Annotated in this window: 49 protein-coding genes and 2 pseudogenes (1 of these 51 running past the window's edge); 28 read left to right on the top strand and 23 right to left on the bottom strand. The window is 62.0% G+C overall.

Annotated features, from left to right (window positions below):
• A pseudogene (locus MPC4_RS20895) lies at nt 1-111 on the bottom strand (glutamine amidotransferase); the annotation flags it as partial.
• Nucleotides 112-419: 308 nt separating this feature from the next.
• Here MPC4_RS20895 and MPC4_RS06455 point away from each other — a divergent pair.
• The 6 genes from MPC4_RS06455 to MPC4_RS06430 all read left to right on the top strand — a co-directional run bounded on the left by MPC4_RS06455 (nt 420) and on the right by MPC4_RS06430 (nt 3,774).
• Nucleotides 420-722, top strand: a complete 303-nt coding sequence (locus MPC4_RS06455; protein WP_174511790.1) for a hypothetical protein — start codon at nt 420-422, stop codon at nt 720-722.
• Nucleotides 722-1,114 carry a hypothetical protein gene (locus tag MPC4_RS06450; RefSeq protein WP_174511789.1) on the top strand — a complete coding sequence of 131 codons (393 nt, stop codon included), beginning with the start codon at nt 722-724 and terminating at the stop codon, nt 1,112-1,114. Before MPC4_RS06455 ends, MPC4_RS06450 begins: the two co-directional genes overlap by 1 nt.
• 16 nt (nt 1,115-1,130) lie before the next feature.
• Nucleotides 1,131-1,304 carry a hypothetical protein gene (locus MPC4_RS06445; RefSeq protein WP_166795942.1) on the top strand — a complete coding sequence of 58 codons (174 nt, stop codon included), beginning with the start codon at nt 1,131-1,133 and terminating at the stop codon, nt 1,302-1,304.
• The gene (locus MPC4_RS06440) at nt 1,301-2,722 is read left to right on the top strand and encodes an APC family permease (RefSeq protein WP_134490178.1); all 1,422 of its coding nucleotides are present in this window, start codon (nt 1,301-1,303) and stop codon (nt 2,720-2,722) included. Before MPC4_RS06445 ends, MPC4_RS06440 begins: the two co-directional genes overlap by 4 nt.
• Nucleotides 2,723-2,795: 73 nt before the next feature.
• The gene (locus tag MPC4_RS06435) at nt 2,796-3,491 is read left to right on the top strand and encodes a hypothetical protein (protein ID WP_174511788.1); all 696 of its coding nucleotides are present in this window, start codon (nt 2,796-2,798) and stop codon (nt 3,489-3,491) included.
• Complete coding sequence (locus MPC4_RS06430) at nt 3,478-3,774, top strand: hypothetical protein (protein ID WP_174511787.1); 297 nt, start codon at nt 3,478-3,480, stop codon at nt 3,772-3,774. The genes MPC4_RS06435 and MPC4_RS06430 overlap by 14 nt, the downstream gene beginning before the upstream one ends.
• 156 nt (nt 3,775-3,930) lie before the next feature.
• On the opposite strand, the gene MPC4_RS21595 is transcribed toward MPC4_RS06430, so the two are convergent.
• From MPC4_RS21595 to urtA (MPC4_RS06395), 8 genes and pseudogenes are all read right to left on the bottom strand, one after another.
• Complete coding sequence (locus tag MPC4_RS21595) at nt 3,931-4,107, bottom strand: hypothetical protein (protein WP_342343611.1); 177 nt, start codon at nt 4,105-4,107, stop codon at nt 3,931-3,933.
• Between the two features lie 39 nt (nt 4,108-4,146).
• Nucleotides 4,147-4,269 (bottom strand): annotated as a pseudogene (locus tag MPC4_RS21590) (FmdB family zinc ribbon protein); the annotation flags it as partial.
• A 60-nt stretch (nt 4,270-4,329) separates the two neighbouring features.
• Nucleotides 4,330-5,559, bottom strand: a complete 1,230-nt coding sequence (gene fmdA / locus MPC4_RS06420) for a formamidase (protein WP_174511785.1) — start codon at nt 5,557-5,559, stop codon at nt 4,330-4,332.
• Between the two features lie 75 nt (nt 5,560-5,634).
• On the bottom strand, nt 5,635-6,324 hold the full coding sequence (gene urtE / locus MPC4_RS06415) for an urea ABC transporter ATP-binding subunit UrtE (protein ID WP_174511784.1): 690 nt from the start codon (nt 6,322-6,324) through the stop codon (nt 5,635-5,637).
• 12 nt (nt 6,325-6,336) lie between these two features.
• Complete coding sequence (gene urtD / locus MPC4_RS06410; protein ID WP_134490186.1) at nt 6,337-7,080, bottom strand: urea ABC transporter ATP-binding protein UrtD; 744 nt, start codon at nt 7,078-7,080, stop codon at nt 6,337-6,339.
• 8 nt (nt 7,081-7,088) lie between these two features.
• Nucleotides 7,089-8,264, bottom strand: a complete 1,176-nt coding sequence (gene urtC / locus MPC4_RS06405) for an urea ABC transporter permease subunit UrtC (protein WP_174511783.1) — start codon at nt 8,262-8,264, stop codon at nt 7,089-7,091.
• 16 nt (nt 8,265-8,280) lie between these two features.
• On the bottom strand, nt 8,281-9,207 hold the full coding sequence (urtB, locus tag MPC4_RS06400; RefSeq protein ID WP_174511782.1) for an urea ABC transporter permease subunit UrtB: 927 nt from the start codon (nt 9,205-9,207) through the stop codon (nt 8,281-8,283).
• A 99-nt stretch (nt 9,208-9,306) separates the two neighbouring features.
• The gene (urtA, locus tag MPC4_RS06395; protein WP_174511781.1) at nt 9,307-10,566 is read right to left on the bottom strand and encodes an urea ABC transporter substrate-binding protein; all 1,260 of its coding nucleotides are present in this window, start codon (nt 10,564-10,566) and stop codon (nt 9,307-9,309) included.
• Between the two features lie 178 nt (nt 10,567-10,744).
• Between urtA (MPC4_RS06395) and MPC4_RS06390 the strand changes: the two genes are divergently transcribed.
• The 14 genes from MPC4_RS06390 (at nt 10,745) to urtE (MPC4_RS06325) (ending at nt 25,083) form a co-directional block, all read left to right on the top strand.
• A complete protein-coding gene (locus MPC4_RS06390) occupies nt 10,745-14,110 on the top strand; it encodes an ATP-binding protein (protein ID WP_174511780.1) in 3,366 nt (1,121 codons plus the stop codon).
• Nucleotides 14,100-15,026, top strand: coding sequence for a response regulator transcription factor (locus tag MPC4_RS06385; RefSeq protein ID WP_174511779.1), 927 nt, complete (start codon nt 14,100-14,102; stop codon nt 15,024-15,026). Before MPC4_RS06390 ends, MPC4_RS06385 begins: the two co-directional genes overlap by 11 nt.
• A 321-nt stretch (nt 15,027-15,347) precedes the next feature.
• Nucleotides 15,348-16,022 (top strand): urease accessory protein UreD, encoded by a 675-nt coding sequence (locus MPC4_RS06380; protein ID WP_174511778.1) that lies wholly within the window; start codon nt 15,348-15,350, stop codon nt 16,020-16,022.
• A complete protein-coding gene (locus MPC4_RS06375) occupies nt 16,019-16,321 on the top strand; it encodes an urease subunit gamma (RefSeq protein WP_134490200.1) in 303 nt (100 codons plus the stop codon). Before MPC4_RS06380 ends, MPC4_RS06375 begins: the two co-directional genes overlap by 4 nt.
• Complete coding sequence (locus MPC4_RS06370) at nt 16,318-16,632, top strand: urease subunit beta (RefSeq protein ID WP_174511777.1); 315 nt, start codon at nt 16,318-16,320, stop codon at nt 16,630-16,632. Before MPC4_RS06375 ends, MPC4_RS06370 begins: the two co-directional genes overlap by 4 nt.
• Nucleotide 16,633: 1 nt before the next feature.
• Nucleotides 16,634-18,346, top strand: coding sequence for an urease subunit alpha (ureC, locus tag MPC4_RS06365; protein WP_174511776.1), 1,713 nt, complete (start codon nt 16,634-16,636; stop codon nt 18,344-18,346).
• Nucleotide 18,347: 1 nt separating this feature from the next.
• Nucleotides 18,348-18,875: an urease accessory protein UreE gene (locus MPC4_RS06360; protein ID WP_174511775.1), complete on the top strand. Its 528-nt coding sequence runs from the start codon at nt 18,348-18,350 to the stop codon at nt 18,873-18,875.
• On the top strand, nt 18,799-19,551 hold the full coding sequence (locus MPC4_RS06355) for an urease accessory protein UreF (protein ID WP_244628883.1): 753 nt from the start codon (nt 18,799-18,801) through the stop codon (nt 19,549-19,551). Before MPC4_RS06360 ends, MPC4_RS06355 begins: the two co-directional genes overlap by 77 nt.
• Nucleotides 19,548-20,168 (top strand): urease accessory protein UreG, encoded by a 621-nt coding sequence (ureG, locus tag MPC4_RS06350; protein WP_174511774.1) that lies wholly within the window; start codon nt 19,548-19,550, stop codon nt 20,166-20,168. Before MPC4_RS06355 ends, ureG begins: the two co-directional genes overlap by 4 nt.
• Before the next feature lie 152 nt (nt 20,169-20,320).
• Complete coding sequence (gene urtA / locus MPC4_RS06345) at nt 20,321-21,511, top strand: urea ABC transporter substrate-binding protein (RefSeq protein ID WP_174511773.1); 1,191 nt, start codon at nt 20,321-20,323, stop codon at nt 21,509-21,511.
• A 65-nt stretch (nt 21,512-21,576) separates the two neighbouring features.
• Nucleotides 21,577-22,485 carry an urea ABC transporter permease subunit UrtB gene (gene urtB, locus MPC4_RS06340; protein WP_174511772.1) on the top strand — a complete coding sequence of 303 codons (909 nt, stop codon included), beginning with the start codon at nt 21,577-21,579 and terminating at the stop codon, nt 22,483-22,485.
• A 25-nt stretch (nt 22,486-22,510) separates the two neighbouring features.
• Complete coding sequence (urtC, locus tag MPC4_RS06335; protein WP_174511771.1) at nt 22,511-23,596, top strand: urea ABC transporter permease subunit UrtC; 1,086 nt, start codon at nt 22,511-22,513, stop codon at nt 23,594-23,596.
• A 3-nt stretch (nt 23,597-23,599) separates the two neighbouring features.
• Nucleotides 23,600-24,373 (top strand): urea ABC transporter ATP-binding protein UrtD, encoded by a 774-nt coding sequence (urtD, locus tag MPC4_RS06330; protein ID WP_134490214.1) that lies wholly within the window; start codon nt 23,600-23,602, stop codon nt 24,371-24,373.
• A complete protein-coding gene (gene urtE / locus MPC4_RS06325; RefSeq protein ID WP_134490216.1) occupies nt 24,370-25,083 on the top strand; it encodes an urea ABC transporter ATP-binding subunit UrtE in 714 nt (237 codons plus the stop codon). The genes urtD (MPC4_RS06330) and urtE (MPC4_RS06325) overlap by 4 nt, the downstream gene beginning before the upstream one ends.
• A 10-nt stretch (nt 25,084-25,093) precedes the next feature.
• Here the strand turns inward: urtE (MPC4_RS06325) and MPC4_RS06320 are convergent, their stop codons facing one another.
• Nucleotides 25,094-26,008: a response regulator gene (locus MPC4_RS06320; RefSeq protein ID WP_174511770.1), complete on the bottom strand. Its 915-nt coding sequence runs from the start codon at nt 26,006-26,008 to the stop codon at nt 25,094-25,096.
• Nucleotides 26,001-29,357 carry an ATP-binding protein gene (locus MPC4_RS06315; RefSeq protein WP_174511769.1) on the bottom strand — a complete coding sequence of 1,119 codons (3,357 nt, stop codon included), beginning with the start codon at nt 29,355-29,357 and terminating at the stop codon, nt 26,001-26,003. The genes MPC4_RS06320 and MPC4_RS06315 overlap by 8 nt, the downstream gene beginning before the upstream one ends.
• A 391-nt stretch (nt 29,358-29,748) precedes the next feature.
• On the opposite strand from MPC4_RS06315, the gene MPC4_RS06310 reads away from it, so the two are divergent.
• Nucleotides 29,749-29,997: a hypothetical protein gene (locus MPC4_RS06310; protein ID WP_174511768.1), complete on the top strand. Its 249-nt coding sequence runs from the start codon at nt 29,749-29,751 to the stop codon at nt 29,995-29,997.
• Between the two features lie 84 nt (nt 29,998-30,081).
• A complete protein-coding gene (locus MPC4_RS06305) occupies nt 30,082-31,329 on the top strand; it encodes a cupin domain-containing protein (RefSeq protein ID WP_174511767.1) in 1,248 nt (415 codons plus the stop codon).
• A gap of 200 nt (nt 31,330-31,529) precedes the next feature.
• Here the strand turns inward: MPC4_RS06305 and MPC4_RS06300 are convergent, their stop codons facing one another.
• Entirely contained in the window at nt 31,530-32,255 is a 726-nt protein-coding gene (locus tag MPC4_RS06300) for a GyrI-like domain-containing protein (protein WP_174511766.1), read from the bottom strand.
• Between the two features lie 178 nt (nt 32,256-32,433).
• Here MPC4_RS06300 and dapF point away from each other — a divergent pair, with 178 nt between their 5' ends.
• From dapF to MPC4_RS06280, 4 genes are all read left to right on the top strand, one after another.
• Nucleotides 32,434-33,306, top strand: coding sequence for a diaminopimelate epimerase (gene dapF, locus MPC4_RS06295; RefSeq protein WP_174511765.1), 873 nt, complete (start codon nt 32,434-32,436; stop codon nt 33,304-33,306).
• Nucleotides 33,303-34,622, top strand: a complete 1,320-nt coding sequence (mtaB, locus tag MPC4_RS06290) for a tRNA (N(6)-L-threonylcarbamoyladenosine(37)-C(2))-methylthiotransferase MtaB (protein ID WP_174511764.1) — start codon at nt 33,303-33,305, stop codon at nt 34,620-34,622. The genes dapF and mtaB overlap by 4 nt, the downstream gene beginning before the upstream one ends.
• 21 nt (nt 34,623-34,643) lie before the next feature.
• Nucleotides 34,644-34,787, top strand: a complete 144-nt coding sequence (locus MPC4_RS06285) for a histidine kinase (protein WP_134490230.1) — start codon at nt 34,644-34,646, stop codon at nt 34,785-34,787.
• A gap of 224 nt (nt 34,788-35,011) precedes the next feature.
• Entirely contained in the window at nt 35,012-35,962 is a 951-nt protein-coding gene (locus MPC4_RS06280; protein ID WP_174511763.1) for a tyrosine recombinase, read from the top strand.
• Between the two features lie 221 nt (nt 35,963-36,183).
• On the opposite strand, the gene MPC4_RS06275 is transcribed toward MPC4_RS06280, so the two are convergent.
• The 5 genes from MPC4_RS06275 to MPC4_RS06255 all read right to left on the bottom strand — a co-directional run bounded on the left by MPC4_RS06275 (nt 36,184) and on the right by MPC4_RS06255 (nt 39,629).
• Nucleotides 36,184-36,633, bottom strand: a complete 450-nt coding sequence (locus tag MPC4_RS06275) for a DUF3597 domain-containing protein (protein ID WP_174511762.1) — start codon at nt 36,631-36,633, stop codon at nt 36,184-36,186.
• A gap of 309 nt (nt 36,634-36,942) precedes the next feature.
• The gene (locus tag MPC4_RS06270) at nt 36,943-37,668 is read right to left on the bottom strand and encodes a glutamine amidotransferase (RefSeq protein WP_174511761.1); all 726 of its coding nucleotides are present in this window, start codon (nt 37,666-37,668) and stop codon (nt 36,943-36,945) included.
• Between the two features lie 29 nt (nt 37,669-37,697).
• A complete protein-coding gene (locus tag MPC4_RS06265; RefSeq protein ID WP_174511760.1) occupies nt 37,698-38,501 on the bottom strand; it encodes an SDR family NAD(P)-dependent oxidoreductase in 804 nt (267 codons plus the stop codon).
• A 152-nt stretch (nt 38,502-38,653) separates the two neighbouring features.
• Nucleotides 38,654-39,163 (bottom strand): tellurite resistance TerB family protein, encoded by a 510-nt coding sequence (locus tag MPC4_RS06260; RefSeq protein WP_174511759.1) that lies wholly within the window; start codon nt 39,161-39,163, stop codon nt 38,654-38,656.
• A gap of 145 nt (nt 39,164-39,308) precedes the next feature.
• Complete coding sequence (locus MPC4_RS06255) at nt 39,309-39,629, bottom strand: hypothetical protein (RefSeq protein ID WP_174511758.1); 321 nt, start codon at nt 39,627-39,629, stop codon at nt 39,309-39,311.
• Nucleotides 39,630-40,001: 372 nt separating this feature from the next.
• Between MPC4_RS06255 and pheT the strand changes: the two genes are divergently transcribed.
• Together pheT and MPC4_RS06245 are read left to right on the top strand one after the other, a co-directional pair.
• Nucleotides 40,002-42,434: a phenylalanine--tRNA ligase subunit beta gene (gene pheT / locus MPC4_RS06250; RefSeq protein ID WP_174511757.1), complete on the top strand. Its 2,433-nt coding sequence runs from the start codon at nt 40,002-40,004 to the stop codon at nt 42,432-42,434.
• A 4-nt stretch (nt 42,435-42,438) separates the two neighbouring features.
• Nucleotides 42,439-42,855, top strand: a complete 417-nt coding sequence (locus tag MPC4_RS06245) for a hypothetical protein (RefSeq protein ID WP_174511756.1) — start codon at nt 42,439-42,441, stop codon at nt 42,853-42,855.
• Nucleotides 42,856-42,926: 71 nt separating this feature from the next.
• On the opposite strand, the gene rplT is transcribed toward MPC4_RS06245, so the two are convergent.
• The 6 genes from rplT to MPC4_RS06215 all read right to left on the bottom strand — a co-directional run.
• A complete protein-coding gene (rplT, locus tag MPC4_RS06240; protein ID WP_174511755.1) occupies nt 42,927-43,292 on the bottom strand; it encodes a 50S ribosomal protein L20 in 366 nt (121 codons plus the stop codon).
• A 52-nt stretch (nt 43,293-43,344) separates the two neighbouring features.
• Nucleotides 43,345-43,545: a 50S ribosomal protein L35 gene (gene rpmI / locus MPC4_RS06235; protein ID WP_134490246.1), complete on the bottom strand. Its 201-nt coding sequence runs from the start codon at nt 43,543-43,545 to the stop codon at nt 43,345-43,347.
• Nucleotides 43,546-43,823: 278 nt separating this feature from the next.
• Nucleotides 43,824-44,768 carry an aldo/keto reductase family protein gene (locus tag MPC4_RS06230; protein ID WP_174511754.1) on the bottom strand — a complete coding sequence of 315 codons (945 nt, stop codon included), beginning with the start codon at nt 44,766-44,768 and terminating at the stop codon, nt 43,824-43,826.
• A gap of 198 nt (nt 44,769-44,966) precedes the next feature.
• Nucleotides 44,967-45,296 carry an SWIB/MDM2 domain-containing protein gene (locus MPC4_RS06225; protein WP_134490250.1) on the bottom strand — a complete coding sequence of 110 codons (330 nt, stop codon included), beginning with the start codon at nt 45,294-45,296 and terminating at the stop codon, nt 44,967-44,969.
• Nucleotides 45,297-45,687: 391 nt separating this feature from the next.
• Nucleotides 45,688-47,085, bottom strand: a complete 1,398-nt coding sequence (locus MPC4_RS06220) for a glutamate--cysteine ligase (protein WP_174511753.1) — start codon at nt 47,083-47,085, stop codon at nt 45,688-45,690.
• Between the two features lie 300 nt (nt 47,086-47,385).
• A protein-coding gene (locus MPC4_RS06215) for a DUF937 domain-containing protein (protein ID WP_174511752.1) crosses the window boundary here: on the bottom strand, nt 47,386-48,031 show its 3' portion. Its footprint extends 218 nt past the window's final position; the window shows 646 of its 864 coding nt (coding positions 219-864); its start codon lies off the right edge, out of view — the gene reads right to left on this strand; the stop codon is at nt 47,386-47,388.

The raw sequence follows: 48,031 nt of genomic DNA, 5'->3' as shown, positions 1-48,031 counted from the left end.
AGCGCTGTCCGGACCCCGAGCCGTCATCGTCTCAAGCATCACCGCAAGATGCCGGCCAAGATCCGGCTCAAGCGCTGGGTCCTTAAGGAACAATCCCACTATGCCGCACATGGCTCAAATGTCTCCCTACATATTTCGTGTCAGGAAAATAGACATCGCGGTAAGAAAAATACAAGGCCAAAAATGGAGATTTGCGCAAAATATATTCTTGACAGGCAAATCACCGATGGCCCAGGATTTAGGAAAGTCGTCTTAAGCATTTGAATTCAGTGACTTAGCCTGAGATCAAAAGCGCTTCCATCTTAGGCATATCGCCATGAAAATGTGCAACGGCTTCTGAATCCGGTTGACAACGAGCCGAGAGTTGTCTTGTCTTTCGTAAAAAGAAAGAACTGTTCCTAATAAGAATGGAGAGGAAAATGGCCCAACATGATGACCCGCGCGTTGACGGGATGTTCCGACGCGACGCCATTGGGGCGCTCCCGGCGGTCGTTCTGGTATGGCTGCTCTACGCTTTCACTTATTACACGCTGTCCGAAGTTTTCAACCAGCTTGGGTTGAGCGCCCTGATGGGCGGCCTCGCGCTTTGCGTTTTGGTTTTGAACGCATCGTCGATCATCGCGATGATCAAACACTTCAGCGAAGACAGGACCGCGATCTACAGCCGCGATCTCTACTACCTCGATCTCTTGCGGACCAACCGCGCCGGAGGGTCGAAATAATGGCTTACGAACCTCCGAAGCAATCAACCGCCGGCCAGATATTCGACGCTTTGCTGATGATGGCGCTGGTCATCGTCACCTTGTATGCGCCGCTTCTCCTGAAGCTCGCGGGCGGCGGAACGACGACGCAGGAGCTCGACGCATCGAGCTGGCGGACTCTCGGTCAGAACGCCGTCATGTCCCAGCAATGGGAGAAACTCGGATTTACGCCGGCCACCGCCGCGCCGATCATCGCCGTCCGCTTCGATTATGTCATCAACTGGGGCACTCTCGCCCTCTCTTTCGCGGTGATTATCGCATACTTCGTTGTTCTCATAAAAATATCCGACAGGCAGTACAAAGACGTCATTGCCGAGCATTTCGGACCAGCGCAGAAAATCAATAAAATCTAACTCCAGGGAGGGCGACGTGATTCTACTATTCAATATTGCGGCCTGGAGCGTCTCCGGACTGCTCATGGCCTGGATGCTGTTTGATCTCATTCGCGTCAACAGGCAGTTCGACGAAGACTACCTCTTATCTTCGCATGAAGGCGATATCGTCGATACCGAAGAGGCCGAGAAGGCGGAGGGGCTGCTATGAACAAGATCGACACTATTTCGTCGCCCGGCGGCAAGACATTTGTCCCGTCGGAAAAAAAAGTTGCGCTCTCGCGCGTGCTTGGCCCCGGACATGTCTGGGCGCTCGGCGTCGGCATCGTTCTCGTCGGCGAATTCATGGGCTGGAATTTCGCCGTCGGCAAAGGCGGCGCCGTCGCCGCCCTGACAGCCTGCTGGCTCGCCGGCATCCTCTATACCTGCGTCGCCATGATCGACTCGGAAATTACCTCGACGGTGGCGGCCGCCGGCGGCCAATATGCGCAAGCCAAGCACATCATCGGGCCGCTGATGGCTTTCAACGTCGCCCTTTATCTCGTCATGGCGTATACGATGCTCGAAGTCTCCAATGCGATTGTCGCCGGAGATCTTCTGCAATCATTCGCCACCGACCTTGGCATTGCCGGCAGCATCGACAAACAGTCGGTCATTGTCCTGACGATCGTCTTATTATCATGGTTCAATTATCGCGGCGTTCTGGCGACGTTGACGCTGAACCTCATCATCACGGCCATCGCGTTCATCTCGATCGCCGTTCTGTTCTTCTACATCAAGCCGTGGTCGGACGGTCAAAACGAACAGCTGCACGCGCTGCTGACGGGACTCCCCTATGGGACCCTCGGCATTCTCGCCTCGCTGCACTTTGGGCTTTGGTTTTATTTGGGCATAGAGGGCACGACCCAGGCGGCCGAAGAGGTTCGCTCTCCCGCGCGCTCCTTGCCGCTTGGAACCATGACTGGCATGATAACCTTGCTGATCGCGGCGACAGCGACCTGGTATATCGGGGCCAGCCTGATGCCATGGGAATATCTCGGCCAGTCGATCACGCCGCTTTACGACGCGGCCAAGCTGACGAGCAACAAATATCTTGAGATTTTTCTCTTCTTCGGGACGTTGTTTGCAACATTCGCCTCGGCCAATGGGTGCATCAATGACGCCTCGCGCGCCTGGTTCGCGATGGGCCGCGACCGTTACATGCCGATCTGGTTCGGCGCCGTTCATCCCAAATATCGTACGCCCTATCGCTCGGTCGTCTTCTTTGTGCCGATCGCGGTTCTCTTCGCCGTTTCGACGCCGCTCGATCAGACCATCACCTTCTCGATTCTCTCGGGTCTGCTCGGCTACACGCTGATGGCGATCAGCATCTTCCTGTTCAGGCGCAAATGGCCGCTGAAAAGCATCGACCGGGGCTATGTGCACCCGTTTCATCCAATACCGTCTCTGCTGCTCATGCTCCTCTGCTGCCTCGCCTTCTTCGCGGTCTATCTTGGCTACGGCACGCAGCTTCTGGCGATGATGGCTTTCTATATCGTGGCCTCGGCCTGGTTCGTCCTGCACCGGTATAAATATGTGCGGCGCGGCGACCAGTTCACCATGCCCTGGCCGCGCCCGCAGGGCTACTGATCGCCCCACCCAAGATATGGCGCGCGCTCTAGCGTTAAGGGGCGCGCGCCCTCACCAAACAGGAAAGCTGTTGATGGGCGACCCCAATTCGCAGGACAAGGACCACGCGTGGCGGCGATCGATTCTACGCGGGCTGGAGCGGCGCTTGTCGACAGCCGGCGCCAAGCGCAAACATCTTTTGGCCGATTGCCTCCCTCTTCTCGAGCGGAGCGAGATCAGGATCAGGCCGGATGGCTGGGGACAGCTTCATGGTTTTGCAGACGGGCGCGCCGTGTCGATTACGCCGTTTTCGGAAACGCTCGCCTTCCGCCGCCTGCCGCAGCTCTGGATCGCCGTAACGGCGCATTGCGATTTGCGGGCGCGTGGCGTTCTCGACGTCGTCCGTCGATCGACGAATGCTGAATTTTACGCGCCGGCCGCCGACTTGCCGACACGGTTTGCGGCGCCGGCGCAATGGCCGCCCGACACTTTGGTCAAAGGCAACGGCGCCGGGGCGCCCAGCACCCTCGCGCTCCTGACGGAGCCTCTCTCGCTTCTCTTCACTGACGCGAGGGTAAAGGAGGCGCTCGTTGCGCCCCGCGGCGTGCGGATCGTCTATCAGGCGCGCGAAGGCGTCAGAGGCGCCTATCTCCTCTTTCGCCAAAGCCGGTTTAGCGTCGATCGCCTGCACCCGGACGAGGTTTCGCCCCTTATTGCCTCGGCGCAAAGCCTCGCCAGCCTCCTCTCTTTGCCTCCCACATTGAAAAGGACCGCGAATGCCGCCGTTTGATCGTCTGGACAGCCGCATAATCCTCGCCGCCGCCATGGTTCTGCCCGGCGTCGGCCATGTCATGGCGGACCGGGCCGGGCGCGGCCTCGGCTTTGCGTTCTTCACTCTTGTTTTTGCGTGGCTGACGACGAAATTCGCCGCGCCGGACGCAAACTTCATCGGCCGCCATGCAGGGGGGCTGTTCGTTTGGGCGCTCTCCCTGACCGATGTCTACCGTATCGCGCGATCAAGAGAGATCCGCGAACAGCGGAGCCTTGGCGGGGCGCAGCGCCTTGAGAGATAGGCCTGGATCAGGAAGCTCCGCAAGACGCTTTCGCGCATCCCGCTTCAGCCGTGCTCTCAACGCTTCTCATCCGATCGACGCCGACCCCAATGCGGCGTCGGCCTGCCAATGACATTCATCATGCGACGGCGGGATCCCGCCGGGATCAATCGATCATCAGTGCGAGATCATCCAGGGCCGCGCCGCCGGAAAGCTCTTGGCCGCGCTCGGCGCCGCCGCCGTCGCCGCGCCTGATTTGCGGCTCATGCCGGCGCAGCAGGAACAGCCGGCTCCATGCCCGGCGCTCGACAGACGCGGCGCATTTGCGCTGCGTTCATTCGTAGCGAACGCCATGCGCCGCTCCTTGGACATCGCGCCCATATGCGGCGCGGTCAGGATCGCGCGAGGCGCGGAGGCGCCGCAAGCCGGACAGGGACGAGGCGCTGCGGATTCGGCCATCGGCCGGCTTTCGGTGAAGCTGCCGCATGAATCACAAAGGTAATCGTAATAGGGCATGTGCCTCCCCGTTTCATACAGGGGGAGCGGGAGCTCCCCCTTCCTCACGCTGGCTAAGGCTTAGAGATCAGGAGATAGAGGAAGATCTATGTCCCCGGTAATGAACTTCTGCGGACCGGCGGCTGTCGGATTGATGTCGAAATCGAAGATCTCCGTCGGCAGCCACAAAGTCGCGCAAGAGTTCGGAATGTCGACGACGCCGGATATATGCCCCTGCACCGGGGCCGTCCCCAGGATAGCAAGGGCCTGCGCGCCCGAATAACCGAATTTCTTCAGATATTCAATCGCGTTGAGGCACGCCTGACGATAGGCGACGTTCACGTCGAGATAATGCTGCTTGCCTTCTTCGTCGACCGAAATGCCTTCGAAGATGAGATAGTCCTTATAATTCGGCGTGATCGGCGACGGCTTGAAGATCGGCGACTTGATCCCGTATTTCGACATGCCGTCCTTGATGATGTCGACCTTGAGATGCACCCGGCCGGCCATTTCGATGGCGCCGCAGAAAGTGATTTCGCCATCTCCCTGGCTGAAATGCAGATCGCCCATGGAGAGGCCGGCGCCCGGCACATAGACGGGAAAGAACACTTTCGAGCCGCGCGACAGATCCTTGATGTCGCAATTGCCGCCATGCTCGCGCGGCGGCACGGTGCGCGCGCCTTCCGCCGCCGCTTTGGCCTTGGCGTCGCCAGTGAGCTGGCCCATATGCGCCGTCGCGCCGAAGGGCGGAGCGGCAAGCGGAGGCACGCGCGTGGGATCGGTGTTGATCAGCCCCATTTCGCGCTCGTTCCAGATGTCGAGCAGCTGTTTCGAGGGCAGACAGCCGATCAGGCCCGGATGTGTCAGCCCAGCAAATTGCACGCCCGGAACATGGCGCGACGAGGTGAACATGCCATGGATGTCCCAGATCGATTTCTGCGCCTGCGGGAAATGTTCGGTGAGGAATCCGCCGCCGTTCTTTTTGGAGAAGAAGCCGTTGAAGCCCCACTGGCTTTCCGGCTTGGGCCCGATGTCGAGGAGATCGACCACCAGAAGGTCGCCAGGCTCCGCCCCCGTGACCCCGATCGGCCCCGAAAGAAAGTGAACGATCGTCAGATCGATGTCCCTGACGTCGTCGGCCGAATCGTTATTCTTGATAAAACCGCCGGTCCAGTCGTAAGTCTCCACGATGAAATCATCGCCTGGCTTCACCCAGGCCACCATGGGGATGTCGGGATGCCAACGGTTGTGCACCTTCTCATTTGTATAGGCTGATTGGGTCAAATCGACCTTGATCAGGGTTTCAGCCATCATAGTCCTCCGTTTGGGATTGGGCGCATAAGGCGGGTGCGGCGCGCGATCCAGGTCGCGGCCGGAATTTGGCGGCTAGACTGAAAGGAAACGCGAGACGGCGGCCTCATCGATTTCGGCGCGCTCGTTTTCATGGACGATCTCGCCATTTTCCATGACGAGAACGCGATCGGCTATATCGAGCGCAAAGCTCAGCACCTGTTCCGAGACCAGAATCGACAGGCCCCGCTCATCGCGGATGCGCTTCAGCGTGCGGCCCATCTCGCGGATGATCGAGGGCTGAATGCCCTCCGTCGGCTCATCGAGCAGCAGCACTTTCGGCTTGCTGGCGAGCGCGCGCGCCATGGCGAGCTGCTGCTGCTGTCCGCCGGACAGATTTCCGCCGCGCCGTCCCTTCATTTCGAGCAGCACGGGAAACAGCGCGTAGATGTCGTCCGGCACTTTGGACGCGCCGGAGGCGGTGAGGCCGGTTTCAATATTTTCCTCGACGGTCATGGTCGAGAAGATCATGCGGCCTTGCGGCACGTAAGCAATGCCCTTGGCGACGCGCTGGTGGCTCTTGAGGCCGGCCAGTTCAGCCTCGCCCAGCCTGATCGAGCCTCTGGAGCTCGCCGCGAGGCCAATCAGCGACTTCATCAGCGTGGTCTTGCCCATGCCGTTGCGTCCCATGATCGCGACGATCTCATTGGGCCGGACCGAAAAATTGAGGCCGTGAAGGACCTCGCTTTGACCATAAGCGACATGCAGGTCGGCGACTTCGAGCATTGGAAATCTCCTTCAGTGCCCGAGATAGACTTCGATGACGCGGGGGTCAGTCTTGATTTTCTCCATCGGGCCTTCCGCGAGAATCTGACCCTGATGGAGCACAGTGACCTTATGCGCGATGTCCTCGACGAACTTCATGTCGTGCTCGATGACGATCACCGACCGGTCCTTGATGATGCGATGAAGCAGTTCCGCCGTCTTGATCCGCTCGGAAACGCTCATCCCGGCCACGGGCTCGTCGAGCATCAGGAGATCGGGATCCTGAATCAGCAGCATGCCGATCTCGAGCCATTGCTTCTGGCCGTGGCTGAGGAAATCGGCGCGCCGCTGAAGCTGATCGCTGAGGAAGATCGCCTCGGCGATTTCCTGCACCCTTTCGCGCACCGCATCGTCGCGCCGGAACGCCAGCGCCCCAAATACGGAGCGCCCGCGCGGGTATGAGATCTCGAGATTCTCGAAGACGGTAAGATCGTCGTAGATCGAGGGCGTCTGAAACTTGCGCCCGACGCCGGCCTCGACGATCTGATTTTCGCGCAGTTTGGTCAGCTCCTTGTTGCGAAACTTGATCGACCCCGACGTCGCCTTGGTCTTGCCGCAGATCAGATCGAGGACGGTCGTCTTGCCTGCCCCATTGGGTCCGATGATGACGCGTATTTCACGTTCGTCGACATAAAAGCTCAGATCATTGACCGCTTTGAAGCCGTCGAAGGAAACGGTGAGGCCTTCGACCGCGAGGAGGAAATCAGTGTCGGACATGGGAGCGCCTATTCCGCGGGAGCTTTGGGAGGAAGGCTGGCGTTGTCCCGGCTTGCGCTGGACGCCTGCCTGCCCGTGAGCAAGCGATCGAAGAGGGGTTGGACATAGGTGTTCCAGAGGCCCGCAAGACCGTCCGGGAAAGCCATCACGACGCCGATGTAGAGCGCGCCGAGGCCGAACAGCCAGAGCTCGGGGAAGCTCTCGGAGAAGCTCGTCTTGGCGAAATTGACGAGCAGGGTTCCCCAGATGGCGCCGAAGATCGACTCGCGTCCGCCGACAGCTGTATAGATCACCATCTCGATCGAGGGCACGATGCCGACGAAGGAAGGCGACATGAAGCCGACCTGGAGCGTGAACATCGCCCCGCCGATGGCCGCGAAGACCGCGGCGAGGCAGAACACGAAGATCTTGAAGTTGGCGACATTATAGCCGGAGAAACGGACGCGGTCCTCCTTGCCGCGCATCGCGATCAGGACGCGGCCATATTTCGAGCGCTTGATGAATTGCGCGAACAGCATGCAGGCCATGAGCAGTCCGGCGTTCAGGAAATAGAGAATTTCCTTCGCGTGGTCGGTGCGGATGTCCCATCCCTTTAAGGTGCGCAGATCGGTGATGCCGTTGATGCCGCCGGTATATCCTTGCTGGCCGACGATCAAGATTGTGAGGATCGCTGCGATCGCCTGCGTGATGATGGCGAAATAGACGCCGCCGACGCGGCGCTTGAACATCGCGGCGCCGACGATGAGCGCGGTGATGACCGGCGCCGCGATGACGGCGATGATGGCGAAGGAGAGACTATGGAAGGGCCGCCAGAACCAGGGGAGGGCTGTGATCTGGTTCCAGTCCATGAAGTCCGGAATGCCCGGGGTCGATTGAATTTTCGTCGCTTCCGGGTTTGACGCCTCGAGCTTGAGAAACATCGCGATGCAATAGCCGCCGATGCCGAAGAAGACGCCCTGGCCAAGGCTCAAAATGCCGCCATAGCCCCAGCAGAGGACGAGGCCGAGCGCCACGAAGGCGTAGGTCAGGTACTTGCCCACGAGGTTGAGGCGGAAGGCGTCGAGCAGCGCCGGAAACGCCACGAGAATCACCGCCGCCACGGCGAGAAAAGCGATCCATTCGCGGCGGGTCATGAATGCGCTGTCTTTGACCGGAGACAGTTTCGGGCGGGAGTTGGAAGTCATGACGCGAGATCTCCCTTCAGCGACGGACTTTGAGGGCGAAGAGGCCCTGTGGGCGCAGCATCAGGATCAGCACGACGCCAATCAATGTGATCACCTGGGCCATTGACCCCGACGTGAAGAATTCGAGCGTCGAACGGGCCTGCGAGATGGTGAAGGCCGAGGCGATGGTGCCGAGAAGGCTCTGAGCCCCGCCGAACACCACGACGAGAAAAGTGTCGACGATGTAAAGCTGGCCCGAAGTCGGCCCCGTGGAGCCGATCATGGTGAAAGCCGCGCCGGCGACGCCTGCGATGCCGCAACCGATGCCGAACGTCATGCGGTCGACCTTCTCGGTGTTGATGCCGACGGCGCCCGCCATGTCGCGATTGAGCACGACCGCGCGCACCTGCCGCCCCCAGCTCGAACGATACATCAGTATCCCGACGACGACGGTGATGAGCATGGTCAGGGTCATCACGAAAACCCCGTTGATCGGAACTTCGATGGAATCAGTCATATGAATCGCGCCCATCATCCAGGAGGGCAGCTCGACGCCGACTTCGCGCGCGCCGAAAATCGAGCGATAGGCTTGCTGCAGGATGAGGCTGAGGCCCCAGGTGGCGAGCAGCGTGTCGAGCGGGCGCTTGTAGAGATGGCGGATCAAAAGCCATTCGACGAGCATTCCCAGTGCGCCGGAGGCGATGAACGCAAGAATCATCGCGAGGAAAAAATAGATCGGAAACAGCGCCGGGAGGTAGGCCTGAAAAAATTTCGAGGTCAGATAGGTCACATAGGCGCCAAGAATCATGAATTCGCCATGCGCCATATTGATCACGCCCATCTGCCCAAAAATGATCGCGAGGCCGAGCGCCATCAGAACGAAGACGGAGAAGAGGATCAGGCCCGCAAACCCCTGCATGGCGAAGATCGAGAGGAGCTGGTCCGGCGTATAGTCTCCGAACATGAGCGGGTCTCCTTGCGAGACGAGGTTGCGACAGAAAAGCGTGGCGTGCTGAAAACGCCGCGGGCGCAAGAGAAGCGGTTTGCGCCCGCGGCGGCTCGATTATTGATAGCCTTTGGGGAAGGGGTTCGGCTCCATCAGGTCCGCCGTCTCGTAGATGACGTCATACTGGCCGTCGGTGCGCGCGCGTCCGACCCGGGTCTTCGACCAGAGGTGATGGTTTTCGTGTATGCGGACATAACCTTCCGGCGCGCCCTTGAACTCGACCCCCGGCGAGGCGGCGGCGATTTTGTCGATGTCGAAACTGTTCGCCTTCTCCGCCGTCAGCTTCCACAGCCAGGGCCCGAGATAGGCGGCCTGGGTCACATCCCCGATCACCGCGTCCTTGCCATATTTCTCCTTGAAGGCCGGCACGAATTTCTCGTTGTTGGGATTTTTCAGCGACTGGAAATATTTCATGCACGCGTAGGCGCCGGCGATGTTCTCGCCGCCAATGCCGAGGATCTCGTCCTCGGTGACGGAAATGGTCATCAATGTCTGTTTGCTGAGATCGACGCCCGCCGCCTTGAGCTGCTTATAGAAGGCGACATTGGAGCCGCCGACCACAATGGCGTAGATGACGTCCGGCTTGACCAGCTTGATTTTGTTGATGACGGAGTTGAACTGCGTGTGCCCCAGCGGAAAATACTCTTCTCCGACGACCTTGGTCTTCAAAACGTTTTCAATGTGCTTACGCGCTATCTTGTTCGAGGTGCGCGGCCAGATATAATCTGAGCCGAGAAGATAGAATGTTTTGGCGTTTTTCTCTTTCGAAACCCAGTTCAGCCCAGCGAGGATTTGCTGCGTTGCTTCCTGGCCCGTGTAGATGACGTTCTTTGACTGCTCAAGGCCTTCGTAGAAAGTCGGATAATAGAGCATTCCATTGTATTGTTCAAAGACGGGGAGCACCGCCTTGCGCGAGGCCGAAGTCCAGCAGCCAAAAACGGCCGCGCATTTATCGTCGACGAGGAGCTTGCGGGCCTTCTCGGCAAAGGTCGGCCAGTCGCTCGCGCCGTCCTCCTGGACGATCTTGATCTTGCGGCCCAAGATCCCGCCGGCGGCGTTGATCTGTTCGATCGCGAGTTTTTCGGCCTCGACGGAGCCCGTTTCACTGATCGCCATGGTGCCGGTGACGGAATGCAGAATGCCGACGGTCACGGCATCGTCCGTGACGGCTAAACCGGTCGTATTGACGGCGGATGTGGCCGGCGCGTCGGCAAAGGCGAGGCGCGGCGTCAGCCCCGCCATTGGCAGCGCAGCCATTCCCATGAGAAGCTTGCGGCGAAGGGCGGAATAATTCGGCGTGTCGTGGTCGTTCGGCATTGCGCCTCCGGCTGATGATGCAAATTGCGGAGGGGTGTCGCTCCGTTGACGCTTATGGTGTTGGACAGGGCGGCTGGGAGCGATACGTAAAATCGCGTATGTTGCACCGCAAAAGCACTGGCTTAGTGTCATCGCTGTCGGGGAAAGGCGACGTCTCCGGCGCGCCAAGGGTTGGTCAATGATCGGGTTACAAAGAATCGACAGGGTGCGGCGGCAGTATAATCAGTGGGTGGCCAACCAAACTCTTGAAGATTATGCTCTGCGCTTCACCGCCAAGAGCGCGCGCCGCTGGTCGTCTTTTCGCGTCGCGAATACGGCGCTCGGCGCAATATCCTTTCTGGCGCTTGAGGCGATCGGCGCCGCGATCACGTTGAATTACGGCTTCACCAACGCCGTCGCGGCCATTCTCGTCGTCTGCGCGCTGATGATGGCCGCCGGGCTGCCGATCTGCTTCTACGCCGCGAAATTTGGCGTTGACATCGATCTTCTGACGCGCGGCGCCGGCTTTGGCTATCTTGGTTCAACGATCACCTCTTTGATCTACGCCTCCTTCACTTTCATCTTTTTCGCCATCGAGGCGGTCATCCTCGCTACCGCGCTCGACTTGTGCTTTGGCGTGCCCCGGCCTGTCGGTTATCTGATCGCCGCCTTGGGCATCATCCCTCTGGTAACGCACGGCATCACCTTCATCAGCCGCTTTCAGCTGTGGACCCAACCGTTGTGGGCTGTGCTGCAGGTGCTGCCCTTCATCGGCATCGTGCTGTTGCAGCCAGGCGCCTTCGCACAATGGACCCATTTCACCGGACAGCGCGGCCCGGCCTCGGGCGGCTTCGACATCGCCCTCTTTGGAGCCGCCGCCGCTGTTGTCTTTTCGCTGGCCGGGCAGATCGGCGAGCAGGTCGATTTTCTGCGCTTTTTGCCGCGCGAGAAGCCCGGTCAGCGCACGGCCTGGTGGCTGGCGCTGCTATCGGCCGGACCCGGCTGGGTGGTCATTGGCGCGCTCAAACTGCTGGCCGGGTCTTTCCTCGCGGCCTTCGCCCTCGGCCAAGGGATCGCATTCGCCGATGCGAGCGACCCGACGCATCTCTATCTCGCCGCCTTTGGCTATGTGCTGCCGAACCCCGCCGTCGCGGTGGCGGTGACCGGCCTTTTCGTCTTGCTCGCACAGATCAAGATCAACGTCACAAACGCCTATGCCGGCTCGATCGCCTGGTCGAATTTTTTTTCGCGGCTGACCCACAGCCACCCCGGCCGCGTCGTCTGGCTCGTGTTCAACGTCGTCATCGCCCTCCTGCTGATGGAGCTTGGCGTCTACAAAACCCTTGAGCAGACGCTGGGCCTTTACGCCAATGTCGCCGTGGCGTGGGTCGGCGCGCTGGTCGCCGATCTCGTCGTCAACAAGCCGCTCGGCCTCAGCCCTCCCTATATCGAATTCAAAAGGGCGCATTCCTACGACATCAATCCCGTCGGCGTCGGCGCCATGCTGCTCGCCTGCGCGGCCTCAGCCGCCGCATCGCTGAATTATTTGGGCGCGACGGCCCATGCGCTGGCGATCTTCGTGGCGTTTGGCGTCAGCTTCACCGCTTCCCCGCTGATCGCGGCGCTGACGCACGGGCGCTTCTATCTGGCGCGCAAGCCAAGCCAGAGCCTGCAGGCTCAGGGCGACATCAAGTGCTGCATCTGTGAACATGCCTTCGAGCCGGAGGACATGGCGCACTGCCCGGCTTACGCGGGCCCGATCTGCTCGCTGTGCTGTTCGCTCGACGCGCGCTGCCATGACCTGTGCAAGCCGCAGGCGCGGGTCGGCATGCAGGCGAAGGCGCTCGCACGCCTCATTCTGCCGAAAGCCCTGCACGCGCAGCTCGACACACAGTTCATGCGTTATATCGGGGTATTCGCACTATCCGTCGGAGTGATCGCCGTCATCTTGAGCCTCGTCAATCTCGAGAGCGGGAGCGGTCAGGAGATCGGCCAGACGCTGGTTGCGAACGTGCTGTGGAAAGTGTTCTTCGCCCTCATGATCGTGGTTGGCGTCGCGGCCTGGCTGTTCGTTCTTTCCGGGCAAAGCATTCGCGCCGCTGAAGCCGAGCTCAATCGGCAGGCGAGTTTGCTGATGGCTGAAATCGAGGCGCATGGGCGCACCGACGCCGCGCTGCAAAAGGCAAAGGAGGCGGCCGAGGCCGCCAATGAGGCGAAGAGCCGCTATGTCGTGGGCCTCAGCCACGAGCTTCGAACGCCGCTCAACGCGATTTTAGGCTACACTCAGCTTCTCGAACAAAATCAGGATCTTGGAAACAAGCCGCGCAATCAGATCCGCGTGGTGCAACGAAGCGCGCGGCACCTCGCCGGCTTGATCGATGGTCTTCTGGACGTCGCGAAGATCGAAGCCGGCCGTCTGCACCTTGAACGGGACCAGGTCCGCATGGCGGAGTTTCTGGATCAGCTCGCCGAGATGTTCAAGATACAGGCCGAGACCAAAGGCATCGCCTTCGACATCGAACGCCCCGCCAATCTGCCCGTCGTCGTTTATTCGGATGAGAAGCGTTTGCGGCAGATTTTGATCAACCTCGTTTCCAACGCCATCAAGTTCACCCGTGAGGGGGGCGTCGTCCTGAGCATGACCTATCGGAGCCCGATCGCCGAATTCAAGATTGTGGACACGGGGCCCGGCATCAGGGAACAGGATCTCGAACGCATCTTTGCGCCATTCGAGCGCGGCGCCATTGGAGAGACAGAGCCAAATTCAGGCACCGGCCTCGGGCTCACCATAGCCAAGCTGCTGACCGGCATCATGGGCGGCCAGATCACAGTGCGCAGCACGCCCGGAAAGGGTAGCGCGTTCAACGTGAAGCTGCTTCTCTCCGAAGTGACGGACCCGCGGCTTCCGGGCGCGGAGCCGCGCCGCGTCAGGGGCTACGCCGGGCCGCGGTGCACGGTGCTGGTCGTCGATGACGACGACTCGCATCGCGACCTGATGGCCGACATTCTGGAGCCGCTCGGCTTTATTCTGATGAGCGCGCCGGACGGCGTGACCTGCCTCTCGCTCGTCGAGCACTGCCGCCCGGATCTGTTTCTGCTTGACGTCTCGATGCCCGGCCTCAATGGCTGGATGCTGGCCGAGAAGCTGCGCGAAGGCGGCCACCGCGAGGCCTCCATCCTGATGCTGTCGGCCAATCCCATTGACGCCCATCGCACCGCCGCTGTGGAGCCGGTTCACGACGGTTTCCTGATGAAGCCCATCGACGTTGGCCGGCTGCTCGACGCCGTGCAAAGCCTGCTCGGACTTTCCTGGGAGCTTGAGGAAACGACGCCCGCTCCCGAAGTCGTGCTGGAGCCCGCGCAACTGACGGCGCATCATCTCGCTGATCTGACGGAGCTCGGCGCGCTCGGCTTCGTGCGCGGCATTCAGTTCAAGCTCGATGAGATCGCGGCTGAAAACCCGGACGCGCGGCCGGTCGTCGAGCGGCTGCGCGAGCTCGTCGAGAACTGCGATCTGCCGCGCTACATGGCTGAACTCGATGTGTTGAACGCCAATGACCGATGATGGCCAGTTGCGTGACGTCGCCCTCGTCGTCGATGATTCGCCCGAGACGCTGTCGCTGCTGACCGACGCACTCGACAAGGCCGGCATGACCGTCATGGTCGCCCTTGATGGCGCCTCCGCGATCAAGATCGCGCAAAGGCTGCTGCCGGACGTCATTCTGCTCGATGCGATGATGCCTGGCATCGACGGCTTCGAGACATGCCGGCGCCTCAAGACCGATGCGGCGCTGCGCAAGGTGCCGGTTATCTTCATGACGGGTTTGAGCGAGACCGAACATATCGTCAAAGGACTTGAGGCTGGCGGCGTCGACTATGTGACGAAGCCCGTGATCATCGAGGAAATGCTGGCGCGCATCCGCGTCCATCTCGCGACGGCCCGCGTCGCCCAAAGCGCCCGTGCGGCGCTCGACGCGTCGGGACGACATTTATTCGCGGTGAACGCGGACGGCCATGTGTTGTGGCTGACGCCCCAGGCCGAAAAGACGTTCCTCATCGCCGACGGCGACAAGGGGTTGCTCGTCCCCGCCGAGATTCGCGACTGGGTCGCCGCCTGCAATGCAGGCGACGCGGACCGTCGCCGGAACGGACCGACGCTATCGCTGCTAAGAGCCGGCCCGGTGCGCATTTCCTATGTCGGCCGCATAGGTCCCGATGAGTTTTTATTGCGCCTCGCGCCGCAGGAAATCGAGGAGCTGCCCCCCGCCCTGTTCGAGCCGTTTCGACTGACGATGCGCGAACTCGAAGTCTTATCCTGGATCGTCAGAGGGAAATCCAATCGGGACGCCGCCGAAATCCTCGGGATGAGCACGCGCACGGTCGACAAGCATCTGGAGCACGTCTACGCAAAACTCGGAGTCGAAAACCGCACCGCCGCCACGGCGCTGGTCCTCAACCTCCTGGGAAAGGCTTCGGGATGAGGCGGAAGGCCGATCCGGCGACGCGCCCGCAGACCCTGTCAATGCTCAATTGCGCGTATTGCGCCGCAGACGAGTCCGGTTGGTAAGGTGCGGCTTGATAGATCCCATTGCCGAGCGCTATTGAATGCGGACTCGAGAGACAGCGCCACAGGAGCTTCCAACATCTCGCCATGCTCCAAAACGCCCTCGCCACGGTTTCAGCGCGCCGATGGCGGACTTGCCTTCGAAGTCGTTCGGAAATCGGGAGCGACGAGATTAAGCAAACTCCGCCAACAGGCGCCCTGTCGCGCTTTCTTTCCGTCAGCGGCGGACGCGTCCCTCATGGAGGCGATCCTCGTCAACACGGGCGGCGGCCTTGTCGAGGGCGACCGTATTTCGAGTGAAATCGGAGTGCGCGAAGGCGCGCGATTGACGGTCACCACGCAGGCGGCGGAGAAAATATATCGCTCCCTCACCGAGGAGACGCGCATCACGACCGATCTCGCCGTCGCGGAGGGCGCGCAGCTGACATGGACGCCGCAGGAAACGATTCTGTTCGACGGCGCCCGCCTCAGGCGCCGGCAGTGTGTTTCGGTGACGGAAACGTCGAGGTTTCTCGCAGCCGAGATCGTGATCTTCGGGCGCATCGCTCGCGGCGAGCGGTTCACCTGCGGCTCATTGCGGGACAACTGGGCGATCCGCTGCCGCGGTAAATTGCTATGGATGGATTGCCTGCGTCTCGACGAGGGTTTCCTCGCTGAAAAGACGCGGCGCTTCGCTTTCGGCGATTCAGCAGGCCTTGGCACAATCATCTATTTTGGCCCGGATTCGGCATCGATTTTGCCTGTCGCACAAGACGCGGCGGCGCGGCTCGGCGGAGGCGCGACGCTCGTCAACGGCGTTCTGCTCGCGCGCTTCTTGAACGACGACGAGGCGCAATTGCGGGCCGCTTCGTTTTCCTTCGCCGAGGAGCTTCACAAATCGATGGCCGGATCGGTCTGCTGGGAGAACGCATGAATCTGACTCCAAGAGAAAAAGACAAGCTCCTGATCGCCATGGCGGCGATCGTGGCGCGCCGCCGTCTCGAGCGCGGCGTAAAGCTCAATTATCCCGAGGCCGTCGCGATCATCACCGACTTCGTGGTGGAGGGCGCCCGCGACGGGCGCAGCGTCGCAGCTCTCATGGAGCAGGGCGGGACAGTGATCGGACGCGAACAGGTGATGGAGGGCATCGCAGAAATGATCCCTGAAATTCAGGTGGAGGCGACCTTTCCCGACGGAACGAAGCTCGTCACCGTGCATGAGCCCATTCGATGATCCCGGGCGAGATCATTCCCGCCGCCGGCGACATTGTGCTCAACGCCGGCCGCGCCGCCATTGCGCTTGCCGTGTCGAATGTCGGGGACCGTCCGATCCAGGTCGGCTCCCACTATCATTTCGCCGAGACGAACGCAGCGCTCTCATTCGACCGGAAAAAGGCGCTCGGCATGCGGCTTGACATTCCGGCCGGAACCGCCGTCCGCTTCGAACCCGGCCAGTCCCGCGAAGTGAGGCTTATCCCTTATGCCGGCGCGCGCGAAATCTGGGGCTTTACCGGAGCCGTCATGAACAAGCTTGGAGACGAATGACATGCCCGTCACGATCAGCCGGCGGGCCTATTCAGGCATGTTTGGCCCGACCATCGGAGACAAGATCCGCCTTGCCGACACGCAATTGCTGATCGAGGTCGAACGCGACCACACCATCTATGGCGAGGAAGTGAAATTCGGCGGCGGCAAGGTCATTCGCGACGGGATGGGGCAAAGTCAACGCTCGCGCGCCGAAGGCGCCGTCGACACGCTCATCACCAATGTCGTGATTCTCGATCATACAGGGGTGGTGAAAGCCGACGTCGGATTGAAGGACGGCCGCATCGCCGCGATCGGCAAGGGCGGCAATCCCGATATTCAGCCGGGCGTCACGATCATCATCGGCCCCGGGACGGAGATTATCGCTGGCGAGGGAAAGATACTGACCGCCGGCGGCATCGACGCGCATATCCATTTCATCGCGCCGCAGCAGATCGAGGAGGCGCTCTATAGCGGCGTGACGACCATGTTGGGCGGCGGCACGGGTCCCGCGGAGGGAACCAAGGCGACGACCTGCACGCCGGGACCCTGGCACATGATGCGGATGCTGCAGGCCGCCGAAGGCTTGCCGATGAATCTCGGCTTTTTCGGCAAGGGCAATGCGAGCAAACCTGATGCCCTCATCGAGATGGTGTCGGCCGGCGCCTGCGGTCTGAAACTGCATGAGGACTGGGGCACGACGCCCGCCGCCATCGATTGCTGTCTTTCCGTCGCCGATCAACTCGACGTCCAGGCGACGCTCCATTCCGACACGCTGAACGAGAGCGGCTTCGTCGAGACGACGATCGCCGCCTTCAAGGGCCGCACGATCCATGCCTTTCATACCGAAGGCGCGGGCGGCGGGCACGCGCCTGACATCATCAAACTCGCTGGCGAATTGAATGTTTTGCCGTCGTCAACCAACCCGACGCGGCCCTTCACGGTCAACACGCTGGACGAGCATCTCGACATGCTGATGGTCTGCCATCATCTCGATCCGCGCATCCCTGAGGACATCGCCTTCGCCGAGAGCCGCATCCGTAAGGAGACCATCGCGGCCGAGGACATTCTGCATGATCTTGGCGCGCTCTCGATGATTTCAAGCGACAGCCAGGCGATGGGCCGCGTCGGCGAAGTCATCATCAGATGCTGGCAGACCGCCGACAAAATGAAGCGCCAGCGCGGCTCGCTGCCCGAGGATGCGCCCGGCAACGACAATTTCCGCGCGCGGCGCTACATCGCGAAATATACGATCAACCCGGCGATCGCACACGGCGTCTCGCATGTCGTCGGCTCCGTCGAGGTCGGCAAGCTGGCCGACCTCGTGCTGTGGTCTCCGGCGTTCTTCGGCGTCAAGCCGGATCTGGTTCTAAAGGGCGGCGTCATCGCGGCGGCGGCGATTGGCGATCCCAACGCCAGCATTCCGACGCCTCAGCCAGTGCACTACAGGCCGATGTTTGGAGCTTTCGGCCGAAGCCTCACCGAATCGAGCCTGCTGTTCGTCAGCGCGCTTTCCATCGAGCATGGGATCGCCTCGCGCTACGGCCTCTCCCGGCCGCTGGAGGCGGTGCGCAACGTGCGGAGCGGAATTTCCAAAAAGAGCATGATCCTCAATGACGCGACGCCGGTCATCGAGGTTGATCCCGAAACTTATGAGGTGCGCGCCGACGGCCTTTTGTTGACATGCGAGCCCGCCGAAGAGCTGCCCATGGCGCAGCGCTACTTTCTGTTTTGATATGTCAGAGCCGCGCCGCGCAACCTCCGTTTTTCCCGCGCGAAGCTGGCCCGCCTCGCATGAGGTTGGGGCGGTGACGCTTTGCTGGGACGACCGGCATCGCCGTCGCATTCGTCTCAGCATGGACGGCGACGGCGGCGAATTTCTCCTCGATCTGCCGCAGGCGGCGCGCCTCGCGGAAGGCGACGGCCTCGCCCTCGCGTCGGGCGGAATCGTTCGCGTCGTCGCCGCGCCCGAGCCGCTTTTGGAGGTAAGGGCCGGAGCGTCCAGCTTGGCGCAGCTTGCTTATCATCTCGGCAATCGGCATCTGCCGGTGCAGATCCTCGGCGATGTCATTTTGATCCGCCAGGACCATGTGATCGAGGCAATGTTGATCGGTCTTGGCGCCGAATGCCGCACAGCCCTGCGCCCCTTTTCGCCCGAGCAAGGCGCCTATGGCGGCGGACATTCACATGACCACCATCATCACGATGACGACGCGCACGCGCATGGCGCGCATGGAGGCCGCCACGATCACTCCCATGGATGACGGCGCCGACTGGCTGCTGGCGCTCGCGACCTGGCTTTCGCCATCCTATCCGGTCGGCGCCTATAGCTATAGCCACGGCCTCGAATGGGCGGTCGAGACCGGTGAAATTCGCGCGCTGCCCGATCTCGTCGAATATGTCTGCGCCGTTCTCGAACTCGGCGCCGGATGGTCGGATCTCGTTCTCGCGGCCGCGGCGTGGCGCGCGATGAGGGGCGGCCGGCTGGACGAATTGGATCATGTCGCGGAACTGGCAATGGCCCTGCGCCCGACGAGCGAATTCGCGCTCGAGTCTTCGCAGCAAGGCGCGGCTTTTGCCTCGACCACATGCGCGGCGTGGCCGAACGCGGCGTTCGATGCTTTCGCAAAGGCTCATCCAGAAGGCCTTGTCTATCCTGTCGCGGTTGGCGCCGTCTGCGCGCGATGCGTCCCGCTGCCGCCCATGCTGATGGCGCTCGGCCACGCCATCGCCGCCAATCTTGTTTCGGCCGGGGTTCGGCTTGTGCCTTTGGGTCAAACGGATGGCCAGCGCGCCATCGCCGCGATGACGCCAAGGATCGCGGCGATCGCAAAGCGCGCGGCGCAGTCTGACCTCAGCGAAGTTGGAGCCGCCGCGCCCGTGATCGAGATCTACTCCATGCGCCATGAAACCCAGTACACAAGGCTGTTTCGATCATGAATTCACCAAATGGCCCGCTCCGCGTCGGCATCGGCGGCCCGGTCGGCTCCGGCAAAACCGCTTTGACCGATAGGCTCTGCAAGGCGATGCGCGATGATTGGAACATCGCGGCGATCACCAACGACATCTACACCAAGGAGGACGCTGAATTTCTGACGCGTTCGGCCGCGCTCGCGCCTGAGCGCATCATGGGCGTCGAAACGGGGGGCTGTCCGCACACAGCGATCCGCGAGGACGCCTCGATCAATCTCGCGGCGATCCAGTCGATGAACGCGCGATTTCCCGGTCTCGACGTCATCTTCATCGAAAGTGGCGGCGATAATCTGGCGGCGACCTTCAGCCCGGAGCTGGCCGATCTGACGATCTATGTGATCGACGTTTCCGCGGGCGACAAGATTCCGCGCAAAGGCGGTCCCGGCATCACGCGCAGCGACCTGCTCGTCATAAACAAGATCGACCTCGCGCCACTCGTCGGCGCGTCGCTGGACGTCATGGACAGGGATTCGCGCCGGATGCGCGGTGCGCGGCCGTTTCTCTTCACCAATCTCAAGGCTGACAAGGGCGTCGCTGAAATCGTCGCCTTCATCGAGAGCAAGGGCGGTCTCTCGCGGTCCTGAGCGCTGACGCGCCCTCGCGCCAAGCGTGGGCGGATACGTCGAACGCCCCATACCGCCTCTTCAGATAACCTCCTAGGGTTGCGCGTCGCCATCGCGGTGGTTTGCTGAGCCGCCGACCGCGACATCAATCGAGCCTATCCGAGGGGATCTGAATGAAGCTGATAAAGCGGCCTGTCGCCAAGATTTCCACCGCACTGCTCGCCGCGACCATGCTGTCGGCGCCATCCTACGCGGAAGATTCCGTCAAAGTCGGCGTGCTGCAATCCTTGAGCGGCACGATGGCGATCAGCGAAGTCACGGTGAAGAACGCCGAAATGATGGCGATTGACGAAATCAACGCCGCCGGCGGCGTTCTCGGCAAGAAGATCATTCCCATTGTAGAGGACGGGGCTTCCGATCCGGCGATCTTCGCGCAAAAGGCGACGAAGCTGGTGCAGGACGGCGGCGTCGTGACCGTGTTTGGAGGCTGGACCTCCGCCAGCCGCAAAGCCATGCTGCCGGTGTTCCAGCGCCTGAAGAGCCTGCTGTGGTATCCCGTGCAGTTTGAAGGCAATGAATGCTCGCCCAACATCATGTATTCCGGCGCGCAGCCGAACCAGCAGATTGTCCCCGCCTACGACTGGGGCAAGGAGAAGGGCTATAAAAACTTCTTCCTGGTCGGCTCCGACTATGTTTTTCCGCGCACCGCCAATCTGATACTCAAGAAGCACATCGCGATGGACAAGCTGAAAACCGCGGGAGAAGAATATGTGCCTCTCGGCGGCACGGATTTCAGCGCGGTGATCGCCAAGATTCAGGCCGCCAATCCGGACGTCGTCTACAGCACGCTGAACGGCGACAGCAATGTCTCCTTCTTCAAGCAGATGGCGGCGGCCGGCATCAAGCTTCCGGTGATGTCCTTCAGCATCGGCGAGCAGGAGGCCCAGGCCATGGGTCCGTCCCTGGTCGAGGGAAGCTACGCCGGCTGGAACTATTTTCAGAGCTTCACCAATGACGCCAACAAGAAGTTCGTCGCCGACTACCAAAAGAAGTTCGGCGCGGGCGCGGCCGTCACCGACCCGATGGTCCACGGCTATGTAGATGTCTACATCTGGAAAGCGGCCGTCGAGAAGGCGGGCAGTTTCGATGTCGACAAAGTCAGAAAAGCCGCGGTCGATCTTGAGCTTCCCGACACGCCGATGGGAGCCGTCAAATTCGCCAAGAACCAGAGCCTGTATCAAAAGGCCTATGTCGGCCAGCTCGATCCGGCGGGGCAGTTCAAGATCATCTGGCAATCGAAGGATCTGATTGCTCCCGATCCCTATGATCCGGTCGCCTTCCCCGGCAAAAAATGCGAACTCTGAATCAGACCTGAAAGAAGCGCTTTCGCAGCGTCGAGAGCGCCTCTCTTTTCTGAAAGGCATGTCCCATGGGCGCCTACACGCTTTTCGTCGGACAAATCTTCAACGGATTCAGCGTCGCCTCGTTGTTCGTGCTGGCGGCGCTGGGGCTCGCGCTGAGTTTTGGTCTGATGCGCGTCATCAACATGGCCCATGGCGAGATGCTGATGCTTGGGGGCTATCTCGCTTATCTGACGCTTATCGCCATTCCCGGCCCGCTCGGCATCATCGTCGCCATGCCGATCGCATTTCTCGGCGCGGCGCTGGTCGGCGCCGTGATCGAGATGACGGTCATTCACCGTCTGGCCTCGCGCCCCCTCGATACTTTGCTGGCGACCTGGGGCGTCAGCCTCATTCTACAACAGGCGGCGCGCAACATTTTCGGCGCGATCGGCGTCGGCGTCACGGCGCCCGCATGGCTCGACCATTCGTTTCGCGTCGAGAGCGGCCTTCTCGCCGGTCTCAACCTGCCGGCGACGCGCATATTCATTCTGTTCGTCGCCATCGTGGTTTTAGCGGCGCTCAGCGTCCTGATGGCGCGCAGCAGGCTCGGCCTGCTCGTGCGCGCGGTCAATCAGGACCGCTTCATGGCTGGCGCCGCCGGCATCAATGTTCGCCAGGTCGATTTATTGGTGTTCTGCCTCGGCGCCGGCATCGCCGGCCTTGCCGGCGTGGTCCTCGCCTTGCTTGGCCCCGTCACGCCAAACGTTGGACAAAGCTACATCGTGCCGGCCTTTCTCGTCGTGATCCTCGGCGGCCTTGGCAGCCTTGTCGGAACCACCATCGCCTCGATCATGATCGGCCTGTTTTCGGCGCTTGTTCAGATCTTCGTCGACGTCAGCATGTCGCAGGTGCTCGTGCTCGTTTTCGTCATCGCATTCATTCAATTCCGGCCGCAAGGAGTCATCGCCGTCCGGTCGAGGGCGCTGGACAGTTGACGCCCCGAAACCGCGGAGCAGAATGATGAATAAACAGCTTCCTCTCATCGGCCGCTTTCTGACGATCGGCGTGATCGGGCTCGCGTTTCTGGCCCCGTGGCTGATCTCGGCCTATGAGCTTACGCTTCTTGGCCGTTTTCTTGCCCTTTCCATTCTCGCAATCGGCCTCGTGCTGCTGTGGGGCGAGGCCGGCGTGTTGAGTTTGGGACAGGGCGTGTTCTTTGGCCTTGGCGGATATGCGCTGGCGATGAATTTGAAGCTCGCCGCTTTGGGGCCCGGGGAAATCCCTGATTTCATGAGCTGGAGCGGGCGCGACGCTTTGCCCTGGTGGTGGGAGCCTTTCGGCAATTCGTTCTTCGCCGTAATGGGCGTCATCCTTGTGCCCGGCATATTCGCCGCGCTCTTCTCCTGGCTCGTGTTTCGCCGGCGCGTCGGCGGCGTTTATTTCGCCCTGATTACACAGGCGCTGGCGCTGTGCTTTGCGACCTTGCTGGTCAGTCAGCAGCAATCGACCGGCGGGTTCAACGGCCTTACCGACTTCCAGACCTTTTTCGGCCTCGATCTCGGCTCTCCGGGAACAATACGCGGCCTCTATTGGGCGACATTGCTTTTGCTCATCGCATCATTCGCGGGCGTTCATTGGCTGCTGTCGTCGCGCTTCGGCAAGCTTTTGCGCGCGACGCGCGATGGCGAGAACCGGGTCAGATTCCTCGGCTATGATCCAGCTCCCTATAAAGTCGTCGCCTTCACGCTGAGCGCGGTCCTCGCCGGTGTCGCCGGCGCCCTGTTCACGCTGCACGCAGGTGTGATCTCGCCGGCGCTCGTCGGGGTGGTGCCATCGATCGAAATGGTGATCTGGGTGGCGATCGGCGGACGCAAGAGCCTTTGGGGCGCCATCGCCGGCACGCTTCTGGTGAATTTCGCGAAGGATCAGATCAGCAGCGCCTTGCCGAGCCTCTGGCTTTACGCTCTTGGCCTTGTCTTTGTCCTTGTCGTGACGCTGCTGCCCGAGGGCCTCGCCGGTTTGGGCTCGGGCTGGACGTCGCGGTTGAGCCGCCGCCGGCCCATCACGCCCGTCGCCTCCAACCCTGTCGCGCGCGTGGAGAGTTAGCCCATGTCCGATCTCGCTCCCTTGCTAACGGAGCCGCATCTGCTGCTGGCGGTTGACGGCGTCACGGTCGACTTCGACGGCTTCAAGGCTCTCAACGGGTTCAGCCTGACGATTGATCGCGGATCGCTTCGCGTCGTGATCGGCCCGAATGGGGCGGGCAAATCGACCTTGTGCGATACGATCATAGGCCGCGTGCGGGCGACCGACGGGCGCGTGGTGTTCAAGGGCGAGGACATCACGCAATTACCGGAGTTCGAGATTGTCCGGCGCGGCATTTGCCGCAAATTTCAGACGCCCGGCGTTCTGCCGTCTTTGAGCGTTCTCGACAACCTTCTGATCGCCGCTCAAAAGGATCGCCGGTGGTGGCGCTCGTTTGGCGTCGCCGAGGCCGTGGAAGAACGCGAAAAGGTCGATGAGATCCTTGAGACCATCGGCCTCGCCGACCGCAGCCACATCCTCGCGGGCGAATTGGCGCATGGCGAAAAGCAATGGCTCGAAATCGGCATGGTGGTGGCGACCGACGCCGATCTTCTTCTGCTCGATGAGCCGACGGCTGGAATGGGTCCGGCAGAAACCAGCCGCACGGCTGATCTCATTCGCGGGCTGCAAGGCCGGCACGCAGTGCTGGTGATCGATCACGATATGAGCTTCATCGAACAATTGAACGGGAGGGTGACTGTCATGCATATGGGGCAGTTCCTGAAAGAAGGCAGCGTCGCCGAGATCCGCAAGGACCCCGAGGTCGCGGCCGTCTATCTGGGGCGGGCGGCCGAATGAGCGTCCTTCTGAAGCTCGACCATGTCGCCGCCGCCTACGGCCAAAGTCAGGTCCTCTGGGACATCGACCTCGACATCGAGGACGGCGGAGCGGTCGCACTCATCGGGCGCAACGGGGTTGGAAAGACCACCCTGTTCAAGACCATCATCGGCGCGTTGCGCTTAACGAGCGGCTCGATCTGGTTCAAGGGCGAGGATATTTCAAAACTGCAATCCTATGAACGCGCCCGCAAAGGGATCGGCCTCGTGCCGCAGGGGCGCCACATCTTCCCGCATCTGACGGTGGAGGAAAACCTCGAAACCGGCTTGTCTGCGCTGGCCGGGCGCGGACAGGCGATCGGCGCCATCCCCGATCACATCTATGATCTGTTCCCCAAACTCAATCAGATCAAGGCCCGCAAGGCCGGCGTGCTCAGCGGCGGCGAACAACAGCAACTCGCCATCGGGCGGGCGCTTTGCGGACGGCCGAGCCTGTTGCTTCTCGACGAGCCGACGGAAGGCATTCAGCCCAATGTCGTGCAGCAGATCGAGGACGCGCTGCGGCGCATCCGGCGCGAGCTCAAGGTGACCATCGTGATCATCGAGCAATATCTCGATTTCGCGTGGTCCTTTGCTGACCACTATAGCGTCATGCAGCGAGGCCATCTCATTCGCCAGGGCAGCACGCGGGATGAGACCGCCGCCGACGTCGCGCATCTTGTCAACATATAGCCCCGTCGCGCTACAGGCGGGCGGAGAGCGTTCGCACCGCCATCGCCGCGGCGGCGGCGCGGTTCTCGACGCCAAGCTTCCGGAAGATCTGTTCGAGATGCTTGTTCACCGTGCGCGGGCTGATGCCCAAAATGGCGCTGATGTCGCGGTTCGATTTTCCGGCCGCGAGCCAGACCAGAACCTCGCCCTCGCGCGAGGTGAGGGTCATCGCTTCTTTCAAAAGCTGCGCTCCATCGCTCTGATTGGCTTCATTCAGGCGATAGAGAAATTCATTGGGGCCCGTGCGGCTCAAATAAAGACATTCGATCCTTCGATCGCCAAGCTGCAAGGTGACGCTTTTGGCGCCGGTCGAGGCATCCTGACGAAGATGGCTAAGCCGCGCGGCCATTGCGCCATCGAGCCGGGGGCCATCCAAAAGCCCGCCGGCGAGCATCCGCTCGGCTTGCGGCGTGCACCATAACAGCGCGCCAGCCTCGTCCGTCGCGATGAGGCAGCGGCCGGTGGCGTCGAGCGCCGTTCGCGCGCTATAGGCAATCCGGGCGTTGGCGAGATGGACCTTGATGCGCGCGAGCAATTCATCGACGACGATCGGCTTGGTGACGTAATCGACGCCGCCGCAGGCCAGGCCATGAAGCACATGTTCGGTTTCGCTCAAGCCCGTCATGAAGATGACCGGCAGATGCGAGAAATGCGGCTCCTGCTTGATGCGGCGGCAGGTCTCGAAGCCGTCCATACCCGGCATGGCGGCGTCCATGAGAACGAGGTCCGGCATGATCTCGTGAAGCAGGCCTAGCGCGCTCTCTCCGTCGAGCGCCGCAAAAACCGTCAAGCCCGCCGTCTCGAGCGCCTCCGTCAAAAACGCGAGCGTGTCCGGCGTGTCGTCGACCGTCAGGATTTTGTCGCGGCGGTTCGGCGCCTCATCCATCGTGCTTGATCGCTTTCAAAGTATCCATGTACTTTTTCAGATCAAAGCGTTGAACCATTGCGCGCAGGCTTGCAATAAAGGGCGCCGCTTCGGGTTCAACGCTCTCCCACTCCTTCAGCTCTGCTCCGATCCCCCGCACATATCCAATTCGTCCCAATTGCAGAAGTTCATCGAGACGCCGATAAACGCCGGGGGGAATCTCGAGCGCGACGGCGTGCGCCGGAGCGTCAGCGGGTTCATCATGGATCCATTTCAGTCCAAGATGCGCCTGGATCGATTCCAGCATTTGCTGGATATCGAGCGGCTTGACAAGGAAATCATGGTGCGGGCCGCCGCTCTGTCCGCCATCTCTATAATCATGCACATTGCCTGAAATAATGATGATCTTCAGGCGCGCCGACTTGCTCCGCAATGCTTCAGCCACCTCCCATCCGTTTGGTCCAGGCATAGAAATGTCGAGCAGCGCGAGATCAGGCTCGATTTCCGAGGCCAGTTGCAAGGCCGAGCCACCGTCCTTCGCCACCAGCAGGATGAAGCCGAGCGGACGCAGGACGCGCTGAACAAAATCCAGATGGTTCAAATCATCGTCGACCAAAAGGATTTTTTGCGGCGGTCCGGCGTAGCCGCGGATCTGGCGTTGGGTCGGACCGACCTCCGCGGAATGCATCGCTTCCGCCAACAGGAGCCGGACGCGAAATGTGCTGCCGGCGCCCGGCGCGCTCTCAACGGAAATTTCTCCGCCCATGACGTGCGTCAACAGCTTTGCGATGGTGAGGCCAAGGCCCGTTCCGGGCAGTGCGCGCGCCTTCGGCATCTGGCCGCGCTCGAAGGGTTCAAAAATCGATTCGATATCATCGGCGCGAATGCCAAGTCCCGTGTCGGAGACTTCGATTTCCGCCACCTGATTGCGGTAACGGATGTGTAACGCCGCGTGGCCTTCTTCGGTGTATTTGATCGCATTCGAGAGCAGATTGATGAGGATTTGCCGTAATCGCTTGACGTCCGTGTGAACATAGGTCGGCAAGTGATCCGGGCGCGCGTAAAGGAAGCGAATGTTTTTGGCTTCGGCCTGCGGGCGGAACATTTCGACGATCTGGTCCAGGAACTCGACGAGCCGGACCTTGTCCCGATTGAGCCGAAGCACGCCGCTTTCAATGCGAGAAATGTCGAGCAGACCATCGACGAGGCTCGCCAAATGCTCGGCGTTGCGCCGGATGACGCGGATGCCGTCGCCCGCGTTTTCCGATGGCGTTCGCTCCAGCAACTGAGCGTAGCCGAAGATGGAGTTCAGCGGTGTGCGGATCTCATGGCTTAGCCCAACGATGTATCTGCTTTTTGCGACATTGGCCGCCTCGGCCGCTTCCTTGGCTTTCTGCAAAGCGGCGTGCGTATCCTTATGCGCCTCGATTTCCTCCATCAGCGTCGACGCCTGACGTTTGGATTCATCTTCCGCCGCGCGCCGGCTTTCGTGGGCCAGCACCAGCAGCCACGCAGCGACGCCGGAGAGAATGAGGAGCGCCCAGAAGACGATCCATAATGTCGTTCCAATGACCGGGCGCTCAGCGATGGCGACGGCGCCGTAGGCGACATAGATCTGGGCGAGGAGATAGGCGATGACGCCGTTGAACAGAAACAGGACGCCAAGAAACTGACCCATGCGGGTCTTGAAGAACGCCGCCGCTCGCCTCGGCAGCAGGGCGTCGATGGCGCGGCCGATCTGATCGTTCAAGCGCTTGCCGGGCTTGCACATGTCATGGCAGCGCGCCTCCAATGTGCAGCAAAGAGAGCAGATCGGCCCGCCATAGGCCGGGCAATAGGCCATGTCGCTGCGCTCGAACGGATTTTCGCAGATTGAACAGCAGATCTCGCCGCGACGCTGCTCCAGCTCCGTGTCCGCGCGCGCGATCGCATAGCCGCCTTTCGTGATAAAGGCGATGAGAGGAGCCGCGAGAAAGGCGATGATGAGGCCGATGAAGGGGCTCAAAGGGCGAGGCGCCTGACCAAATGCGCCAAGAAAAACGAGCGTCGAGACGAACACCGAAATCGCCATCGCACCGACGCCGACCGGATTGACGTCATAAAGATGCGCGCGTTTGAATTCGATATGAGGCGGGCTCAACCCCAAAGGTTTGTTGACGACGAGATCGGCGGTCAAGGCGCCGATCCAGCCGACGGCGAAATTGGCGTAGAGGGCGAGTATGCTCTCGATGGCGCGGAAAACGCCGACTTCCATCAACAGCAAGGCGAGCAAAACGTTGAAGACGAGCCACACGACGCGGCCCGGATGGCTGTGGGTCAGACGCGAAAAGAAATTCGACCAGGCGATCGAGCCCGCGTAAGCATTGGTTACATTGATTTTCGTCTGACAGACCACGACGAAAAGGCCTGTCAACGCGAGGGCCAAAGTTGGTGAATGAAACAGGTCGAGGAAAACGAGATGGTAGAGTTCGGCCGGCTGCGCGGCGCGATCGATCGGCACGCCGCGAGTCAGCGCCAGATAGGCCAGAAAGGAGCCCATCAAGAGCTTGAAGGCGCCCATCGCGACCCATCCGGGACCTGCTGCGATGACCGCGCTCCACCAGGCGAGCGCGCTCGTGTTTTTGCGATCGGGCATAAAGCGCAGATAATCGACCTGCTCGCCGATCTGCGGCAGGAGAGACATCAGCATCGAGGCCGCGGCGCCGAACTGCAGGAAGCTGATCGAGCCGTCCGGGTTTCCGGTGGCGCCGTGAAATGCTGTCCAGCCGGTGACAGCGCCGGCGCCGTTCAGCGCGAGGTAAAGCAGGGGCGAAAACTGCAAGATGAGCCAGATCGGCTGCGTTGCGAGCTGCATCTGGCTGATGCGGCGGATGCCATGCGCTGCAATGGGGATGACGATCAATGAACTGACGACATGCGCGATCGGCAATGGAATGCCGAAACACATCTGCAGCGCCGCCGACATGATGCTGGCCTCGATCGCGAACAGAAGAAACGTGAATGAGGCATAGACCAGCGACGTGAGGGTCGAGCCGAGATAGCCGAAGCCCGCGCCACGGGTCAGAAGGTCGATATCGACTCCGAATTTGACGGCGTAATAGGCGATGGGCACGCCGCACGCGAACATCAGCGCGCTGACCGCAATGATCGCGGCCACGGCGTTGGAGAAGCCGAAAGTCAGTGTGACCGCGCCGCCGATCGCCTCGCAGGCGAGAAAGGAAATGGCGCCAAGGGCCGTATTGGCCACGCGGAACATGCTTTTGCGGGCGCGCACCGGCGTGAAGCGCAGCGCGTAATCCTCAAGGGTTTCATTAGCGACCCATTGATTATACTGACGCCGCCGCGGGACAATGCGCTGTATGGACTTCATAGAGGTCAAAAGAAAACCACCCCGCCTCGGCTGTTTTCGACCGGCCAATGCGCTCGACCGGCGCGGGCCGGACTCGGCTTCAAGCGCTGCGACAACCTTGAAACGCTGCGACAACCTTGCGCTTCTTTATCCGCAGCGGAAGCGTTGGGCCTCCGATGCGCGCCGGTCCACAGAAGCAAGATCGAGGCCAGCGCGCCGACTTCCGGCAGGCGCTGATTTTGAGCCATTTTTCGACGTGCGGTGTCCCTTAAGCATGAAACTCGACGAAAAATATTGATTTTCGACCGCGTCTTGACTGCAATGTCGAAGTTCTGAACGATACCGCCGATCTGTACCGGTATTTCGATTGCACGACTATCTGCGCCGCCACGACGAAGTGCGGCGACAGATCATGGATACGGTTGAAATGCCGGACCGCGTTGCTGACGATCTCCTCCTTTTCATCCGGCAGAATAAAGGTACGCTTTCGAAAAAGAGGCGCGAAGGGGAATTTGCGCCATTGAAGGGCGATGAGATCGAGCGCATCGAGGCCATCGTTCAAGAAACGTTCGATGGCTTCGATGAAATTCCCGGAGAGGAAGACTTGCGGCTTCTTCCCCCCGTTCAATCGCTCAGGCTGCGCCGCACAGAACAGCCTTGATATGGCGCCTTCGGGCGGCGCCTCACATGATGGAACCTTCCTCGCAGACTCCTGCCTTCACCCGACCAAACCGGAGCTTCCCACATGGATCACCTGTCTCGCCGTATGCTCCTCGCCCTCAGCGCCGTTGGCGGCGCCGTCGCCGCCGCGGCGGGGGCGAACGCCGCCGCCTTCGGCAATCCGGACGAGCCCGCCGAGGGCGCGATCAATTCGACGCCGGGCGCGATTTCCGATCCCGGCCCCCAAAATCCAGCCCTCGAAAGTCAGTTTCCCTCGTTTCAGAATCCGCCTCCGACCGACATCGGCGACATGCCGATGTTCTGGTCCTCTTTCAACAACGCCCACAAGCGCATTCAGGCCGGCGGCTGGGCCCGGGAAGTGACGGCGGAAAATTTTCCAATTTCCAAGGAAATATCTGGCGTCAACATGCGGCTTGGTCCCGGCGGCATCCGCGAGCTTCACTGGCACCTTGCGGCTGAATGGGGCCTCATCACCAACGGCTCATGCCGCGTCACCGTCCTCGATGAACTGGGACGAGCCTATGTACAGGACGTGAAGGAAGGCGAGATCTGGTATTTCCCGGCCGGGCAACCGCATTCGCTGCAGGGCCTTGGTCCCGATGGATGCGAATTCCTCATCGTCTTCGACGACGGGAAGGCTTCCGAATTCAATACGCTCCTGTTGACCGATCTGATGGCGCATACGCCGCCCGACATTCTGGCCCAGAATTTCAGCGTCCCCGCCGAGACTTTCAAATCGATTCCCTTGCATGATCTCTGGATCTTTCAGGGCAAGGAGCCGGGCTCCCTCGCCGCTGATCAGGCCGCCGTCAATTCCGGCGAGGCGCCGCCAAACCCCTTCACATTCTCCTTGAGCGGATCGAAGCCCGTGAAGGAAAATCGCTCCGGCGTCATCCATCTGGCGGACAGCCGGACGTTCAAGGTATCGACAACGATTACCGCGGCGCTCGAGACCCTAAAGCCCGGAGCGCTGCGCCGCATGCATTGGCATCCAAACGCCGACGAGTGGCAATATTGGATCAAGGGCGAAGGCCGCATGACGGTCTATGATGCTGGACCGCGCGCCCAGACCGCCGATTTCAGAGCCGGCGACGTCGGATATGTGCCGAAAAGCCAGGCCCACTACATTCAGAACACCGGCGCCGGCGAGCTGCAGTTTTTGACCATCTTCAAGGCTCCGGTTTATCAGGAAGTCGATGTTTCCGACTGGCTGAGGCGTACGCCGCCGGAGCTTGTCGCTCAGCACCTCAACGTCGATCCGGCCGAAATCGCCAAATTTCCGCAAGGACAGCTCGGCCTTGAAGCGGGTTGACCGCGCGGCGATCCCTGCCGCCTGACACGAAATGACGACGGCGCCGTTCGCGGCGCCGTCGTGCCGCCTCAAGCCCTATGCCGAAAAGCGGAAACCGGGGTTCGGGCGACATGTTTCCGGCTTATTGACGAAAGCAGAGAGCCCCCTCCGCAGCGCTCGCCGCGCGCTCCGGCCTTATCGCGAACGGAGCGCGGCTGCCCTCACTTCAGAAAGACGTAAATATCCGCCTTAAGGCTGGCGTCGTCGCTCTCCTTTGTGTCGGTGAGATATTCCTCGATAAATAGATTCCTGGCCTCGAGCCCCTTCTCGTCGAGATAGGCGGTGATGAGGTCATAGGTGGAGTCGATGTCGTCATAAGCGCCGCGGTGCAGGAACTTGATCGCCTTGCCGTAAGGTGATTCGCCGAGCTTGACGCCGTCGGGAAGGTCGCTTTTGTCCCCGGGCTTTTCAGCGAGCGGAACCATCGCCTCGAAGTGGAAGCTGGCGTCGTCGGTCGAGAGGAAAACCGCGAAGGGCGGTCCGGCCTGTTTCAGCCCGGCGGCCTTGATGGCGTCCTGTACTTTGCCGATCGCGGTCGTGATGGCCTTGAACCCATCCGCCCATTCGGCATCGCCGACGAGCAGCGCGACGGGACGCGGAGGCACATCCACCGTCTCTGCCGTGGCGTCGCTCGGAACGCCCGGGGCGGCCCGCTGCTGGTCGGGCTCCGGCACGGTTGCTTCCGGCGCCGGCGCCGCTTTATCAGGAGCCGCCGCGTCTGGCGCGGGCGGACTTGCCGGGGTCTCCTGTTGCGACGGCGTCGCAGCGGAGCCCGCTTCGGCGCAGGCGGGCCCGGGCGCACTGGCGAAGAGGCCAAGGAGCAAGGCGAACGCGAGACTGAAAGCCAGGCGTAAAGCTATCGGTTTTCTGATTTCGCCAAATCTCATCTGCCGCTCCAATATGCCGCCAAGCCTGCCCGCCCCCTACCGCCGCACGTCTTAAACAGTGTGGCAAGCAACGCCAAGCGGCTCGACGATTAAGAACGCCTCCGCGCGACAAAACAATGGTCGTTCACGAGGAAAATCCTTATATGGTGGCCTGCACACGGAAAAATGACGCGCCGACATGAGCCCTCTCGCCAACAGGCTGGTAACCAAGATGAACGGGCTCGGCAACGAGATCCTCGTCGTCGACCTGCGCGGCGCGGGCTTTGGGGTCAGCGCGCCCGAAGCGCGGGCGATTGCGCGAAGCAAGGGGCTTGCCTTCGATCAGCTGATGGCGCTCAGCGACCCGCGCTCGGAGGGCGCTGAGGCCTATGTCACGATTCTCAACGCCGATGGCTCCGAGGCAGGCGCCTGCGGCAACGGCGCCCGCTGCGTCGCCTGGACCCTCTTTCGCGATGACGCGCGCGACGAAATTTTCATAGAAACGGCGGCGGGCCGTCTCGCCTGCCGGCGTCTCGGCGAATGGCGTTTTGAAGTCGAGATGGGCGCGCCTCGCCTCGCCTGGACCGATATTCCGCTGGCAAAGCCCACTGAGGACACTACCGCGATTGATCTCGCCTTCGGTCCGTCCGGCGCGCCGCTCCTGCAAAAGCCCGCTGTCGTCAGCATGGGCAATCCGCACGCGATTTTCTTTGTCGAAGATTTCGACGCCTATGATCTCGCCGTCATTGGCCCCGCGCTGGAACATGATCCGATCTTCCCGGAGCGGGCCAATATTTCGCTCGCCCGAATCGTCTCCCGCGATCATATCGAACTCAAGGTCTGGGAACGCGGCGCCGGCCTCACCCGCGCCTGCGGCTCCGCCGCCTGCGCAGCGCTCGTCGCCGCCGCGCGCAAAAATCTGACAGGGCGGCGGGCGACCGTCTCCTTGCCGGGCGGCGATCTCGATATTGTCTGGCGCGAGAGCGACGATATGGTGGTGATGGCGGGCCCCGTCGAGTTCGAATTTGAAACAGAGCTCGATCCCGGGCTTTTCGCGGACGCCGCGGCGTGACGGGCGTTGAGGTCTTAACCTTCGGCTGCCGCCTGAACCTCGTCGAATCCGACGCCATGCGGCGCGCGGCCGAGGAAGCGGGACAGGACGGCCTCGTCATCGTCAATACCTGCGCCGTGACGGCGGAGGCAACGCGCCAGGCGCGTCAGGCGATCCGCCGCGTCAAGCGCGAGCGGCCGGGCGCGCGGATCATCGTCACCGGCTGCGCCGCGCAGATCGACCCCTTGCGATTCGCCGAGATGCCGGAGGTCGCGCGCGTCGTCGGCAACGCCGAAAAGACCGATCCCGCAACATGGGCGCCGGCAACCTCCGGGCGCGTAAGCGTGTCGGACATCATGCAGGCCGGTCCGCCGCCGAAGGCTCCGAGCGAAGGCGTCGAGGATCATACGCGCGCCTTTCTCGCTGTGCAGACAGGCTGCGATCACCGCTGCACCTTCTGCGTCATTCCGTTCGGACGCGGCCCATCGCGCTCATCGCCGCCGGAGACGATATTGTCCGCCGTCCGGCGACTGACCGACAAAGGCTTTCGCGAGATCGTGCTGACCGGCGTCGATCTCACCTCTTATGGCGCGGACCTTGGCGACGAAATCAAACTCGGCGGCCTTGTCAGGTCGATCCTTCGCGCCGTTCCCCGCCTTGAACGGCTGCGACTCTCCTCGATCGACTGCATCGAGGCCGACGCCGATCTGATCGAGGCCTTCGCCAGCGAGCCGCGCCTCGCGCCGCATCTTCATCTGTCGCTGCAGGCCGGCGACGATATGATCCTGAAGCGGATGAAGCGCCGGCACACGCGCCTCGATGCGATCGCGTTTTGCGCGGAGCTGCGGCGCCTGCGGCCCGATATGGTTTTCGGCGCCGATCTGATCGCTGGCTTTCCGACCGAAACCGAGGCCATGTTTGAAAACACGCTTCGCCTTATCGAGGATTGCGGCCTGACCTATCTCCACGTCTTTCCATTTTCCGCCCGGCCGGGGACGCCCGCCGCTAAAATGCCGCCCGTCGCGCCCGCGCTGGTCAAAGAGCGGGCAAAGCGCTTGCGCATCGCAGGCGAGGCGGCGCTGCGCCGGCATCACGCCGCGCAGATCGGCAAGGTTTTGCGCGTGCTGACGGAGCGCGGCGGCCTCGGCCGCGCCGCGGACTTCACTTGCGTCAGGACAGGCGACGCGGCGCCCTCATTGATGATTGACGTCGCAATCGAGCGCGACGAAGGCAAGGCGCTTTCCGGCGTGCGCGTTCGAGGCGCCGCGACGCCTGCCGGCGCAACCGTGGAGTTGAGCCCGCCCGCGCTTGCCTATGACACAGCCCTCTGCCCCTGACACCGCCTGCGGAGGATCGTGTTGCCCAGTCTTTTTCGTTTTCTTTTCGTGCTCGGCGTTCTCGCCGGAATCGTTTTCGCCGGGATGGTGGCGCTCGTGACGTTCGTCCAGCCGGTGACGCGCCAGATCAACCAGACGATTCCCCCCGCGCGGCTGAACAGATAGAGCGGCGCGGGCGCCGTCTATCAAAGAGGAACGCATTCTGCTCTTTCGACTTTTGTTATAACGCATGATGCGGGCCGAAAAGTCTGGCCCTTTTTCGGCATCATGCTCTAGGCCATGCGCTATTGCGTCCGGAGCAGGATTGGCCGCCGCGATATCGCCGGATAGCCTGGAACGCGGAGCAAGCAGAAGGGCTCCCTTCGGGCAGGTTGAGACAAGGACGCCGCATGGCGGATAAGCGCGCATCTTCCCGCCTCATCGAAAGCTTTCTCGAGATGATCGCCGCCGAACGCGGCGGCGCGAAGAACACGATCGAGGCCTACGCCCGCGACCTTGCAGATTATGCGGCGCGCCTTGGCGCCTCCGGCAAAACGCCGCTCGAGGCGACAAGCGACGACATACGCGCCTTTCTGACATGGCTCGACAAGCGCGGCCTCACCGCCGCGTCGAGCGGGCGCAAACTATCCTCCATTCGCCAGCTCCACCGCTTTCTCGTGGGCGAGGGGCTGCGCCGCGATGATCCCGCCGCCATCATCGAAGGGCCGCGGCGCGGCAGGGGCTTGCCGAAAACGCTCTCGATCGCTGAAGTCGATCATCTCCTCGCCGTGTCGAAAGAGGGTCTTGACGATGGAGCGCGTCCCGCCGGCGAACGTCTGCGCGCGCTGCGCACCGCCAGCCTCATCGAACTTCTCTACGCGACGGGGCTGCGCGTCTCCGAACTCGTCTCGCTGCCGAAAAGCATCGCGCGCGGCAGGGAGCCGCTGATCCCCATTCGGGGCAAAGGCGGGCGGGACCGGCTGGCGCCTATCTCGAGCGCCGCGCGCGCGGCGATTTCAGCCTATCGCGCCCTTCTCGAAAAAACGCAGCCCGGCGCCGCGGCGGGCCCGTGGCTTTTCCCGGCCGACAGCGAGAGCGGGCATCTGACCCGGCAGGCGTTTGCGCGGGACCTCAAAAGCTGCGCCGCCGCCGCGGGCATCGCCGCCGCGCGCATCAGCCCGCATGTGCTGCGCCACGCCTTCGCCAGCCATCTCCTGCAAAACGGCGCTGACCTGCGCGTCGTGCAGGAACTACTCGGACATGCCGATATTTCGACGACGCAAATCTACACTCATGTGCTCGACGAGCGGCTGAAATCCATGGTGCGGGATCTGCACCCGCTTGCCGATGACGAGGATTAGCCCAGAAGAGCCGCCAGCTTTTCAGGGCCCAAAAGTCTGCAACTTTTCGGGGCCATGGTCTCCTTCAACGCATGGCCTTGTCCGAGAAGTCTGCAACCTTTCGGGGCCATGGTCTCCTTCAACGCATGGCCTTATCCGAAAAGTCTGCAACTTCTCGGGGCCATGGTTTCCTTCAACGCATGGCCTTGTCCGAAAAGTCTGCAACTTTTCGGGGCCATGCTTTAATGCACGAGGTCGGCGGGCACCTTGCCGCCATTCGCAGCGATTTTGGCGATTACCTGCTTGATCAGCCACACGTTCATGGTCGCGGTGTCGTCGGTGCTGCCGGTGTAATGCAGCTCGCCGGCCAGTTCCTTGCGCGCTGAAAGGCTGCTGTCGAGGTCGAGCGCTTTCAGAAGATCGACGATCGAATGCCGCCAGTCGAGCTTTTGCCCATGTTTGACGACGAGGCCGTCGAGAATCGCGGTGACGTCCACCTCGTGCAAAGACGCAGTGGGCGTGGACGCGGTTCCGGTGGCGGGAGCTGTCGCCGGCGCGGACGCCGCAGGCGCCGCCCCGGCTGCGGGGGCGGCTCCGGCGGGCGACGCCGGCGTGGCACCCGCCGGGCTCTCCGCCGCATGAGCTGTGGAATGGCCGAAAAGCTTGGATACGATATTGCCGAAGATGCTCATGGAAGACGTTCCTCTTTATGATTGGCCAAAGGCGTAGAGGAGGCAAAAATTCAGACGCGACGTTTCCGTATCGTCTCATTGCCGGACGAGCGATGCAGGGCGCCGGTAGAGGCGCGAGCCGCATCGACGCTGTTTCTCCGCGATAAACGGCTCATTGATCGCAAAACGAAGCCGGCGACCAAATCAATGCTAGGACAAAAAGACCGGCGAGGTCCAGCGCCAGCCTCGCCTCGGACGCTCCTTCACGCATTCTAGGCCGCTGGCGCGACGACTTGATGAAATCGCCCGACCGGGCGCCCGGCTAATGCCTCAGCACGCGAGCCTGCCTCCGGCGAGCCAGCTTTGCAGGAATGCGCTGGACCAGCGCGCGATGGCGCGGTCATGGCGGAGCCATCCTTCGAGATGGCGATGCAACGGACGCGCTCCGGGGCGATTGAGACGCTCCTGCGCGCGCGCCGACCATCGGCAGATCATCGGCAAGGTGACTTCGGGATGAAACTGAAACCCGTAGGCGGCCGGTCCGTAGCGGAAAGCCTGCGCCTCGAAATCGTGGCCTTTCGCCAGAAGCGTCGCCCCATTCGGCAGGTCGAACCCTTCGCGATGCCATTGATAGACGCGCGTCGGAAAGCGGCAATCGCACAGTTTATGGCCATGCTCCGTCGGATCAATCGGATAATACCCGACCTCGACCCGTCCTTGCGGATGCGGACAAACGCGATGGCCAAGGTGGCGGGCCAACATTTGCGCGCCGAGACAGATGCCGAGGAACGGCTTTTCCTCCTTGAGCGGCACCTTGATCCAATCGATTTCCCGGCGGATCCAGTCATCATCGTCATTGGCGCTCATCGGGCCGCCAAAAATGATGACGCCATCATGGTCCGCGAGGGTTTTGGGCAGCGGATCGCCAAAGCGCGGGCGCCGGATGTCGAGATGCAGGCCGGCGTCACGCAGGAGGCGCCCGACGCGGCCGGGCGTTGAACATTCCTGATGCAGGATGATGAGAACCCTGCCTGATGATTCCTGTCCGATGGGCATTGCTCGCAAGTTCTAAAATAGAATCAACATCAACGACGTTTTTGCTGCACGCGCGAAATCAACATTAAGATCACGTCTTTTGGCGCGAAGGGCAAGACCGCTGCGCCCAGTTTATTGAACCAGCCGGGGATGATTTCGCGTTTGCCGGCCATCAATCCCCTGTAGCCCGCCTCCGCTACCTCGATTGACTTTGTCATCGGAACGCCTCTGAGGATGTGCGGTCCGAAACCAGCCCGCTCCTGAAAGCCGGTCGGGGTCGCGCCAGGGCAGAGGGCTGATACTGTCACGCCATCGTTACGCAATTCTTGCGCCAGTCCGCGTGAAAACGAAAGAACGAAGGCCTTGGACGCGTAATAGATGGTCATTCCCGGGCCGCCGGGAAAAAAGCCGGCGATCGAGGCGACGTTCAAGATCTTTCCGCGGCTGGCGCGGATCTGCGGCAGCAGGCGTGACGTTATATCGACGAGGGACCGGACGTTCAGGTCGATGATGCGTAATTGGTCGTCGCGGTCCAGATCCATGACATCGCCGATGAGGCCGAAACCCGCATTATTGACGAGAATCTCCGGGTTGGCGCGAGCCGCGCCGAGATCCGCGGCGATGCGTTCGGCCGCGTCCGGCCTGGTCAGGTCGAAGGTCAGGATCAGGGGGCGCCTGCCGGAAGAGGACTCGATTTCATCGGCGAGCAGATGAAGCTTGTCGGCGCTGCGCGCCACCAGCGCGAGATCGTGGCCACGCCGCGCGAAAACACGGGCGAGATCGGCGCCGATGCCGCCCGAGGCGCCGGTGATCAAGGTCACGCGGCGTTCGCCGCCGCCAGAATCCTCGCTCATGCCTGCCCTTTTGCTGCTTCGCGTAATTGCGCCCTCAGCCAGACCGAGCCTACCGCGTTCTTCCTGAATGGAGGCTTACCGCCGCTTGCCCCCGGCGATTTTTTTAGCCCGAGCAGGCGCGTCGTCTATTCTTCGTCCAGCGGGCGTCGAACTCACGTTTTCTTGTCGTCCGCCTTTGACCAGGGCCCCTTTGGGGCGGCTTCGGCCGCGATCTCGACAGCAACGCGCTGGCGCATGAGAACGCGGTCGCGCGTCGAAACGCCAAGCAGTTCGGCGACGCGCCAGATGGTGTTATCCTCGAATTCATGCACTTCGCCGTCGGCGAAAGCAATATCCCACATCATCTCGACGATTTTCAGCCGGCCGTCCTCGTCAAGCGTGCGCTTCAGCACGCTCGTGAACTGATAGAAATCAACGGCGTCGCGGTCGCTCTGTTCGGCCCGCTCGATCAAAAGCGCGGTCGCAGAATCGTCGAGCCCGAAGCGCTCCTCGATCAGCGTCTTCAGCCGGCGCCGCTCCTTATCGTCCGTCTCCCCGTCGACGGCCGCGACATGCACCAGGAGAGCGACAGCGGCGAGACGATAGTCATCCTCATTGAAGGACTTCGACGGCGAGCCCGCGCCGCTGATCTCGGCGATAAACGTCTTCAACGCATCAAACATCGACTGTCTCCGCAAAGCCTGAAGGGCGGCCGCCGCGTCGTCGCCTGACTCTGCCTAGAGCATGACGCCGGAAACTTGCCGGCCTTTCAGACCCACATATTGGTCAAAACAAAGACTTAAGCGATTCTGCGCGGACGCAGCGGTCCTAACGCAGCAACAGGCAGCCGCGATAGCCTTCCGGCTGGTGATGCGTGCGGTAGGAAGCTTTCACCCAGGCGCGGCATTGCGCGCTCGTCGGGAAGCAGACATGTTCGTCGCGCCAATCGACGATGGTGCGGCCAAACGCGTCGACATAAGGCCTTCCGCCGGAAAAATGGCCGTAATAGACCGACGGCCACGGCAGGGTTTCCGCCGTCGGGCCGGTCGGAACCCAGAAGGGCTGACCGATGGAGCAGGCGACGCCGCCCTCGGGCGCGGCCAGCGCCGGCCCGGCGGCGTAATCGGCGGCGCGGACCGGAGAAGACAAGCCCCAGGCAAGCCCAAATGACAGGCAGCATGATGCCAAGACGATTGGCGGGAATGCGGCCGGCGGCCGCCCGCTGTTGCTTCCCATGCCTCTTGCGATGCGGCCAATCATGCTAGCGATCATATGCGCCGTCCCTCCTCTTGCGTGGCTGCGGTCCAAACCACGCGACGCGCCTCAACCTTTGCCTATAAATCCGCTTCATCGCAAGCCTTGAGGCTTGCCCGCCAGGACGGAGATTGCGCTGGCGCGGCGAGAAAATTTCCCCTTCGCGAAGAAAGCCACTAGAGAAAGGCGAATAGGCTTCCAACGCTTGCCCATGCCGGTGCGCCGTGGCGCGCGCGCCTCCCCGACGTTCTGCCCTCTGGAACCGCAATGAAGTTCACGCTTTCCTGGCTCAAGGACCATATCGAAACCGACGCCCCTCTGAATGAGATCGTCGAAACGCTGACCAAGATCGGCCTTGAGGTCGAGCGCGTCGACGACCCCGCCGCCGCGCTTCAAGATTTCGTCATAGCCTCGGTGATCGAGGCGAAGCCGCATCCCAACGCCGACCGGCTGCAGGTCTGCCTCGTCGACGTCGGCGGCGACAGCCATGTGCAGGTCGTCTGCGGCGCGCCAAACGCGCGGGCCGGCCTCAAGACGGTCTTCGCGCCGCCCGGCGCCGTCATTCCGGCGAAGAAACTCACCTTGAGCAAAGGCGTCATTCGCGGCGTCGAATCGAACGGCATGTTGTGTTCGGGCGAGGAACTCGGCCTTTCCGGCGAGCATGACGGCATCATGGAGCTGGCGGAGGGCGCGCCCATCGGCCAGCATTTCGCCGCCTTCGCGGGGCTGGCCGATCCCGTCATCGAAATCAACCTGCTGCCCAACCGCCCGGACGCCATGGGCGTCGAGGGGATCGCACGCGATCTTTCCGCAGCCGGGCTTGGCCGGTTTAAGGGCCGCGCGATCACGCCGATCGAGGACTCCTTCCCTTGTCCCGTGACGCCGCGACTCGATCTTTCACCGCAGGACGCCCATCTCGCGCCGGCCTTCGCGCTGCGCCTCGTGCGCGGCGTGCGCAATGGGGCAAGCCCGGCCTGGCTGCAAAAGCGGCTGGCCGCGATCGGGCTTCGCCCCATCAACGCGCTTGTCGACATTACGAATTACCTCAGCTTCGACCGCGCCCGTCCGCTGCATGTTTTCGACGCCAATAAGGTGCGCGGCCATCTTGCCGTCCGCCGGGCAAGGCCTGGCGAGAGCCTTGAAGCCCTCGATGGCCGAACCTATGCGCTCGACGGCGAGATGGTCGTCATCGCTGATGAGGAGGGCGTGCTGTCGCTCGCCGGGATCATGGGCGGGGCGGCGTCCGGCTGCGACGAGACGACGACCGACGTTTTCATTGAAGCGGCCTTGTGGGACCCGGTGAACATCGCCCGCACGGGCCGCAGGCTCGGCATCGTCTCCGACGCGCGCTATCGTTTCGAACGCGGGATCGATCCGGCATTCACGCTGCCCGGCCTTGATCTCGCAACGCGATTCGTGCTCGAATTTTGCGGCGGCGAGCCCTCACAATCCAGCGTCGCCGGCAAAATTCCGCAGCCCGACAAGCGCATCGTCTTTTTCCTCGGCGAAGTCGTGCGTCTCACCGGGCTGGAATTGCCGCCTTCCGAAATCGCCGGCATCCTCGAACATCTCGGCTTCGAGCTCAGCTATTCCCCCGGCAATAGCGACCGCTTCGTCGTCAAGGCGCCCTCCTGGCGGCCGGACATTGAAGGGCCGGCCGATCTCGTCGAGGAAATCGTGCGCATCGCCGGCCTCGACCGCGTCATGGCGCGCCCGTTCGCGCGCGAGCGCGAGGCCGTGCAGGCCCCCGTGCTGACGCCGCTGCAACGACGCGTCAGAACCGCAAAGCGCGCGCTCGCCGCCGCCGGGCTTGTGGAGGCGGTCACCTGGTCCTTTATCTCCCATGCGCGCGCGGAAGCCTTTGGCGGCGGCGCGCCTGCGCTCACGCTGGCGAACCCTATCGCCGCGGACCTGTCCGACATGCGGCCTAGCCTGCTGCCGGGGCTGATCGCGGCGGCGCAACGCAACGCCGACCGCGGCCACGGCGACGTCGCCCTCTTCGAAGTCGGCCAGATTTTCAAGGGCGAAGGCGAGGCGGATCAAAAGATCGCCGCCGCCGCGATCCGCCAGGGTTCGAACAAGACAAGCGGGGCGGGACGCCAGTGGTCGGCGTCAACCGCGAAGGCGGATGTTTTCGACGCCAAGGCCGATGTCCTCGCGCTCCTTTCCGCGCTCGGCGTGCCGGCGACGGCGCTGCAAATCGTGCCGGGCGGCCCGGATTGGCTGCACCCCGGCCGGTCGGCGACCCTGCAGTTCGGGCCGAAAAACAAAATCGGCGCATTTGGCGAAATTCATCCGCGCGTTCTGGAAAAAATGGGCGCGGAAGGGCCGATTACGGCCTTTGAAGTCCTGCTGAATGACATACCAGTGACAAAATCGAAGCCGACAAAGACAAAATCAAAGCTTGAACTGTCGGAATTCATGCCTTTGCAGCGCGATTTCGCCTTTGTCGTCGATCAGACCGTCCTCGCCGGCGAGATCCTTAAGGCGGCGCTGGCGAGCAACAGGACACTTGTGGCCGACGCCGAAGTGTTCGACGTCTATGAAGGCGCCGGGATAGCTGAAGGCAAGAAATCTGTCGCAATATCCGTGACTTTGCAGCCGCGCGATAAAACGCTGACCGAATCGGAAATCGAGGCGGTCGCGTCGAGGATCATCGCGGACGTGGCGCAAAAAACGGGCGCGACCTTGAGAGGATAAAGATTTGCGGATTCTTCCAGCGATAGCGTTTGCGGCGATCCTCGGGCTCGCGCTGCCCGCGATGGCGGCGCCGAGTTCGATCAGCGACTGCGAGAAGATCCAGGCGGCCGACGCCTATAATCAATGCCTCGCCCTGTTCGGCCCGGTGCCGCGGGGCCACAGCGCCTCGGCCAGGGATTTCGGCGGCGATGGGGACGCCGGCGGGGCGGCGGACGTCGTCGAGACGGCGAACCCCGAAGCCTCGGTTCCGGCGAAGGAGCGGCGCACGTCGCACGCGCGCCATTACCGCAGCCATGCGACGCGGCATTATCACCATTACGGACACTACCACGGGCGCTCGCACAGCAGCGCCTCCGAGACGCATCACAAGGGCAAGACGCTCGCCTTCAACGTGATTTCAGGTCGCGCCAAGACGCGCTGAAGCGCGCAGCCCTGCGAAGGACACAAAAAAGGGGGCCTTGCGCCCCCTCTTTTTTAGTTCTTAAAAGCGTCTCAACCCTGCACCGGCAGCGCGCCCTTGGCCTGCTCGACAATCGCCTTGAAAGCTTCGGGCTGGGTGATGGCGAGTTCGGAAAGCACCTTGCGGTCGATCTCGATGCCGGCCTTGGCGAGGCCGTCGATGAAGCGGGAATAGGTGATCCCCAATTCGCGCACCGCGGCGTTGAGGCGCTGGATCCACAAAGCCCGGAAGACGCGCTTCTTGGCGCGGCGATCGCGCGTCGCATATTGCATGGAACGATCGACGGCGGCCTTGGCGGCGCGGATCGTATTCTTGCGGCGGCCATAAAAGCCCTTCGCCGCTTCGAGCGTTTTCTTGTGTTTGGCGTGCGAGGTGACGCCGCGTTTGACGCGAGCCATGATAAATCTCCGGACTGGCTAAATGAAAAACTGACAGGCGATGGGGCGGTTTTCAGCCGTTCGGCAGAAAATACTTGATGATGTTGTCGCCATCGCTCTTGAACAGAACATTGGTGCCGCGCAGATTCCGGATCTGCTTGTTCGTCCGCTTGATCATGCCATGACGCTTGCCGGATTGCGCATAAAGCACTTTGCCGGTGCCGGTGATCTTGAAGCGCTTTTTCGCGCCTGATTTCGTCTTCAGTTTGGGCATTTTGCTCGTCTCCGTCGGGGCTCAACCCCGCAATGTGTTTGATCGAGTGGGATCGCCCCACTCCCGTTCGTTTCCGAACGAGCGAACGAACCGCCACGGCAGCCCTTTGAGCCGGTCGGTTCGAAGCGGCGTTTTATAAAGAAAGCGCGGCGAAAAGCAATGGCTTTGGCGACGCTTTGATGAATGCGTAGAGCCGGATGACTTTGAATCCGTCTCTCATCAATCAGTTAGAGCATAATGTCGTGCGGAAGCCGGCTTTCGCTCTTCGGCATGATGCTCTAGCGGACGGGCTCCAAGATCTCCTCGGCGCGGAAAAAATAGTCCTCAGCGATCGCAAGATCCGCCGCCGCGACATTCTCGGCGACCTGCTCGGGCCGGCTTGCGCCGATGATGGCGGAGGAGACGTTTTTTTGGCGCAGCGCCCAGGCGAGCGCGAATTGGGCGGGACTGACCCCCGCCTCCTCGGCGACGCGCTTGACCTCGAGCACCGCCTCCAGCACGGGCGCCTCGAGCCACCGCTTCGGCAGCATCGCGCCCATTGTCTTGCTGGTGGCGCGCGAACGCGGCGGCGGCGGCGCCTTGGGGCTGTATTTGCCCGTCAGAACCCCCTGCGCCAGGGGCGACCAGACGATCTGGGTGATGCCGAGATCCGCGCAGCGCGGAAAAATATCGGTCTGCGGATAGGGCCAGAGCAAAGAATATTGCGGCTGACTGGAGACGAAACGCGCAACGCCCTTCAGCGCCGCCGCCGCTTCAATCTTGTCGAGCGGCCATTCGCTGAAGCCGATATAGAGCGCCTTGCCAAGCCGGACGACCTCGGTCAAAGCCTGCATCGTTTCTTCGAGCGGCGTGTCTTCGTCATAGCGATGGCATTGGTAAAGATCGACGTAATCGGTTTTGAGGCGAGCGAGCGAAGCGTCGATCTGTTTGAAAATCTGCGAGCGCGAGAGGCCCTCGTCGGTATCGCTCATCGCGCCAAAGACTTTGGTGGCCAGCAAATAGGAGCCTCGCTCGACCCCCTGAAGCGCCTCGCCCAGTAAAGACTCCGCCGCGCCGCGCCCGTACACATTGGCGGTGTCGATGAAATTGACGCCGAGGTCGAGCGCCTTGCGGACGCAGGCGATCGCGTCCGCTTTTTCAACGCCGCCAGAATAGGTCAGCCAGGACCCGAGCGAAATCACCGATACGTTGAGATCGCTGCCGCCAAGCCGACGATATTTCATCGCAGACCTCCTCGAACGACGATAAGGCTCCGCATGGCGGCGGTCGGCTTCAAGGCGAACCGATCGATTTTTCGCTCGCTTGGTTGGCCGGGGCGCGGCAGCTCTGCCTGAGGCCGAACCGGACAACGGCGGCTCTCCTCAAGCTCTTCCACGAGGCCGGGACCGGCGCCGAGCCGGCTGTTCCCTGGCGCGAGAACCCTACTTCAAATGCTGCGCGAGATATTTGTTCATCTCGAACATCGTGACTTTGTCTCTGCCGAACACGGCTTTCAACTTGTCATCGGCGAGAATCTCGCGCTTGTTCGCTTCGTTCTGCAATTTATGCTTCTTGATATATTCCCACACTTTGCTCACGACTTCGGTGCGCGGCAAGGGCGCCGAGCCGACGACCTCGGCGAGCTCCTTCGAGGGCTGCAGGGGCTTTGCGAACGCGCTCGCCGCCTTCGGTTCTTTCGCCGCCGCCTTAGGCGCGGCTTTGGCCGTCGTGGCGCTCTTCGCCGGAGCGGCTTTCTTGCTTGAACTCGTCATCCCGTCGACCTTCCATATTATTCAGCGAGGAATTTTCAGCGAGAAATCCAGCCTTGGACGCTGATTCCGACTCTTTTCTCACATGCTCGACTGACGGAACCCCAACCTTCGCCCTCCGTCAAGCGAGGAACCAAAGTTTTGTCGCCGCGGAACGGCTGGGGAGCGCTCGCGCGGCGCTTGCTCCGGCTTCCGAGGCCGAATGCAAGGGCTTTGATCTGAATGCGTTTCGCCGCGGCGCCTTGATCAAATCCGGAGTCCGCCATGTTGAATGAAATCACGCGGGATCGTTAAAACGAGGCAAAAGTCCTGGGGAAAACGAGGCGTTTTGGACCACGAAAGGGCTCCGCGACGGCGCCAACCGGCATTTTCCGAAGCGATCAAACCGAAGCGCTCAGTAGGCGCATTGCTCGAAAGCCGGCTCGACGCTGCCGCCCCATTCTGTCTTGAACAGGTCGATCAGCCGTTCGGCCTCCGTCCGGCCTTCGGCGATCACATCGAGGGGATCAAGAAAATAAGCCTCATCGCGGCCCTGCTCGTCGAGACGCGCGCGCCGATTGAGGCCCGCGCGCGCCAGACTCAAAACGTCGCGCGCGACGTCGCGGAGCGGACGGCCGGCGATTTTCGCGTCGAGCCCAAGGCGCGGAGTATCCGCGCGCAGTTTCTCGCGATCATCGGCGGTCCACGGCTTGATCAGCTGATGCGCCTGATCGAGCGCCGCGGAATCATAAAGGAGGCCGGCAAAGAGCGCCGGCAGCGCGGTCAGCATCGGCCGCGGCCCCGCGTCGGCCCCGCGCATCTCGAGATAGCGCTTCAGCCGCACCTCCGGAAAAATCGTCGACAGATGATTGGCCCAGTCCGATAGCGTCGCCTGTTCGCCGGGACAGGCGTCGAGCTTGCCCGCGAGCAGATCTCGAAAACTCGCCCCGGCGACGTCGATATAGGTCTCGCCTCGCTTGACGAAATACATGGGCACGTCGAGCGCGTAATCCACATAGCGCTCGAAGCCCATGCCCGGCTCGAAGGCGAAGGCCAGCGTGCCGGTTCGCGCCGCGTCCGTATGCCGCCAGATTTCGGAGCGCGCGGAGAGAAAGCCGTTCAATTTCCCGTCAGTGAAAGGCGAATTGGCGAAAAGCGCGGTGGCGACGGGTTGCAGCGCGAGCGAAACGCGAAGCTTCTGGACCATATCGGCCTCGCTCGAAAAATCGAGATTGGCCTGCACGGTCGAGGTGCGAAACATCATGTCGAGCCCGCGCTCGCCGACTTTCGGCATGTAATTCGCCATTATGGCGTAGCGCTGCTTCGGCATCGTCGGAATTTCGCTGAGCCGCCGCTTCGGATTCATGCCAAGCGAGAGGAAGCCGATGTCAAAGGCCGCCGCGACGCCTTGCAGGACGGCAAAATGCCTGTCGAGCTCGGCCTCCGTCTGATGAATAGTGGCGAGCGGCGCCCCCGAAAGTTCGAATTGGCCGCCCGGTTCGAGCGAGATCGCGCCGCCGCCCCATTCGTCGTAAAGGCCGATGATATGGGCGCCGTCGCAGATCGCCTCCCAGCCGAGCTTCGCGCGCATCCCCTCCAGCAAGCCGCGAACGCCGGCAAAGCTTGAGGCGGGCGGACAGTCGGTCGGCCTGCCTTCATAGGGCACAGCGGAATGGCAGGCGCGATAGAACGGGATTTTTTCGTGCTCGGTGCCGATGGCGAAGCGCTCCGGCGGCGTCGAACCGGCCTCGAACCAGGCGACGAGTTCATCGCGCGACGTGATAGGCGTGGAATCCGAAACGTCGCGTGCCATTGGCTCAACTATCCATTTGCGCCGCATAAGCGGGCCCGATCACGCCGAGGCGCCTCAGGAAGATCGTGGGAAATCGATCATCGCCCCGGGCGTGGCAGAGCTACATAAGCGGCTCCGCGGCGCAGCGCAACGCGGCCTTCGTCTTCGCGCGCGCCCTGGCGCGCGAATTGAGGTTGGCGGCGCTCCGACATCTTCTGCCGAAGCAGCCAACTCGCGGCAAAATGAGCACGAAAACAAAGGATCGCGGGCGATTTTCCTTAAATTTCACGCCCAAGGTCGATGCCTGAGCCGCAGCCGGCTTCAGGAGCGTTTTTTTCCATCGAGGATCGAATCGATCTCATTCTCGAGCCCGGATTGCTGGCTTTGCGACGGCTGATTGGGCGCCGGCGGCGGCGTGCCGGGCTGCAGCATTTTGGTCAGCGCTTCAAGCCCCGCCTGAATCGCGCTGGCGTCAAAGCCGTGCGGCAGGCCCGGGGCCGCCCCGCCCGCGGGCGGCGCATTGCCAGGCTGCTGGCCGCCAAGGAAGCTGCCGAGGATCGTTCCGAACATGCCGGCGAGGCCGCCGAGTCCCCCGGCGGAGCCGGTTCCGGCCGCGTTTGGATTGGCCTGCGGGGCGGCGCCCGCGCCTGTTTGCGTATTGGCCTGCGCCGCGGGAGCGCCGCCGAGCAGGCTGCCGAGGATCGTCGCAAGGCCGCCTTGTCCGGCGGCGTCGGCGAGCTGCCCGAAAAGACCGCCGAGGCCCTGATTGGCGAGGCCTTTGCTCAGGCCGCCCATCACCATCGAGGCGATCACCGGCAGCATCTGCTGGAGCAGCGCGGGCGAGAGACCGGCGACGCTGGCGGCATGCTGCGCGATTTCGGCGCTCGTCGCGGCGGAGCCGAACAATTGGCCCATCACCTCGACGCCTTTCTGCGTCGTCTCGCGCGTCTGCGCGGCGGCCGCGTCG

This window comes from Methylocella tundrae, assembly GCF_901905185.1.
GTDB lineage: Bacteria > Pseudomonadota > Alphaproteobacteria > Rhizobiales > Beijerinckiaceae > Methylocapsa > Methylocapsa tundrae.
This window is presented reverse-complemented; position numbering and strand designations above follow the sequence as displayed.

What these genes read in the sequence shown, in the direction of transcription:
- MPC4_RS06455 (WP_174511790.1), top strand. Translation starts at nt 420, where the DNA reads ATGGCCCAACATGATGACCCGCGCGTTGACGGGATGTTCCGACGCGAC.
- MPC4_RS06450 (WP_174511789.1), top strand. Translation starts at nt 722, where the DNA reads ATGGCTTACGAACCTCCGAAGCAATCAACCGCCGGCCAGATATTCGAC.
- MPC4_RS06440 (WP_134490178.1), top strand. Translation starts at nt 1,301, where the DNA reads ATGAACAAGATCGACACTATTTCGTCGCCCGGCGGCAAGACATTTGTC.
- MPC4_RS06435 (WP_174511788.1), top strand. Translation starts at nt 2,796, where the DNA reads ATGGGCGACCCCAATTCGCAGGACAAGGACCACGCGTGGCGGCGATCG.
- MPC4_RS06430 (WP_174511787.1), top strand. Translation starts at nt 3,478, where the DNA reads ATGCCGCCGTTTGATCGTCTGGACAGCCGCATAATCCTCGCCGCCGCC.
- MPC4_RS21595 (WP_342343611.1), bottom strand. Translation starts at nt 4,107, where the DNA reads ATGGCGTTCGCTACGAATGAACGCAGCGCAAATGCGCCGCGTCTGTCG.
- fmdA (WP_174511785.1), bottom strand. Translation starts at nt 5,559, where the DNA reads ATGGCTGAAACCCTGATCAAGGTCGATTTGACCCAATCAGCCTATACA.
- urtE (WP_174511784.1), bottom strand. Translation starts at nt 6,324, where the DNA reads ATGCTCGAAGTCGCCGACCTGCATGTCGCTTATGGTCAAAGCGAGGTC.
- urtD (WP_134490186.1), bottom strand. Translation starts at nt 7,080, where the DNA reads ATGTCCGACACTGATTTCCTCCTCGCGGTCGAAGGCCTCACCGTTTCC.
- urtC (WP_174511783.1), bottom strand. Translation starts at nt 8,264, where the DNA reads ATGACTTCCAACTCCCGCCCGAAACTGTCTCCGGTCAAAGACAGCGCA.
- urtB (WP_174511782.1), bottom strand. Translation starts at nt 9,207, where the DNA reads ATGTTCGGAGACTATACGCCGGACCAGCTCCTCTCGATCTTCGCCATG.
- urtA (WP_174511781.1), bottom strand. Translation starts at nt 10,566, where the DNA reads ATGCCGAACGACCACGACACGCCGAATTATTCCGCCCTTCGCCGCAAG.
- MPC4_RS06390 (WP_174511780.1), top strand. Translation starts at nt 10,745, where the DNA reads ATGATCGGGTTACAAAGAATCGACAGGGTGCGGCGGCAGTATAATCAG.
- MPC4_RS06385 (WP_174511779.1), top strand. Translation starts at nt 14,100, where the DNA reads ATGACCGATGATGGCCAGTTGCGTGACGTCGCCCTCGTCGTCGATGAT.
- MPC4_RS06380 (WP_174511778.1), top strand. Translation starts at nt 15,348, where the DNA reads ATGGAGGCGATCCTCGTCAACACGGGCGGCGGCCTTGTCGAGGGCGAC.
- MPC4_RS06375 (WP_134490200.1), top strand. Translation starts at nt 16,019, where the DNA reads ATGAATCTGACTCCAAGAGAAAAAGACAAGCTCCTGATCGCCATGGCG.
- MPC4_RS06370 (WP_174511777.1), top strand. Translation starts at nt 16,318, where the DNA reads ATGATCCCGGGCGAGATCATTCCCGCCGCCGGCGACATTGTGCTCAAC.
- ureC (WP_174511776.1), top strand. Translation starts at nt 16,634, where the DNA reads ATGCCCGTCACGATCAGCCGGCGGGCCTATTCAGGCATGTTTGGCCCG.
- MPC4_RS06360 (WP_174511775.1), top strand. Translation starts at nt 18,348, where the DNA reads ATGTCAGAGCCGCGCCGCGCAACCTCCGTTTTTCCCGCGCGAAGCTGG.
- MPC4_RS06355 (WP_244628883.1), top strand. Translation starts at nt 18,799, where the DNA reads ATGACCACCATCATCACGATGACGACGCGCACGCGCATGGCGCGCATG.
- ureG (WP_174511774.1), top strand. Translation starts at nt 19,548, where the DNA reads ATGAATTCACCAAATGGCCCGCTCCGCGTCGGCATCGGCGGCCCGGTC.
- urtA (WP_174511773.1), top strand. Translation starts at nt 20,321, where the DNA reads ATGAAGCTGATAAAGCGGCCTGTCGCCAAGATTTCCACCGCACTGCTC.
- urtB (WP_174511772.1), top strand. Translation starts at nt 21,577, where the DNA reads ATGGGCGCCTACACGCTTTTCGTCGGACAAATCTTCAACGGATTCAGC.
- urtC (WP_174511771.1), top strand. Translation starts at nt 22,511, where the DNA reads ATGAATAAACAGCTTCCTCTCATCGGCCGCTTTCTGACGATCGGCGTG.
- urtD (WP_134490214.1), top strand. Translation starts at nt 23,600, where the DNA reads ATGTCCGATCTCGCTCCCTTGCTAACGGAGCCGCATCTGCTGCTGGCG.
- urtE (WP_134490216.1), top strand. Translation starts at nt 24,370, where the DNA reads ATGAGCGTCCTTCTGAAGCTCGACCATGTCGCCGCCGCCTACGGCCAA.
- MPC4_RS06320 (WP_174511770.1), bottom strand. Translation starts at nt 26,008, where the DNA reads ATGGATGAGGCGCCGAACCGCCGCGACAAAATCCTGACGGTCGACGAC.
- MPC4_RS06315 (WP_174511769.1), bottom strand. Translation starts at nt 29,357, where the DNA reads ATGAAGTCCATACAGCGCATTGTCCCGCGGCGGCGTCAGTATAATCAA.
- MPC4_RS06310 (WP_174511768.1), top strand. Translation starts at nt 29,749, where the DNA reads ATGGATACGGTTGAAATGCCGGACCGCGTTGCTGACGATCTCCTCCTT.
- MPC4_RS06305 (WP_174511767.1), top strand. Translation starts at nt 30,082, where the DNA reads ATGGATCACCTGTCTCGCCGTATGCTCCTCGCCCTCAGCGCCGTTGGC.
- MPC4_RS06300 (WP_174511766.1), bottom strand. Translation starts at nt 32,255, where the DNA reads ATGAGATTTGGCGAAATCAGAAAACCGATAGCTTTACGCCTGGCTTTC.
- dapF (WP_174511765.1), top strand. Translation starts at nt 32,434, where the DNA reads ATGAGCCCTCTCGCCAACAGGCTGGTAACCAAGATGAACGGGCTCGGC.
- MPC4_RS06280 (WP_174511763.1), top strand. Translation starts at nt 35,012, where the DNA reads ATGGCGGATAAGCGCGCATCTTCCCGCCTCATCGAAAGCTTTCTCGAG.
- MPC4_RS06275 (WP_174511762.1), bottom strand. Translation starts at nt 36,633, where the DNA reads ATGAGCATCTTCGGCAATATCGTATCCAAGCTTTTCGGCCATTCCACA.
- MPC4_RS06270 (WP_174511761.1), bottom strand. Translation starts at nt 37,668, where the DNA reads ATGCCCATCGGACAGGAATCATCAGGCAGGGTTCTCATCATCCTGCAT.
- MPC4_RS06265 (WP_174511760.1), bottom strand. Translation starts at nt 38,501, where the DNA reads ATGAGCGAGGATTCTGGCGGCGGCGAACGCCGCGTGACCTTGATCACC.
- MPC4_RS06260 (WP_174511759.1), bottom strand. Translation starts at nt 39,163, where the DNA reads ATGTTTGATGCGTTGAAGACGTTTATCGCCGAGATCAGCGGCGCGGGC.
- pheT (WP_174511757.1), top strand. Translation starts at nt 40,002, where the DNA reads ATGAAGTTCACGCTTTCCTGGCTCAAGGACCATATCGAAACCGACGCC.
- rplT (WP_174511755.1), bottom strand. Translation starts at nt 43,292, where the DNA reads ATGGCTCGCGTCAAACGCGGCGTCACCTCGCACGCCAAACACAAGAAA.
- rpmI (WP_134490246.1), bottom strand. Translation starts at nt 43,545, where the DNA reads ATGCCCAAACTGAAGACGAAATCAGGCGCGAAAAAGCGCTTCAAGATC.
- MPC4_RS06230 (WP_174511754.1), bottom strand. Translation starts at nt 44,768, where the DNA reads ATGAAATATCGTCGGCTTGGCGGCAGCGATCTCAACGTATCGGTGATT.
- MPC4_RS06225 (WP_134490250.1), bottom strand. Translation starts at nt 45,296, where the DNA reads ATGACGAGTTCAAGCAAGAAAGCCGCTCCGGCGAAGAGCGCCACGACG.
- MPC4_RS06220 (WP_174511753.1), bottom strand. Translation starts at nt 47,085, where the DNA reads ATGGCACGCGACGTTTCGGATTCCACGCCTATCACGTCGCGCGATGAA.